The 57,671-nt window shown below is 39.9% G+C and carries 59 protein-coding genes and 1 riboswitch (2 of these 60 only partly in view); of the genes, 27 read left to right on the plus strand and 32 right to left on the minus strand.

Going from position 1 to position 57,671, the window contains the following annotated elements:
• From FTU16_RS03575 to FTU16_RS03590, 4 genes are all read left to right on the plus strand, one after another.
• Nucleotides 1–710, plus strand: the 3' portion of a protein-coding gene (locus tag FTU16_RS03575; protein ID WP_168377548.1) for a DUF805 domain-containing protein. The gene continues 67 nt to the left of window position 1, outside the view; only the last 710 of its 777 coding nucleotides appear in the window; its start codon lies off the left edge, out of view; it ends in the stop codon at nt 708–710.
• A gap of 18 nt (nt 711–728) precedes the next feature.
• The gene (locus tag FTU16_RS16670; RefSeq protein WP_354667282.1) at nt 729–830 is read left to right on the plus strand and encodes a hypothetical protein; all 102 of its coding nucleotides are present in this window, start codon (nt 729–731) and stop codon (nt 828–830) included.
• A gap of 66 nt (nt 831–896) precedes the next feature.
• A complete protein-coding gene (locus FTU16_RS03585) occupies nt 897–1,346 on the plus strand; it encodes a MarR family winged helix-turn-helix transcriptional regulator (RefSeq protein WP_373683041.1) in 450 nt (149 codons plus the stop codon).
• Nucleotides 1,330–2,529 (plus strand): MFS transporter, encoded by a 1,200-nt coding sequence (locus FTU16_RS03590; RefSeq protein WP_180162712.1) that lies wholly within the window; start codon nt 1,330–1,332, stop codon nt 2,527–2,529. The genes FTU16_RS03585 and FTU16_RS03590 overlap by 17 nt, the downstream gene beginning before the upstream one ends.
• Nucleotides 2,530–2,536: 7 nt before the next feature.
• On the opposite strand, the gene FTU16_RS03595 is transcribed toward FTU16_RS03590, so the two are convergent.
• Nucleotides 2,537–3,523: a GlxA family transcriptional regulator gene (locus FTU16_RS03595; protein ID WP_180162713.1), complete on the minus strand. Its 987-nt coding sequence runs from the start codon at nt 3,521–3,523 to the stop codon at nt 2,537–2,539.
• Nucleotides 3,524–3,645: 122 nt separating this feature from the next.
• Between FTU16_RS03595 and FTU16_RS03600 the strand changes: the two genes are divergently transcribed.
• Nucleotides 3,646–5,433, plus strand: a complete 1,788-nt coding sequence (locus FTU16_RS03600; RefSeq protein WP_180162714.1) for an acyl-CoA dehydrogenase — start codon at nt 3,646–3,648, stop codon at nt 5,431–5,433.
• Nucleotides 5,434–5,588: 155 nt separating this feature from the next.
• Here FTU16_RS03600 and FTU16_RS03605 read toward each other — a convergent pair whose 3' ends face one another.
• From FTU16_RS03605 to FTU16_RS03625, 5 genes are all read right to left on the minus strand, one after another.
• Nucleotides 5,589–6,191 (minus strand): nitroreductase family protein, encoded by a 603-nt coding sequence (locus tag FTU16_RS03605; RefSeq protein ID WP_180134711.1) that lies wholly within the window; start codon nt 6,189–6,191, stop codon nt 5,589–5,591.
• Between the two features lie 206 nt (nt 6,192–6,397).
• The gene (locus tag FTU16_RS03610; RefSeq protein WP_078193829.1) at nt 6,398–6,889 is read right to left on the minus strand and encodes a hypothetical protein; all 492 of its coding nucleotides are present in this window, start codon (nt 6,887–6,889) and stop codon (nt 6,398–6,400) included.
• A 361-nt stretch (nt 6,890–7,250) separates the two neighbouring features.
• Nucleotides 7,251–8,645 (minus strand): class II fumarate hydratase, encoded by a 1,395-nt coding sequence (fumC, locus tag FTU16_RS03615; RefSeq protein WP_180162715.1) that lies wholly within the window; start codon nt 8,643–8,645, stop codon nt 7,251–7,253.
• A gap of 198 nt (nt 8,646–8,843) precedes the next feature.
• Nucleotides 8,844–9,851, minus strand: a complete 1,008-nt coding sequence (locus FTU16_RS03620) for an SDR family NAD(P)-dependent oxidoreductase (RefSeq protein ID WP_180162716.1) — start codon at nt 9,849–9,851, stop codon at nt 8,844–8,846.
• A gap of 515 nt (nt 9,852–10,366) precedes the next feature.
• Nucleotides 10,367–10,963, minus strand: a complete 597-nt coding sequence (locus FTU16_RS03625; protein WP_180162717.1) for a phosphatase PAP2 family protein — start codon at nt 10,961–10,963, stop codon at nt 10,367–10,369.
• A 301-nt stretch (nt 10,964–11,264) separates the two neighbouring features.
• On the opposite strand from FTU16_RS03625, the gene tusD reads away from it, so the two are divergent.
• Genes tusD through FTU16_RS03645 form a run of 4 tightly spaced genes read left to right on the plus strand, consistent with a single transcriptional unit; the run spans nt 11,265 to nt 12,690 of the window.
• Nucleotides 11,265–11,633: a sulfurtransferase complex subunit TusD gene (gene tusD, locus FTU16_RS03630; RefSeq protein ID WP_180162718.1), complete on the plus strand. Its 369-nt coding sequence runs from the start codon at nt 11,265–11,267 to the stop codon at nt 11,631–11,633.
• Nucleotides 11,634–11,678: 45 nt separating this feature from the next.
• Complete coding sequence (locus FTU16_RS03635; RefSeq protein WP_180145897.1) at nt 11,679–12,029, plus strand: hypothetical protein; 351 nt, start codon at nt 11,679–11,681, stop codon at nt 12,027–12,029.
• A 13-nt stretch (nt 12,030–12,042) separates the two neighbouring features.
• Nucleotides 12,043–12,330, plus strand: coding sequence for a DsrH/TusB family sulfur metabolism protein (locus FTU16_RS03640; RefSeq protein ID WP_180054851.1), 288 nt, complete (start codon nt 12,043–12,045; stop codon nt 12,328–12,330).
• A gap of 48 nt (nt 12,331–12,378) precedes the next feature.
• Nucleotides 12,379–12,690 (plus strand): TusE/DsrC/DsvC family sulfur relay protein, encoded by a 312-nt coding sequence (locus tag FTU16_RS03645; protein ID WP_180026275.1) that lies wholly within the window; start codon nt 12,379–12,381, stop codon nt 12,688–12,690.
• A gap of 82 nt (nt 12,691–12,772) precedes the next feature.
• Here the strand turns inward: FTU16_RS03645 and FTU16_RS03650 are convergent, their stop codons facing one another.
• The gene (locus FTU16_RS03650; protein ID WP_078191046.1) at nt 12,773–13,252 is read right to left on the minus strand and encodes a helix-turn-helix domain-containing protein; all 480 of its coding nucleotides are present in this window, start codon (nt 13,250–13,252) and stop codon (nt 12,773–12,775) included.
• A 149-nt stretch (nt 13,253–13,401) separates the two neighbouring features.
• Nucleotides 13,402–14,301 (minus strand): LysR family transcriptional regulator, encoded by a 900-nt coding sequence (locus FTU16_RS03655; protein WP_180007851.1) that lies wholly within the window; start codon nt 14,299–14,301, stop codon nt 13,402–13,404.
• A 97-nt stretch (nt 14,302–14,398) separates the two neighbouring features.
• On the opposite strand from FTU16_RS03655, the gene FTU16_RS03660 reads away from it, so the two are divergent.
• Entirely contained in the window at nt 14,399–14,851 is a 453-nt protein-coding gene (locus FTU16_RS03660) for a CidA/LrgA family protein (RefSeq protein WP_180022109.1), read from the plus strand.
• Entirely contained in the window at nt 14,848–15,558 is a 711-nt protein-coding gene (locus tag FTU16_RS03665; RefSeq protein WP_180078902.1) for an LrgB family protein, read from the plus strand. The genes FTU16_RS03660 and FTU16_RS03665 overlap by 4 nt, the downstream gene beginning before the upstream one ends.
• Before the next feature lie 64 nt (nt 15,559–15,622).
• On the opposite strand, the gene FTU16_RS03670 is transcribed toward FTU16_RS03665, so the two are convergent.
• The 15 genes from FTU16_RS03670 to FTU16_RS03740 form a co-directional block, all read right to left on the minus strand.
• A complete protein-coding gene (locus tag FTU16_RS03670) occupies nt 15,623–16,369 on the minus strand; it encodes an adenosylcobinamide-GDP ribazoletransferase (RefSeq protein WP_180162719.1) in 747 nt (248 codons plus the stop codon).
• Nucleotides 16,366–16,989 carry a histidine phosphatase family protein gene (locus tag FTU16_RS03675; protein WP_180117876.1) on the minus strand — a complete coding sequence of 208 codons (624 nt, stop codon included), beginning with the start codon at nt 16,987–16,989 and terminating at the stop codon, nt 16,366–16,368. The genes FTU16_RS03670 and FTU16_RS03675 overlap by 4 nt, the downstream gene beginning before the upstream one ends.
• A complete protein-coding gene (gene cobT / locus FTU16_RS03680; protein WP_180063810.1) occupies nt 16,990–18,042 on the minus strand; it encodes a nicotinate-nucleotide--dimethylbenzimidazole phosphoribosyltransferase in 1,053 nt (350 codons plus the stop codon).
• Nucleotides 18,039–18,560, minus strand: coding sequence for a bifunctional adenosylcobinamide kinase/adenosylcobinamide-phosphate guanylyltransferase (cobU, locus tag FTU16_RS03685; RefSeq protein ID WP_180162720.1), 522 nt, complete (start codon nt 18,558–18,560; stop codon nt 18,039–18,041). The genes cobT and cobU overlap by 4 nt, the downstream gene beginning before the upstream one ends.
• Entirely contained in the window at nt 18,557–19,231 is a 675-nt protein-coding gene (locus FTU16_RS03690) for a 2'-5' RNA ligase family protein (protein WP_180162721.1), read from the minus strand. Before FTU16_RS03690 ends, cobU begins: the two co-directional genes overlap by 4 nt.
• Before the next feature lie 191 nt (nt 19,232–19,422).
• The gene (gene mtlD / locus FTU16_RS03695) at nt 19,423–21,594 is read right to left on the minus strand and encodes a bifunctional mannitol-1-phosphate dehydrogenase/phosphatase (RefSeq protein ID WP_180162722.1); all 2,172 of its coding nucleotides are present in this window, start codon (nt 21,592–21,594) and stop codon (nt 19,423–19,425) included.
• Between the two features lie 234 nt (nt 21,595–21,828).
• Entirely contained in the window at nt 21,829–23,049 is a 1,221-nt protein-coding gene (locus FTU16_RS03700; RefSeq protein ID WP_180162723.1) for an MFS transporter, read from the minus strand.
• Between the two features lie 111 nt (nt 23,050–23,160).
• The gene (locus FTU16_RS03705; RefSeq protein ID WP_180162724.1) at nt 23,161–25,428 is read right to left on the minus strand and encodes a TonB-dependent receptor; all 2,268 of its coding nucleotides are present in this window, start codon (nt 25,426–25,428) and stop codon (nt 23,161–23,163) included.
• A gap of 15 nt (nt 25,429–25,443) precedes the next feature.
• A complete protein-coding gene (locus FTU16_RS03710) occupies nt 25,444–26,715 on the minus strand; it encodes an MFS transporter (RefSeq protein WP_257227087.1) in 1,272 nt (423 codons plus the stop codon).
• A complete protein-coding gene (locus FTU16_RS03715) occupies nt 26,691–27,083 on the minus strand; it encodes a hypothetical protein (protein WP_180162726.1) in 393 nt (130 codons plus the stop codon). Before FTU16_RS03715 ends, FTU16_RS03710 begins: the two co-directional genes overlap by 25 nt.
• Nucleotides 27,080–27,712 carry a GNAT family N-acetyltransferase gene (locus tag FTU16_RS03720; protein WP_180162727.1) on the minus strand — a complete coding sequence of 211 codons (633 nt, stop codon included), beginning with the start codon at nt 27,710–27,712 and terminating at the stop codon, nt 27,080–27,082. The genes FTU16_RS03715 and FTU16_RS03720 overlap by 4 nt, the downstream gene beginning before the upstream one ends.
• A 54-nt stretch (nt 27,713–27,766) precedes the next feature.
• Entirely contained in the window at nt 27,767–29,602 is a 1,836-nt protein-coding gene (locus tag FTU16_RS03725) for an IucA/IucC family siderophore biosynthesis protein (protein WP_180162728.1), read from the minus strand.
• Between the two features lie 61 nt (nt 29,603–29,663).
• The gene (locus FTU16_RS03730) at nt 29,664–31,058 is read right to left on the minus strand and encodes a lysine N(6)-hydroxylase/L-ornithine N(5)-oxygenase family protein (protein ID WP_180162729.1); all 1,395 of its coding nucleotides are present in this window, start codon (nt 31,056–31,058) and stop codon (nt 29,664–29,666) included.
• Entirely contained in the window at nt 31,051–32,835 is a 1,785-nt protein-coding gene (locus FTU16_RS03735; protein WP_180162730.1) for an IucA/IucC family siderophore biosynthesis protein, read from the minus strand. The genes FTU16_RS03730 and FTU16_RS03735 overlap by 8 nt, the downstream gene beginning before the upstream one ends.
• A gap of 584 nt (nt 32,836–33,419) precedes the next feature.
• Nucleotides 33,420–33,689 carry a hypothetical protein gene (locus FTU16_RS03740; protein WP_168378663.1) on the minus strand — a complete coding sequence of 90 codons (270 nt, stop codon included), beginning with the start codon at nt 33,687–33,689 and terminating at the stop codon, nt 33,420–33,422.
• A 357-nt stretch (nt 33,690–34,046) separates the two neighbouring features.
• On the opposite strand from FTU16_RS03740, the gene FTU16_RS03745 reads away from it, so the two are divergent.
• Nucleotides 34,047–34,538, plus strand: coding sequence for a hypothetical protein (locus FTU16_RS03745; protein ID WP_180162731.1), 492 nt, complete (start codon nt 34,047–34,049; stop codon nt 34,536–34,538).
• A 113-nt stretch (nt 34,539–34,651) separates the two neighbouring features.
• On the opposite strand, the gene ybaK is transcribed toward FTU16_RS03745, so the two are convergent.
• Entirely contained in the window at nt 34,652–35,119 is a 468-nt protein-coding gene (gene ybaK, locus FTU16_RS03750; protein WP_180022788.1) for a Cys-tRNA(Pro) deacylase, read from the minus strand.
• Between the two features lie 154 nt (nt 35,120–35,273).
• Between ybaK and FTU16_RS03755 the strand changes: the two genes are divergently transcribed.
• The 7 genes from FTU16_RS03755 to FTU16_RS03785 all read left to right on the plus strand — a co-directional run bounded on the left by FTU16_RS03755 (nt 35,274) and on the right by FTU16_RS03785 (nt 42,147).
• The gene (locus FTU16_RS03755; protein WP_180162732.1) at nt 35,274–36,167 is read left to right on the plus strand and encodes an acyl-CoA thioesterase II; all 894 of its coding nucleotides are present in this window, start codon (nt 35,274–35,276) and stop codon (nt 36,165–36,167) included.
• A 90-nt stretch (nt 36,168–36,257) separates the two neighbouring features.
• A complete protein-coding gene (locus tag FTU16_RS03760) occupies nt 36,258–36,893 on the plus strand; it encodes a CDP-alcohol phosphatidyltransferase family protein (RefSeq protein ID WP_180162733.1) in 636 nt (211 codons plus the stop codon).
• A 47-nt stretch (nt 36,894–36,940) separates the two neighbouring features.
• A complete protein-coding gene (locus FTU16_RS03765) occupies nt 36,941–38,695 on the plus strand; it encodes a bifunctional alpha/beta hydrolase/class I SAM-dependent methyltransferase (RefSeq protein WP_180162734.1) in 1,755 nt (584 codons plus the stop codon).
• An 18-nt stretch (nt 38,696–38,713) separates the two neighbouring features.
• Nucleotides 38,714–40,066 (plus strand): phosphatase PAP2 family protein, encoded by a 1,353-nt coding sequence (locus tag FTU16_RS03770; protein WP_180022772.1) that lies wholly within the window; start codon nt 38,714–38,716, stop codon nt 40,064–40,066.
• Entirely contained in the window at nt 40,063–40,491 is a 429-nt protein-coding gene (locus FTU16_RS03775) for a hypothetical protein (RefSeq protein WP_180003781.1), read from the plus strand. The genes FTU16_RS03770 and FTU16_RS03775 overlap by 4 nt, the downstream gene beginning before the upstream one ends.
• A 61-nt stretch (nt 40,492–40,552) precedes the next feature.
• A complete protein-coding gene (locus FTU16_RS03780) occupies nt 40,553–41,203 on the plus strand; it encodes a 1-acyl-sn-glycerol-3-phosphate acyltransferase (RefSeq protein ID WP_180115808.1) in 651 nt (216 codons plus the stop codon).
• Complete coding sequence (locus tag FTU16_RS03785) at nt 41,203–42,147, plus strand: phosphatidate cytidylyltransferase (RefSeq protein WP_180162735.1); 945 nt, start codon at nt 41,203–41,205, stop codon at nt 42,145–42,147. Before FTU16_RS03780 ends, FTU16_RS03785 begins: the two co-directional genes overlap by 1 nt.
• Nucleotides 42,148–42,607: 460 nt before the next feature.
• On the opposite strand, the gene FTU16_RS03790 is transcribed toward FTU16_RS03785, so the two are convergent.
• Nucleotides 42,608–43,813 carry an alkane 1-monooxygenase gene (locus FTU16_RS03790; protein WP_180135582.1) on the minus strand — a complete coding sequence of 402 codons (1,206 nt, stop codon included), beginning with the start codon at nt 43,811–43,813 and terminating at the stop codon, nt 42,608–42,610.
• A gap of 181 nt (nt 43,814–43,994) precedes the next feature.
• Here FTU16_RS03790 and FTU16_RS03795 point away from each other — a divergent pair, with 181 nt between their 5' ends.
• A complete protein-coding gene (locus tag FTU16_RS03795; RefSeq protein ID WP_180022775.1) occupies nt 43,995–44,945 on the plus strand; it encodes an AraC family transcriptional regulator in 951 nt (316 codons plus the stop codon).
• Between the two features lie 4 nt (nt 44,946–44,949).
• Here FTU16_RS03795 and lpxB read toward each other — a convergent pair whose 3' ends face one another.
• Together lpxB and FTU16_RS03805 are read right to left on the minus strand one after the other, a co-directional pair.
• On the minus strand, nt 44,950–46,122 hold the full coding sequence (lpxB, locus tag FTU16_RS03800) for a lipid-A-disaccharide synthase (RefSeq protein WP_180041473.1): 1,173 nt from the start codon (nt 46,120–46,122) through the stop codon (nt 44,950–44,952).
• A 106-nt stretch (nt 46,123–46,228) separates the two neighbouring features.
• Nucleotides 46,229–46,489 carry a helix-turn-helix domain-containing protein gene (locus tag FTU16_RS03805; protein WP_180054895.1) on the minus strand — a complete coding sequence of 87 codons (261 nt, stop codon included), beginning with the start codon at nt 46,487–46,489 and terminating at the stop codon, nt 46,229–46,231.
• A 386-nt stretch (nt 46,490–46,875) separates the two neighbouring features.
• Here FTU16_RS03805 and FTU16_RS03810 point away from each other — a divergent pair, with 386 nt between their 5' ends.
• The 3 genes from FTU16_RS03810 to FTU16_RS03820 all read left to right on the plus strand — a co-directional run bounded on the left by FTU16_RS03810 (nt 46,876) and on the right by FTU16_RS03820 (nt 49,573).
• The gene (locus FTU16_RS03810; RefSeq protein WP_078193863.1) at nt 46,876–47,772 is read left to right on the plus strand and encodes a sulfite exporter TauE/SafE family protein; all 897 of its coding nucleotides are present in this window, start codon (nt 46,876–46,878) and stop codon (nt 47,770–47,772) included.
• Nucleotides 47,773–47,899: 127 nt separating this feature from the next.
• The gene (locus FTU16_RS03815; RefSeq protein WP_143221612.1) at nt 47,900–48,991 is read left to right on the plus strand and encodes a 3-deoxy-7-phosphoheptulonate synthase; all 1,092 of its coding nucleotides are present in this window, start codon (nt 47,900–47,902) and stop codon (nt 48,989–48,991) included.
• 57 nt (nt 48,992–49,048) lie between these two features.
• Entirely contained in the window at nt 49,049–49,573 is a 525-nt protein-coding gene (locus FTU16_RS03820; RefSeq protein WP_078191020.1) for a protein tyrosine phosphatase family protein, read from the plus strand.
• Here FTU16_RS03820 and ispF read toward each other — a convergent pair.
• Nucleotides 49,561–50,049 carry a 2-C-methyl-D-erythritol 2,4-cyclodiphosphate synthase gene (ispF, locus tag FTU16_RS03825; RefSeq protein WP_168378679.1) on the minus strand — a complete coding sequence of 163 codons (489 nt, stop codon included), beginning with the start codon at nt 50,047–50,049 and terminating at the stop codon, nt 49,561–49,563. The two genes, FTU16_RS03820 and ispF, sit on opposite strands and share 13 nt — an antisense overlap.
• 100 nt (nt 50,050–50,149) lie before the next feature.
• Between ispF and FTU16_RS03830 the strand changes: the two genes are divergently transcribed.
• Nucleotides 50,150–50,800 carry a hypothetical protein gene (locus FTU16_RS03830; protein WP_180162736.1) on the plus strand — a complete coding sequence of 217 codons (651 nt, stop codon included), beginning with the start codon at nt 50,150–50,152 and terminating at the stop codon, nt 50,798–50,800.
• Between the two features lie 75 nt (nt 50,801–50,875).
• On the opposite strand, the gene FTU16_RS03835 is transcribed toward FTU16_RS03830, so the two are convergent.
• Complete coding sequence (locus tag FTU16_RS03835; protein WP_180162737.1) at nt 50,876–52,117, minus strand: D-amino acid dehydrogenase; 1,242 nt, start codon at nt 52,115–52,117, stop codon at nt 50,876–50,878.
• Between the two features lie 134 nt (nt 52,118–52,251).
• Nucleotides 52,252–52,342: riboswitch (glycine riboswitch) on the minus strand.
• 230 nt (nt 52,343–52,572) lie between these two features.
• On the opposite strand from FTU16_RS03835, the gene FTU16_RS03840 reads away from it, so the two are divergent.
• A complete protein-coding gene (locus FTU16_RS03840) occupies nt 52,573–53,346 on the plus strand; it encodes a hypothetical protein (protein ID WP_257227083.1) in 774 nt (257 codons plus the stop codon).
• Nucleotides 53,347–53,520: 174 nt separating this feature from the next.
• Nucleotides 53,521–54,048, plus strand: coding sequence for a hypothetical protein (locus FTU16_RS03845; protein WP_180162738.1), 528 nt, complete (start codon nt 53,521–53,523; stop codon nt 54,046–54,048).
• A 102-nt stretch (nt 54,049–54,150) separates the two neighbouring features.
• Here the strand turns inward: FTU16_RS03845 and FTU16_RS03850 are convergent, their stop codons facing one another.
• The 3 genes from FTU16_RS03850 to prmB all read right to left on the minus strand — a co-directional run bounded on the left by FTU16_RS03850 (nt 54,151) and on the right by prmB (nt 57,258).
• Nucleotides 54,151–54,666: a GNAT family N-acetyltransferase gene (locus FTU16_RS03850; protein ID WP_180005575.1), complete on the minus strand. Its 516-nt coding sequence runs from the start codon at nt 54,664–54,666 to the stop codon at nt 54,151–54,153.
• 473 nt (nt 54,667–55,139) lie between these two features.
• On the minus strand, nt 55,140–56,234 hold the full coding sequence (gene aroC / locus FTU16_RS03855) for a chorismate synthase (RefSeq protein WP_168378684.1): 1,095 nt from the start codon (nt 56,232–56,234) through the stop codon (nt 55,140–55,142).
• Between the two features lie 13 nt (nt 56,235–56,247).
• Nucleotides 56,248–57,258 (minus strand): 50S ribosomal protein L3 N(5)-glutamine methyltransferase, encoded by a 1,011-nt coding sequence (prmB, locus tag FTU16_RS03860; protein ID WP_078193871.1) that lies wholly within the window; start codon nt 57,256–57,258, stop codon nt 56,248–56,250.
• A gap of 311 nt (nt 57,259–57,569) precedes the next feature.
• On the opposite strand from prmB, the gene FTU16_RS03865 reads away from it, so the two are divergent.
• Nucleotides 57,570–57,671: the 5' end (the start) of a hypothetical protein gene (locus tag FTU16_RS03865; protein ID WP_078193872.1), read on the plus strand. 204 nt of this gene lie beyond the right edge of the window; 102 of the gene's 306 nt are visible here — the first part of the coding sequence; the start codon lies at nt 57,570–57,572; its stop codon lies off the right edge, out of view.

Consider the following 57,671-nt stretch of genomic DNA (forward strand, 5'->3'; position numbering starts at 1 on the left):
AAAAAGCCGATCATCCCCTGTCTCCTGAGGGACGTTTTGGCCGCCTGTCTTATTTAGCGTGGCTATTTATCATTAGTATGATTTATACCTGCCTATTGGGCATCAGCGTCGCGCTGGGACTTTTTGCATTTTTCAATTCAGCAGAACGTAGTATTGAAGCACTTTTTAATTCATTCTTAGGACTCAGTGCAATCGCACTGATTGTCGTTTCCATCGTTGCAATGTTTGTCGCAATGATCTGCATTACGATCCGTCGTTTACATGATCTAAATAAAAGCGGTTGGCTCTGTTTAATTTTTCTCATCCCACTCGTCGGTACCATCTTTAGCATTTATGTGATGGCTGCAAAAGGCACTGATGGTGAAAATAAATATGGCATTAAGCGTCCAACGGAACAAACAGAGAAAGTTATTGGGTCATTGTATCTAATCCTGATGATTGTTTATTTATTGGTCATGATCCCATTGATGTTCAATATGCAAAGTATGATGAGCAATTTAGAACAAGCCCAATTACAAGAACAAGCAATGATGTCTGAAGGTGAACCTGAAGAATTAACGGATGAACAACTTGCGGCTTATTTAGAGCAAGCTGAATCAGAAGGTGAAGAACTTGCTTATGCAGATGGTGAAAGTGTAGAAATTTTAGAAAATGCAGACAGCTCAGCAGAAGATGCTGCAATTGCAGCTGCAGAAGCTTCTGTAGAATAAACACGCATTGTTTAGGGCATAAATGAACAATATGTATTGCAAGATATGCTTTGTAAGAAATGTTATGCAAGAAAACCTGTGTGCGCACAGGTTTTTTTATACCTGTTATTTATGCTTTAAGTTGTTCACTTGAATTCAAAATAAATTAGGCGTAAAGTTGCGATAATTTAGTTACCCTAGTTAACTATCATGAATTCCACATTAGGTTTCCGCTCTTCACTTCTACGCTGTGCGCGTCTTATGAGTGATGAAATCAACACGATTTTATTGCCCTATCAATTGAACTATTCACTTTGGCAAGTCATGTTTGTCATCCGTGAAAAAACCGCTTGTACATCTATTGAAATTGCGGAATATTTAAATGTATCCAAGCCATCCATCACTAAGCGTGTCAAAATTCTTGCACAGATGGATATTTTGGCACATGTGCAAACTGACGATAAACGTCAAAAGAAAATGATGCTCAGCGAGACTGGACGTGAGTTATTTCAGCAATGTGCAAAAGACATAGATGCCTTTGAGCAGCGCCTGATCGCGCCATTAGCTAGCCAAGATATCCAACATTCCATTCAAATTTTACACCGTCTCATGCAAGAACTTGAACAAAGCACTGTAGGTGATGATCATGCAAGATAAAGCACCACTTTGGACTCGAAATTTTATTTTAGTCAGCGCCATTAACTTCCAATTGGTTTTAACCTTTTATCTCTTGGTTGTGGTGATCGTGGGCTATGCGGTGGCTGAATTGGGTGCGACTACAGCCCAAGCAGGTTTAGTTTCAGGCTTGTTCATTGTCGGCACATTGGTCGGGCGTTTATTGGTAGGCAAGTTCCTAGAACGCTTTGGACGTAAAACGACACTGATCGTTGGTTTAATTGGCTTTTTAATTTTTTCTGGTTTTTACTTCATTCAGTTTGGCGTCGGCATGTTGCTCTTCATACGCTTTATGCATGGCTTTATGATGGGTATGGCATCAACAGTGCTGGGTACCTTAATTGCCCAAATCTTACCAGCGACACGTCGCGGTGAAGGCATTGGCTACTACAGCATGAGTAGTACTTTAGGTACGGCTATTGGGCCATTTCTTGCCATTTGGATGATGTTACATATTGGTTATCATGCGATTTTTATCGTTTCTACGATTATCGCATTGAGCTGCCTATTGGTTGCCTTGCTGATTCAAGTGCCCGATTTACCCAAAATCAATAAACCTCTTGATACTGTTGAAGCCGTCAAAAAACCGAGTTGGATTGCTCAATTTGTAGAACCTAAAGCATTACCGATATCATTCATCATGCTTTTCGCTTCAATCTGCTATTCAGGCGTTTTGTCTTTCATTAACTTCTATGCCAAAGAAATCGATTTGGTTGAAACAGCCTCGTTTTTCTTTTTGATGTATGCCATTGCGATTTTAATTTCTCGCCCATTTACAGGCCCGTTGATGGACCGTAAAGGTGAAAATGTAGTGATCTACCCTGCTTTTGTGATTATGGGCGTGGCATTGGTATTACTCAGCATCACTCAGAGTTCATGGATGCTTTTACTTTGTGCAGGCCTACTTGGACTCGGTTATGGCAATATTCAGTCGGTCTGCCAAACAGTTGCCGTGAAAAGTGCACCGCTTGAACGTATGGGCTTTGCCACTTCGACTTTCTTTATCTTTTTAGATGCCGGCTTAGGCTTTGGACCATACTTTATCGGTAAATTGCTCGACCATATTGGTTACTCACAATTGTATTTGTATAGCGCATTTGCTGCCTTTGCATGTATTGGTGCCTACTACATTTTACATGGTCATTATGCCGTTCGAACCGCTTAAACTGTATTTAAACATCAAATCGTCGGCTGAAACGTCGACGATATTCTAAGGGGCTCAGCCCAGTTTTTTTCTGAAATAACCGTCGAAATGAGCTTGGGTCACTATAGCCAACATCTCGCATAATCAGATCTAAAGCATGTCCCGTTTCTTCTAAACGCTTTCGTGCAGCTTCAATCCGTATTAATTGTAAGTATTGATTGGGAGGAATATCCAAAGCCGTTTTAAAATGTCGAATCAATGTCCTCGTTGTCACATTAAACTGCGCCGCAAGTTCATCTAAGACTATATTTTCATGATAATGCTGTTCCAACCAATCTTGAACTTTTTGCACTAAACCATCCTGATGCGGTTTAGATATTTTCAATAATGAATAGGACAACTGACTATCACGACGATAATCCAATACAAATGATTTTGCCGTGTGGATTGCTGTTTCAAAACCATAAAAACGTTCTATTAGATGCAGCCCCAAATCAAACCATGCTAAGCCGCCGCCAGCACAGTAAATATTTTGATCATGGCTAATGAGCTGATCTGCATTCAGTTTGACCAAAGGATAGCGTTCACGAAACATTTGCTGAAAGCCCCAATGCGTCGTTGCCTGCTTACCATCTAAAAGCCCTGCTTCTGCCAGAAAAAAATTACCCGTACAGTTTCCTGCGATCAGTCCGCTCTGCAATTGCCGAGTTTTTAATAATTCGATCAGTGCTGCGTTTTGCGCTAAAACATCTAAGATCGGCGCGCCTATCGTTGGGACAATGATGACATCTGCATCTGTTATTTCAGAAAATGCTAAATCTGCATAAAGCTTGATGCCATTGATACATTGCACAGCTTGAGCATGTTGTGAGGCAATTTTGACCTGAAATAGCCGCTGCACATTTTGTTTTTGAATCCGGTTCCAACTGACTCCCGCCATTGCAAATAGATCAACAACCCCAGTAATCGCAGAAGCCAAAGCACCATCATATGCTAAAATTATGATTTTCTTCATTTAAAGTTCAAATTATCAAAATGTCATTTTTGACTTATTAAGTGTCATTATTGACAATTCTATATCTAAAAATCAACTGCTAGGCTTAAGCCATAAAATTCGACCCGATTAGAGATTGATCAATGGCGCAGTTAATCAATGACAAAGATTTAAATTTTTTGCTATTTGACGTGTTTAAAGCGCAAGACTTAACGCATTACCCACGTTTTGCTGAGCATGATGTTGAAACCTTCAAAAGCATCCTAGAAACTGCACAAGGTATTGCTCAAGACTTTTTTGCACCCCATAACGCAACAGCCGATCAAAACGAACCTACGTTTGATGGTCAACAGGTTAAAACCGTTGCTGAAGTCAAAACGGCATGGAAGCAATTTGCAGATGCCGGCTTGCTTTGTGCACAGCATGATTATGATGCAGGCGGTATGCAACTTCCGACTTTGATCAACATGGCTGCAAATGCTTATTTCATGTCAGCAAATCCTTCATCAGTGGCTTATTCATTTCTAACCGCTGCGGCTGCAAATGTGATTCAAGCTTTCGGTACGACTGAACAAAAAGATAGGTTTGTACCGCATATGTTCAGTGGTCGCTTTGCAGGAACGATGGCCATGACTGAACCTGATGTGGGTTCATCTTTAGGTGATTTGACCACAAAAGCTATACCGCAAGCCGATGGTACCTACCTCATCAAAGGCCAAAAGATGTTTATTTCAGGGGGTGACCAAGACATCACTGAAAATATCGTCCATTTGGTCCTTGCTCGCATCCAAGATGCACCTCAGGGCGTAAAAGGTATATCTCTGTTTATTGTTCCGAAGTTTAAAACCCTGAGCGATGGTTCACTTGCAGGCGCCAATGACGTTCAACTGGCTGGCTTATTACATAAAATGGGCTACAGAGGTACAACATCGACAGTACTGAGCTTTGGTGAAAAAGACCAATGTACAGGCTATCTGATTGGTGAAGCAGGTGCTGGTCTTAAATATATGTTTAAGATGATGAATGAAGCACGAGTCGGTGTCGGCTTAGGTGCAGCCATGATTGGATACCGTGGCTATTTAGAGTCACTCGAATATGCCAAAAACCGTCCACAAGGTCGCTTAGTATCAGATAAAAATCCTGCCTCAAAACCTGTCAATATTATTCAACATACAGATGTTAAACGGATGCTTTTGGCACAAAAATCCTATGTGGAAGGCGCACTCGCATTATGCCTATTTGCTGCACGATTAATTGATGAACATCAAGCCGCTAACAATGAAGACAGCGCGTTGTTATTAGATTTGATTATCCCTGTCGTCAAATCATTCCCTTCCGCCTATGGACCAAAAGCCAATGATTTAGCCATTCAAGTTTTAGGTGGCGCGGGCTATACCCGTGAGTATCCGCTTGAACAATGTTATCGCGACAACCGCTTAAATCCGATCCATGAAGGTACATTTGGTATTCAATCTTTGGATTTGTTGGGTCGTAAGCTTTGGCAGCACAACAGCAAAGGTTTGATGCTGTTATTACAACGTATGCAAAATACGATTGATCAAGCTCAACATCCAAAAACGGAAGCGCTTGCAGCGATTTTTTCAGCGCATTTAAACACGGTGAAGAAAACCACACAAAGTTTGGGACAAGTCCTCGCACGAGGTCGTGTCGATCAGGTACTGGGTAATTCTGCCTTGTATCTAGACATGATGGGCAAAGTCATCATTTCATGGCTATGGCTTGAAATGGCTAATCAAGCTCTTGTGAAATTTGAACATTCAGATTTAGCTGAAGATCAACAATTCTTAGCAGGTAAATTACAAGCCGCGCAATATTTTATCCGCTGGGAGTTACCTGAAATAGAACATCAAGCCAAGTTATTGCTAGAACTTGATGATACTTGCCTCAACATGCAAGAAAGTTGGTTCTAGCCACCCGTTTAGCTCAGTCCTCAATGGGCTAATCTGGACAAGGTTTTCACGGATGAAAATCTTGTCCAACCCTATCTATTTCAATAAAACTGCAATAAAAAAAAGAACTTAGATTTCGTTCCTTATTTATCAAAATTGAGTGCTATACATCGCAATTATTGGAAGACTTTAAAACGAGCGGCATCATCCATATAGCCTTTTTCTTTCGCTTCACCTTCCACTGAACCAAAAACCAATTGAGCACGAAGTTTCCAATGCGCAGGAATGTCCCATTCAGCATGCACTTGTTCATCCACAATTGGGTTGTAATGCTGTAATGATGCGCCTAAACCTTCGGTATGCAATGCGGTCCAAGTCGCAAATTGGGCAATGGCAGTTGAATGTTCGGCCCAAATTGGAAAGTTTTCTGCATAAGACGGAAACTGTGCTTGTAGACCACTGACCACATCTAAATCTTCAAAGAACAAAACTGTACCCAAACCTGCTGCAAAACTTGCCATTTTCGCCGTCGTCTTCGCAGCACTTTCTTCATCTTTTGCATAAGATTTTAATTTGTCAGCGACTAAGCCCCAAAATTTTTCGCTTTCACCATTAAATAAAATAACAGCACGAGAAGATTGTGAGTTAAATGAAGACGGGCTTTGTTTAATCGCTGTTTGGATCAAATCAGTTAAATATTCTGTGCTTTGGCTTACATTGTCCCCAATAGCATAAATAGTGCGACGTTTGCGAATCAGGTCAATAAACTGATTTGACATATAAAATGGTCCTTTAAAATAAAATGTGCAGATGAGTCAGAAACATTTGGAATGATAAGTATCGCGACTTTCCAAATGTTTTGAATGCTTTACTTGCTTGATGAGTCACTATGAAACAGTCATTTGCCGAAGTAAATCTGAAGTTCTGCTGTACATATAAAAAATCCTCCTAAGCGGAGGATTTTTCGACTAAAACTTTGTACAGTTTAGAATTTTGCTTCTAATACATTCGCTGACACTTGGTTTTTCCAAAGCTCACGTAAAGTCGGTAGATAGAATTTTTCACCTAACTCAACCAACTCTGCATCAATTAAACCATGAACTTCGTGCATGAATAGATAATCCAGTTCAACAGTTTGTAATTTTGACTGTGCTTTTTTATATTCTTTGCGCTTTTGCTGTGCTTTTTTTACCAAGTTATCTGCATAAGCACGGTCTTTATATTGGGCAATAGCATTCAAACGTAGTTCGATTACGCCCCAACCACTGAGTAGCAATTTAAATTTTTCAAAATCTGTCGTTGTCGATTCCCAGCTCATTTCTTCTAGATTTTCATTTTCAGGCAAAACTGGTAGCAAAAGCTCCATAACACTTGGGAAAATCTTTTTAAAATTCAAAACAAATTTAACAGGATGCTCGCCCGGATAGTCTTTAAATTGAACGTTCTTTTGGACATCTGTCAAATAGATGGTGAGCATTGGGGGAAATCCTTAAATAAAACACTGTCTTGCAAATATTTATTCAAACAAATGTCAAATAGCAACGAAAACAGAAAAAGAAAGGCATTTTAACAAGTGTGCCAATGAATTCAAAGCCCAATCCAATGAATTACTCGCTTCATCATCAGGCCTTTCTTCATTTTGTTCGTTCCCCTATTTTTAATAAATCGTCTGGTTTCTATACATACATTTCAAGATGAATATGAATCCAAAGAATCTGTGTTAGGCAATAACTAGTTGAAAAATAATTCAATCATATATCCAATAAAAAGAGAGGCTGAATATGAATCAGCCCCTCTTTTTATTTTCAAACACTCTAGATGAATGATCTCAAAACAATTTATTTGGTATTGGGTGAAACCATTTGCTCAGGACGAACCACTTCATCAAATTGCTCTGCAGTGACTAAACCGAGTTCTACCGCAACTTGTTTTAAGGTTTTTCCTTCTTTATATGCAGTTTTAGCAACTTTTGCAGCATTTTCATAACCAATCACTGGGTTGAGTGCCGTAACTAACATTAATGAGTCATGTAAGAAATGATCGATTTTTTCACGGTTTGGCTCAATGCCTACTGCACAGTGGTCATTGAAGCTATTACATGCATCGCCGAGGAGTTGAATAGATTGCAATAAGTTAAAGGCAATAACAGGCATAAACACGTTTAATTCAAAGTTACCCGATGCCCCCGCAACATTAATGGTTGTGTCATTTCCAAGTACTTGAGCAACCACCATCGTCATGGCTTCACTTTGAGTTGGATTGACTTTACCTGGCATGATGCTTGAGCCAGGCTCATTTTCTGGAATGCGTAGCTCACCAACACCACAGCGTGGGCCACTGGCTAACCAGCGCACATCATTGGCGATTTTATTTAAACTTGCAGCAAGTGTTTTTAACGCACCCGACGCAAATACAGCTGCATCACGCCCTGCAAGTGCTTCAAATTTATTTGGCGCAGTGACAAATGGCAGACCCGTTTGTTTCGCAAGTTCTGCTGCTGCTTTTACAGCATATTCAGGATGTGCATTCAGACCTGTACCGACCGCTGTACCACCTAGTGGTAATTCATACAGTCCTTCTAAAGCTTGATTTAAACGCTTCAAACCATGATCTAGCTGTGAAACATAGCCGCTAAACTCTTGGCCTAATGTTAAAGGCGTTGCGTCCTGTAAATGTGTACGGCCAATTTTAACAATATCTTTAAATTCGTTAGATTTTGCTTCTAAGGTATTACGCAGTTTTGTTACTGCAGGAATTAAAAGCTCATTGATTTGTAAACTTGCAGCCACATGGATTGCAGTTGGGAACGAATCATTGGTCGATTGAGCACGATTTACATGATCATTGGGATGGACAGGTTTTTGTGAACCCAATGGATTGCCTAGTTTTTGATTGGCAATATTGGCAATTACCTCATTACAGTTCATATTACTTTGCGTACCTGAACCAGTTTGCCAAACTACCAGTGGAAATTGTGCATCCCATTGACCTAAGATCACTTCTTCGGCTGCATTGACGATATAACCAGAAAGTTCCTGAGGGATTTGACCCAATGCTGCGTTAGTAATCGCTGTTGATTTTTTCACGAGACCCATTGCACGAATCATTGGACGTGGTAAACGTTCACCACCAATTTTAAAGTTTTGCAAACTACGCTGTGTTTGTGCACCCCACATCGCATCGCTAGGTACTTCAACATCGCCCATTGTGTCATGTTCAATACGTGTTTGCATAAATGACCTCATATCCTTATCTATAAACTTGAACGTCTGTGCAGAATCAAATTCTGCTGATAAATACAGTTTAGGTAACTTGCTTAGATTTGTAAATAATAACCATTATCAATTATAAGTGGTTTATTTGATAATCTTTATCGTGATTTTATAAAGATTATCATGCACAATGATTAAATTTATCCAATACAAGACGAGCTAATTCCCTCTTAATGTTTGTTGATAGAAACGCCATTCATCTTCTAGCATTTTCTTTAAATCTTGTTCAGGCTGCCAATCAAAAGTACTTTTCGCTTTCTGTGTACTTGCCCCAAGCTGGTCATATTCATGGCTTGGGTAAAAACTAGATTCGACCGTCTTAATCTCCGCCTGTGTCACTTCTGAAAGCGTATCCAACAGTTGCTGTATCGAAACCAATTCACCTGAAATATTAAAGGCCTCACAGCTGAATTGTTGCTGCGACAACCATTGCAAACATTGCCACACCGCCTTACAGCAGTCGAGTACATGCAAGAAACTCCGTTCCACAGTACCATCTTCAGTTTTGGCTTGTTTGCGAAGTTCGATAAAGTCTCGTTGTAAAGCCCCGACTTGCATCGCAAGCGGCACAATATTTTTTGGCAATGGCGCAACAAACTCACCTAAAACTGCATGTTCGAATGCACCTGCGACGTTTCCTAAACGCAAAATCGCAATTTTCCACTCATTATCAGTACGTGCCGTATCCCGTATAATTTCTTCCACCATTTGTTGAGATTTCACATAGGGATTTGGATAGGTAAAATTGATTTCTGTGTCTTCTGTTAATTCTGCCGACGACTGTCCATATACCGCTAAACTTGATAAATGGATCAGTGTTCGTACACCTGTTCGCTGCATAGCACGCAGCAAACTCATGATACAACTGACATTATCATTATAATATTCAAGTGGTTTAAGGACGGATTCTTCCAATGACTTAAAGCCTGCCGTATGAATGACAGCATCGACGTTATATTGTTCAAATACTTTATTGAGTGCGGGAGTATTGCGAATATCGAGTTTGACAAAAGGCACATACATACCTGAAATAAATTCTAGTCGTTCAAGTGTTTGTAAATTCGCATTGGATAAATTATCCACAATAATGACTTCTTGACCTTGAGCCATTAAACTCAAGGCTATATGTGAGCCTATAAAGCCTAAACCACCAGTCACTAAAATCATTGTTTAGATACTCCTTATAGTTATCAAGCTTTTACAAATCTTTGGCATCATCTCGGTGTCGTCACCAACTTATCTACAGATCTAAATTTTGAAACTTCGCCTCAGCATTTTTCATGAGCCGAACAATCTGCAAGAGCATTCTTGTTTTATCTTACTGCTTTAGAATTTTGACTGTGTTGCAGTTATGGATATTAACTGTATTTGATTTACGACAAATGACCTCGCTAGCGATCCAATTTGAAGACATCACAATTATTCGTGGCATTTGAGTGAACGCGTTTAGAAGAAGATATTTAAAAATAGTCGCACGGCAAACATATTACACAGCAACAAAATATTAGAGATGATCTTATCGAATGAGCAAATTGAATTGAGCAGTCTGACTATTTTTTGAGGTATAGGATCTGGATGTGAACGCCAGATGAATTATCAGAAATATTCATCTGGCAAGATGTTGGCAATGTAACTATAGCAGCAGCAAAAGTTTGAAATCGCAAATATCTAGCAAACTTAATTTAGCGGATATAGCCTTTTTTGATCATGGCTGAAAATAGAAATTCGTAAACTTTTAAGATCATGCTCACCAAATAAGACCCATATTTTCGCCATAAAGACAGTCCAACAAAATTCAGTAAAACCGCAATAAACAGCGCTCCCGCCATATCCATTGGATAATGCACACCTAAATAGACTCTCGACCATGCCACAAGAAAAGCGAATGCGAGAAATACATAGCCGACTGTTTTTTGCTTTGAAAATATATAAGAAAATGCAATCGTACTAAAAAACAGCATGTGATCACTCGGGAATGATCCATTCGGTGAATGTTCTATAATCGTGCGTCCAACATCCAAGACAAAGGGTCTAGGATAGTAAAAGAAACTTGAAATCACTTGGCTGATTAGAAATGCGACAATTGTAAAAACAGTGGCTTTAACGATTTGTTTTTTGGTGTCAAAACTGCCTTTAAACCAAGCCAAAAACATCAAAAGAATCACGATATAAAATAGATCATTGGCAATAAATATGGCAAAAGAAATAGTGAAATCTAAAGCATTGTCCGAAGCATTGATTGAATTAAATAAACTTAAATTAAATTTCTCTATATTCATGAGATGGTTTAAAAAATGAAAAGATCATAGCATTCTACAAAATCAAAAATTGCGTTTTATTCATATAAAGATTTTTCAGTATGTAACCGCACAGTTTATTTATGAAAAGTGTTAGCTTGAGGCTGAATCCCAAATAAACCAAAAGTTATATTTGAAGAAAAATTGGCAATGACTTCGCTGCCTAAATAAGCAAAACTTCGTAAATATTCAGATCATTGAGTAAATCATTGTATACTAGCTTTTTCTTCTGAACTCAGAACAAACTGTCGATCTAGACCGTTTATTCATTTAGTGAATTTCGATGAGTACTCTATTACTAATTACCTCCTCACCTACTTCGATATTGGCTTGGCATGCTTTGGGTCTTGCTCAAGCGCTGAAGCAGAAAGACGAAAACTTTCGGGTTTTTTTCTATCAAGATGGTGTAAATGTGGCAAATGCACTGCAATGGGTGCCAGATGATCAACGCAAACTCAGCAGTGAATGGCAAAAACTCGGCATTTGTTTACCTGTTTGCGTAAGTGCAGCGCTCGCACGTGGGATCACAGATCAGGAAAATGCACAGCGTCACAATATTCAGCAACATAATCTAGCTGAACAATTTGAACTTGTAGGCCTAGGCGAACTTGCCGATGCCGTACAAGCTGCCGACCGTTTATTGCAATTCTAAGTATTTTGATTGCCGCGCATTTGTAGCATTGAAAAGGAAAATTACGTGAAATCTGTACTGGTTGTTTTAACCCATGCAAATCTTGCAAGCTTACAAGTACATGAAAGTCTTTCTGCGACCATGGTGCTTGCAACCTTCGGCTGTGACGTTAAAGTGTTGCTCAAAGATGCTGCGCTGAGCTTACTTCAAGCTGAACAAGAGTTTAGTCAGCTCAAGCATGCATTTAAACTCGCATCCAACATGGTTGATAGCTTTGAGTTTTATGATCTCACCCCGATTTATATTGAACAAAAAAATTCACAGCATCCATTTGTGATCAATAGTGAACAAGAACTTGAGTTTGTTCACTTCAATACTGAATTGATTCAACAATTTGATCATGTGTTGTATTGGTAAAAGAGGAATGATGATGTCAAATTCTACGCTGTATTTAGTCCAAGCCAGCTATGCCAATACCCTACAGCACATCCAGCAGTTAGCCAGTTTAATCAATCCTGAAGATGCAATCATCCTGATGGGTGAAGCAGTCTTACATATTGCAGATGAACAAATTCAGCAATTTGGCACATGTTATGTACTTGAAAATGATGCTGAAATTTTAGATAAAACTATGAATTATAGTCATATGAAAGTAATCGACTATGCCGCTTTTGCTGATCTATGCCTTGGATTTAAAAGATGTATTTCACTCAAATAAATTGAGTAAAAGCGATCCATTTCTACAATCTTCTCTTTTGGAATGAATATGAATCTTGAATTAGACCAAGATGGCCATTTGGTGGATTACACTATTTGGAATGAAACTGTTGCCCAAGAACTGGCTAAAAGTTTAGAACTTGAGTTAAGCCCTTGGCATTTTGAAGTTTTAAAAGCTGTGCGACAGTTTTATCAACAGTTTGGTCACTCACCGGCAACTCGCCCACTCATTAAATTTTTAATGAAAACGGTGAGCGCTGATATTAATAATGCGGTGTTACAAGACAAATTTAACACGGGTTTGGTCGCTCGGCATTTAAGTCGTTTAGCGGGAATCCCTAAGCCTGCAAATTGTTTGTAATTTTAAAGCAATCTAAATGCCGCTTAGGCTATTTTGGCTAAATAGATGCAAATCAGCATCTTGAAGAAAGCCATAAAACAGCTTAGGCAGGTTTTAATTGGTTGAGAGCGATGTAATAGGCTTGGGTAAATATCGGTTTGACCTGTTTGGCTTGGATCGGTTCAGCACAACATGAGCACACCAAAACCGGTTTAAATTTTTGCCCACATGCCTGATGCACATATTCAACAGGTGATCCTAAGCCCTGATCCATATATTGATCGGCCCAATGTGTCATAGCTAAAAGGATTGGATACAAGTCTAAGCCTTTTTGCGTCAGTCGATATTCAAAACGTTCCTGACGCTCGACATAAGCAACTTTGGTTAAAATACCCTCTTCAACCAAACGCTTTAATCGGTCGGATAACACATGACGCGTCACACCGAGATTTTGTTGAAAGTCATCAAAACGTCGAATGCCCATAAATGCATTACGGATAATCAACATGGTCCAACGATCCCCTAGCACTGAAAGCGCACGAGCGATTGAACACGGTTGTTGACCAATATCATCCCATTTCATTTTATGAACCATCAAAAATAACGACCAACACCCAATTTAATTCATGCCTGTTGATTTTGCAAAATCCTTTTCAATAATCTTTGATGTACAAATCATAAATCCACCATCGTTTCAACGCATTCATTTTATCTGCTTGATCTGTAAATGAACTAAAAATGTATTTTGTCTTTATTGTCCTCAATTATTTCTAGCCATGCACGCGTTGCGGGACTCATGGCAACAGTGGTATTCCAGGCCATACTGAGTTTCCAGTCTAGGTTTGGATTTTCTAATTCAGCCATATGGTATTTTGCCGCATCAAGTTGTTCACAATAAATTTTAGGCAGGAGTGCAATCCCGACATTTGAATCTACCATTTTGGCGATGAAGTCCCACTGGCTACTTTTACACACTACATTGGGCTCAAATCCGACGTAATTTGCCGCCTGTATAATGATGTCATTGAGTGTGAAGGTATCGTCATACAATAAAAAGGATTCTTCTTTTAATTCAATCAGCGATACTGTTTTTCGCTTACGCCACTGTGAGTTTTTTTTGGACAATAGACACAAAGGTGACTCCATCACTGGAATACCACTCAGCACCGGTTTCAAGTGACCCAAAATAATCCCGACGTCGACCTGTTTTTTTAAAATGGCACTTTCTATACCTGTCGCCCCAACCTCAAAAAAGCTCAGTTCAATATTGGGGTATTTTTTATGAAACAGCGCGATTAACTGACTGAACAACACTGATGCCAATGGCGGTAAACCTAGGGTCAATTTACCTTGTTTTAAGGCACGAACTTGGGTAACGGTATCAAGCATCCGTTGTTGTTCATTCAATATCACTAAGGCATGCTGATAAATCTGCTCTCCCATATAGGTGAGCTGTGCTTCCCTTTTTCGACCTGCTTCTCCTTTATGAAATAAAGGCACGCCGATCTCGTCTTCTAACTGACGAATTAATTTACTAATGGTCGGCTGAGTGACAAAAAGCGCTTCTGCTGCATGACTAAAACTCTGTTTTTGTACGATGGTCACAAAGACTTTTAAGCTTTTAATGTCCATTATTATTCCATTTAAGCATAATTAATAATTAATTATTCATAATTATACAGGGTATGCACTTTTAAAATAGCGTCATCTCCTATTCTACTGTCGTCTCATGGATACGTTTCCACAATCTACTTCCAAATTTACCCAGTTTCTTAAAACTTTAGCGCAGCTAAGTTTATTGATATTGATCTGGTGGATTGGCTCTTGCATTCAATCTTGGTTTAACTTGCCGATCTCTGCTGGCGTGATTGGTTTATTGCTCCTTTTAGCCGCATTGTTGAGTGGTTTATTTAAAATGCAGTGGATCAAACAAGGCTCAGATTTTATTTTGGCTGAACTGGTTCTATTCTTTATCCCCTGTGTAGTTGGATTAATTAAATATCAAGATTTATTACTCAGCTCTGGCTGGCAGTTAATTTTAGCCGTGGTACTGGGTACCGTCTGTGTCATGGTGTTTACAGCATTTACGGTTTATTGGGGCTTTAAACTCGAGGCAAAACTTAAAGCGAAACACCAAACTGCGACAGATCATGATGTCAACACAGCAGGAAAAACCTTATGAACGATTTTGGGTTGAACAGCATCTCTGTATTGTTTTTCGTCCTGACCCTTGTCGGTTATATTTTGGCGAAAAAGCTACATCGTAAGTTACCGTATATGGTTCTTTCCCCTGCACTATTCGTCCCGTTTGTGCTGATTATACTCATGCTTTGCTTTCATATTTCATATGACACCTATATGCAAGAAAGCCAATGGATTGTATGGATGCTCGGCCCTGCCACTGTGGCCTTTGCTATTCCCATCTATGAATATCGACAAATTATCCGTCAGCATGCGCTGAGCATTAGTTTAGGCATCGTGATTGGCATGTTAGCTGGGATTATTAGTGCTTTTTATTTGGCACAGTTGTTTCAGTTTGACCAAGAAACGTCTTATAGCTTAATGGCACGTTCCATTTCTACGCCCTTTGCCATGGAACTTACCTCGAATATTGGAGGTTCAGTAGAATTGGTGATTCTATTTACCATGATTACTGGGATTGCCGGCGTGGCTATGGCTGACCTAGTTTTGGCTGGGCTTAAATTGCATTCACGCTTTGCACAAGGTGCGGCTCTTGGCAATGCTGCACACGGATTTGGTACAAGTAAAGCATTATCACGTCATAAAGAAGAAGGTGTTGCAGCCTGCTTGAGCATGGTACTTGCTGGAGTATTTATGGTATTGCTTGGGCCATCGCTTATTCATTTAGTCATTTATCTATTGGGATAAATAAAAAGCCCAGTGCAGTCTCTGGGCTTTTTAAATGATGATTTAAACTGTTTCATCTGTAAAACTATACAGCTAAATAATGTATTGCTATGACAAACGTTAAAAGACTCGACACTTCTGTGATTTCAATCGCGGCACCAATTGTATCTCCTGTCACACCACCTATACGCTGAATAAATTTCCATCGTAAATACAATAAAGTACAAATAAATGTAAGAATACTGACCACTCCAGTCCAGCTAAAATACAAACATGCACTTAGGCAGAGTGTAAATATCATGTATGCCGACTTTCGTGGAATAGTTGCTGCTATCGATGAGCCTAAGCCTTTTTCACGGACATACTGAGTTGTTAAAAACAAAAATAAAGGGGCTAAACGACCTAATACTGGAAATACAATTAATGCCAAATACATTTGCTGTTGTAGCAAAACATAAAGCGCCGACCATTTGAGTAAGCAAATCACGACGAGGCTCAACACACCAATCGGCCCACATGCAGGGTCTTTCATGATTTTAAGTGTACGTTCGGCATCACCAAAGCCACCGACCCATGCATCTGCCGTATCGGCTAAACCATCTAGATGTAACCCACCTGTGAGCCAAATCCAAACCACAAGCAAAATGCTACTGAGTAAGATGATTGGCAGGCTGTGAAATGTAAAAGCAAGCAAGGCAAGAATGCCACCGATCAGCAATCCCACCACTGGATAAAACAGTAAAGACTGTCCATTTTGCTGTTTCGATGGCATCGCTTTGAGTTGAATCGGGAAAGTCGTGAGAAACTGTAGAGCAATCCAAAAAGGTGTCATTCACTTTGCTCCAAAAGACGGATATTTGCGCGATTTTGAACAAGAAATGAATTTAATTGTCCCAATTCAGCCGTCATTTTTAATAAATCATCTAAGTGACTTTGCTGTGCCATACATTTTAATAATTTAATCACGCCGCCATGGGAAACCAATAAAACGCGGTGCCAATGATGCTGTTGAGCCTGCAAGACTAACTCATCTAGACCGCTTAATATCCGATGTTGAAATTGCTGAAGACTTTCTGCATTCGGTGGCGTAAATGTGCTGGGACTTTGCCAAAACTGTGCGAGTAACTCTGGAGTGTTTTCATAGATATGCTTGGTTGATACCGCTTCCCAGTCGCCAAAATGAATTTCTTGAAACTTCGCATTTTCAAACATTGGACATTTGAGTTGTTGAGATAAATCTAAAGCAAATAAACGGCAGCGCTGTAAGTCAGAAGTAATGATGACATCCCAGCTCGCTAAACCGTGTGTATGTATGACGTTCAATACATCATCTATGGTCTGCTGCATCTGCTGCCAACCTTTTTGCGTCAAAGTATCATCTGTAGAGCCACGTAAGGTATGGCTCAGTTCAGTCTCACCATGACGCAATATATCTAAACGGAAATGTTCCATTTAAACTTTTTCACCAATCACAGCAGCTTGCGCGAAAGTTGCCATGTTGTTATGTAAACGACATGCCAAACGAATTAAACCTAATGCCGCACCGGCACCGCTACCTTCACCTAAACGTAAATTCAACTTCAAAAGTGGTTCAGCTTCAAGGGCTTGGAGTAAACGTTGGTGCCCATATTCAGCCGATTGATGACCAAAAAGCATCCACTCACGTACAGCAGGATTTAAACGAACAGCGACCAAGGCAGAAACCGTACTAATAAATCCATCCACGACCATTGCTAGCCCCAATTGTGCACAGCGAATGTATGCTCCAACCATCGCGGCAATTTCCAAGCCACCAACAGCACAAAGAGCTTTAAAGACATCTTGGCCAACATAGTCCTGATGTAAAGCCAAGGCCTGATCAATCACTTGTTTCTTATGTGCCAATTGTTCAGCACGAATACCTGTACCAACACCTGTCAGTTTTTCGGCCGGCTCATTAAATAAAAAACATGCAACAGCAGAAGCCGAACAGGTATTACCAATGCCCATTTCCCCTGCGACATAAATAGACGCACCTGCAGCGATAGCATCTTCAACACTTTTACGACCAAGATTCATCGCTTCAATACATTGTGATTCGCTCATCGCAACAGTTTTAGCAAAATTTGCTGTACCCGCTGCAATACAGTAGCGCTCAACCCCTGCATATTCATAGGCTTCACCTACAGAGCCACAGTCAATCACTTGTAGTTTGGCTTGATACTCACGTGCAATGACACTAATACATGCACCACCGGTCGTGAAGTTTTGTAGCATTTGGCGTGTGACAGCTTGTGGGTAGGCCGAAATATTTTCTTCCATCACGCCATGATCACCTGCAAAGATGGTGATCCATGGGAAATCGATATTAGGCTGATCCGTGTTTTGTAATGATGCAAGTTGCACCGCTACATTTTCAAGTTCTGAAAGCGAGCCCGTAGGTTTAGTTAGCTGTAACTGGTGATTTGACGCCTGTTGCTTAGCTTCGATACTCGGATTTTGACAGGGTTCTTGCCACCAGTTCATGCTTTATCTCCTTTTAAGATCATTGGAAAACCTGCAACACAAAACACCACATGGTCAGCAATTTGACCCAGTTGTTGATGCAAGCGCCCAGATTCATCGACGAATTTTCGACTGATTTGTCCCATGGGAACAACGCCCAGCCCAGTTTCGTTACTGACTAAAATAATATCTGACTTTAATTTTGGCAGCACCGTAAGTAATTTTTGGCATTGATGCTGTTGAAAGTCTGCTTGTTCATGCAGCAATAAATTACTCATCCACAGCGTTAAACAATCGATAAGAATGGTTTGATGAGCTTGGTCTATTTCAATTAAGCGGTCGGCTAAATATAGAGGCTCTTCAATCAGCCCCCAATGCTCAGGACGGTCAGCTTGATGATGCTGAATTCGCTCCTGCATTTCCTCATCATATGCTTGTGCCGTAGCGACATAGATGACGGCTTGAGCACTCGCTTTAGCTTTTTGTTCTGCAAGTCGGCTCTTACCTGAACGTGCCCCACCCAAAATGAAATGAATCATGATTGTGCCATCTCTATATTTTGTCTGAACTGATGTTGATAATAAGGACTCAATGCCCCTTGTAATACTTGAGCCTGATAATGACCAAAAGTCAGTTGCTTGCTTTCAAAATCAAAGCTGTGCTGTTCAACTTGTTGGATTCTTTCAAAAATATCATCGCTATTCCATGCCTGTTTATACAAGCCCAATGTAATATGCGGACAATATTCGATCGGTGCAATTTCATTCGAGCTTACATTGAAAGCTTGACGTAGATGATCAAACTTACGATCTAAATCCAAAATTTCAATAAACAGTGCGCTTTGAAAGCTATGGATCTGACCTGTACGTAGCCGAATATTAGATAGCGATAACTGTCGAAGTTGTTGTTGATGCAGTGCCAACTCATCTGCTGAGAAATTATCATTCCATCGTTGTTCAGAATGATCGATTAATTGGGTTTTATTCAGCTCTTCAAAAAAACCACAAATAAACACGGTGATATGAAATTGGCGCGTATTCGGCGTGTATAAAAGATCTGAAAACTGCGCTCGAAGTGCTGTGAGATATGCCAATAATTTAGGATCCTGTATTTCTAGATACCACAAAGCATAGTGCTGACGACCTTGATGCCAATCGGGATAATCCTGATTGAGCGTCGGTACGACTTGCGTTGAAGGTTTTAGAAACACAGATAAATCACTTTAAATTCAATCTGCTTTATTAAAGCATGAATCAAAACAGACTTTACCCAATTTTGATTTAGTAATATTCAGTTAGAACTGAAATTCATTCATCTAAGACCTCTATTTAAGAAAAAAAATGCCGAGTCATACTCAGCATTTTGATTCAATATATATTGCGCACAGATAAGCATTATATTTTAGGCAAATTTCGCAGTATCTTTCTGATCTTGCGTTACAGCATGGTTTTTCCAAGATGTAAACTGCTCTGTGGACTGATCAGAAAAATGCTGCAACTGTATCATTACATTGGCCTCAATCTGTTCAATACGTTCCAGTTGTTCAAGCTCGTTTCTCTTTTTCAGTTCTGAAAATTGCAACTGGATAAAGTTGATAGCCTGATCCATCGAACATTGATTAACACTCACGGCATACATCAAACCATAAACAATCCCTTTCTGTAGATGTGTTGTCTCCAGTCCATATTTCACATTGGTCGCCAACGAACCCAACACTCGTTCATTAAATGCAAGTTTCCGTAAAGGATCACGTGCCACACGCGCACATGGGTCTTTGTACGCATGTTCACAAGAGTTTATAAAACTCTCTGCCAGTCGTGTTAAATCAAAAGCACGATTTGGTAAGCATCGTGCTAAACCAGCCTGCACCTCGTCAATGAGTTCATGCATAAATTGATCAACGCGATTATCTGCAAGTGCCACACCTATGGTTTGATGATTGAACAGTACGGATTGCCAAGCCAACATGGCATGCACGCCATTCCATAAGCGATTTTTAATTAACTGGATATCTTCAATATGATCGACCAATATCATTTGACGCATTTTTTCCAACAAAGGACTATTATTTTCCACATAGATCGGCATGTCAGATTCAGCATTAAATAAAATTAAATCCATGCTTTGCAATATATGACTTGGGTGAAAATTACGTCGCATATCCTCAACATATAAAGTAGCCTGACGTTCCTGATCTGGATTTAATTTCGTCGCATCTTCTAAGTCTAATTGAGCATCCACTTCAACTTCATCTAATTGAAATTGTTTGAAAATATTATATTTTATACGGAGCTGACGATATAAGTTTTGGTCACTTAACTTAGATACCATGCGGTTGACCACGGTGTCGCAAAAATAGTGTTGTTGCATGATTTTCTCAGCAACGACAGCTCCTGCAAGCTCAGTTAAAGCCTGATTTAAATGTGACATTAATAATTGTTTTGCCCCGACTTTATTCAAAATGATGAGTATCGTTAGGGGTTCAATGGCTTTTTCATCATGTGCAATATGTCGTGCATACAGGCCTTGCGCAATGGTTTTGGCTTCTTCCGCAATCGCTTTTTCAGGCAAACAGATGGCAACTAAACTCGCCTCCGTGTACATTTCTTGCATCTGCTGAATATTTTCAGCATCAATGACTGCCATGTTTTCAACGCGTTCGTCATAAGACAATTGACCATAGCGAATACTATAGGTACCAAATGCATTGACCGCAGAACGATATAAAGGGTTACGAGTCGATGCATAGATTTTTTTCGGGCGAGTATAACCATCCCAATGCGACAAAATTTGAGCTAAATAGCCACCACCAATCGCCCCAAAACCATGAATACCGACAGTGAGCTGATTAAGTGTTTGTGGAAAAGCCTCTTGCACATGCGGCATCTCTAAATGCGCAGTGAACGGGTCAAGTTCCGTCAAGCAGTCATACATACATTCATAATAATATTTGGCTTTGGACAGCATGTTTTCATTGGGCGATTTAATATCTTTAAACAGTACAGTAATACCGCCAGCGTCAAAGGCTGAAGTCACACCATTTTCCGAGTCTTCAAACATCAAACAATCAGCAGGACTTAAATTCAGCTTTGCGGCAGCACGCATAAATATTTCAGGATGTGGCTTACCATTTTCAACTTCATCACCACAGACTAAGACATCAAAGAACTTATACACATTGGCATTGATGAGATATTCTTCTGCGATTGCTCGGCGACTCGATGTTGCTACAGCCATCCGTAGTCCTGACTTGCGTAAGCGTTCTAATACTTGAACCAAGCCTTTTTTGATCGGGACACCAAACTGACGAACATGCTCCAGCTCTAATTCATCTGCACGTTTGCGAATATCTGCGTATGGAATGTTTTCATCATATTCGGCTTGGGCCAATCGATGCGCGCTTTGTGCACTTAACCCCAAACAATTCATCAGATATGATTCGGAAAACTCAACACCGATCAATTCAAGAGATGCCTGTTTCAATGTTTGAAACCGTAAACGTTCAGTATCAAACATTGTTCCATCCATATCAAAAATGGCGCCCAGAACCAAATCATTATTAAATTTAAGCATTTAACCTCCGTTATTTTTTATGTGAAAAGAATAACGGAGAAAACTATTGATTCAGTACTTTGAGAATTAATGAAACAATTGTGGTTATTTTTTAATCAAAAAGCTTGCTTTTAAAATCTATTTTGTAAAATCAATCGCTGATCAAGTAACATCATGTAATCAAAACCCACTGTTGTCAGGATGGTACGGTCTACACAGTGATCTATTGCTGTAAATATACAATTCACTGCAATTTCACTCAGTAACTCGCTTCACGGTTTGAGTTTTGGTTTGAAATAAAAAGAATACGATCAGACCGAGCATCACTAAAAATAAAAAATAATACGGAAATTCTTTGTGCCACTGATATAAACCCGTACTAATCAGTGGCCCGACAACAAAGCTCAAAGCCTGAGTGGCTGTACACCAACTTGCCACCTTAGTCTGTAACGCACTGGGCGCCGTTTGCGCTGCACCCGTTGTAAATGCAGGGATTAAACATGCAACCGATATACCATATAAAAGATATGTAGCTTGAAATATCTGTAATTCAGTGGTGAAAACCGAAATCAGCAAGGCTGCTGCCATGCTAAACAGCCCAACCCACAGTAAGCGATATACGGACCAATTTAAATACTTAGAAATCAGCGTTTGCATAATCACCAAAGCAATACCTACGACGAGAGAACATCCTGCAAAATGCACTGCGCCTTCTGCAGCAGTCATATTAAAGCGGTCTTGAATATAAAACCCTGCCGTTAAATTCACGGTCACGATGGCAAGATAGAGACTGAATCCCAACATTAACCATGGATAGCATTGCTGAATGCTCAAATCCGTAGATGGTGACTCATGCTTTTCTGTCATTGGCTTTTCAACGCTATGCTGTTCTGTATGTCGGTCAAAGCTGAACACCAAGACCACAGAAATCAACGCTAAAATAATGATTGCTGCCCAAAGCGGCGTCATGATTCCACCAAAGCCCAGCAGCAAGGTGGTTAGAAATGGACCAATGATCACGCCTGCACTATTTAATGCACCGAATTTTGACATTGCTTGTGAACGCTGCTGCTCATTGCTAAAACGGGTCATCACATAAGTTTGCAAGGCAATCTGTGGCATCGCCATAAATACCCCAGTCGCTGCGCGTGACAACATCAATAAACTAAACAGCAGCAACATCCCTATATGAACAGTAAGGCCATACATCAACACGGCTGTAAATAGCCCCCATGTCACAGCCATGCCCACAAAACCGATACTCAACAACTGATAAATCGAAAACTTGGATTGATTTTTTGAAATGTAAATGGCACCAACAGCCATCAGCAGCGCACCGACGGAAACCATCGCACCGCCTTGTAGTTCAGAAAATTTTAACTCACGAACCAATGGCGCCAACAGCGGCAATATCATCGAGAAACTTGCACCATTGGCAAGACTGGCAGCAATAAACAGTTTATTATTTCGATCCATTATTTTTGTTATCCATTTTTAATGGCTACGTTATAAACAATAGAGGTGACTTAAGCCACCTCTATTTTGTAAGTCACGATACCGTGCTTTAAACCTGATTCAGGCTTTAAATCAGTATTTCACCGTATAACTTAAACCGTAGGTGCGACCTTGAGCCGCTAGGCTAGAAATTGGGCCATAGACAGTTTCAACCGACTGACTGTATACCGACTTATAATCCGTATTCCACACGTTGTAGACACCAAAGCCCACATTACCCGGTCCTACTTTTGCATTGGCAATCACGTCCATCGTTGCAAAGCCTTTAATTGACGCTGCTGGAGCAGATCCATATTTCACAGCGTCTTTTTGGGCTTTGTCTGTACCGCCAATCGCTAAAGCTTGAACACGTAGGCTCATGTCATTATCAAATTGCCACTCTGAAAATGCTGTACCTTTTAAAGGTGCTACACGAATGGCATCCAATTCTTGCCAGTCACCTTGGGTATTTTTAAATTGGCCCGTGGTATATGCAACTGTGCCCCCAACCGTCCAATTTGGTTGAACTTCATAACTGGCATTGGCTTCGACACCATAGATACGTTCATCGGTATCAATAACATCAATGGTGTAATTCGGCGCACCAAATTTCAGGCTTTTATCTGAGTCATTATAAAAAGCCGTGACTCCTGCATTTAAACCACCGGCATTTTGTACACGCCAACCGAGTTCATAGTTATTGACTTTAATCGGGTCAATGGTTTGGCTATTAATCACAGAATTTGCCGGCACATCGCGCAGCATACGTTGCACATCGGGCAAGTTTGAACCTTGTGAGAAATTAGCAAACACTTGCTGTGCATCTGTTAAGTGATACACCGCGCCAACATTAAACAGCGTTGCATCATGTTTTACTTTGCCGCCATTCAGTGTTTTCGCCACATAACCTGGGGTTAAATCTGCAGTAATTGCTTCCATATAAGGCACAGATGAATCGACATCGCTTTCTACACGTTCATGGCGAATGCCTGCTTGTAAGCCAAGTCGGTCGGTTAATTCATATTGCGCTTGGGCAAATACGCCAAGTTTTTCTGTTTCAACATCTGGGCCAAAGGCATAGTAGTTAAACGGCTGATAACTCAAACCATTACTTTGAATAAACGTTGCGCTGTCATACATTTGGATATTTTGTTGATCTTTTTCATTTTCATAGTCCACACCATAGGTTAAACCCAGTTCACGACCATTTAAGTTAAGATCTTTTTGTAGAGCAACACGCGCGCCTAAAACATCGATATCGGTTTCTGACTGATACACCAAGAAGAGTTCAGGTGCCATTTGACGTGCAGATGGGAACCACCGTGCTTTTTCATTTCGATAATAGGTTTCAGCGTTTAGACGGTGGCCTAAAATATCTTGATTTTCATATTGTGCGTTGACGCTATAACGTTCAGTTTGTGGTTGTTCAGCAAGTTGTAAGCCTTTTACCGCATTTAATGACAACGGCAGCTTGCCACCCACGGGCTGTGAGCGCAGCGCATTTAAATTTGGACCATAGTCAGGGCCATAGTCACTATCTTGCTCATCATTATAATATTGCGCGCCAAAACTCAGCGTTTGACCATCGGCAATTTTCCAACTGACACGACCATTTAGATCTAAAGTGTCGGTATCTTGACGGTCTGTTTGTGCAATTTCAGGTCCAATACGGTTGCCATGACTATCTTGTATTTCACCACGTTTGGTATAGCTTGCACCTAAAGTTCCGCGTAAATTGCCTTGATTAAAGTTCATGGTTTGTGCAGCTTCATAAGCCAGAGCATCAGACTTAAAGTTATTACCAGAAGTAACACCGACTTTCGTTTCAAAACTCAGCGGTTCAGATCCACCTCGTTTGGTGATGATATTGATAATACCGCCTGTCGCACCTGAACCATAAATACTACTTGCGCCAGAGACCACTTCAATTCGTTCAATCATCGACGGGCTAATACTCGCCAGTTGTCGAGATCCATCACGATATCCCGTTTGCGGCACACCATCGATCATGTATTGCACCACACGTCCACGCATGGTCATCCCATAGTTAGACGTTGTACCACTCGATGGAGTCAGTGATGGCACCAATAAACCAACAATATCAGCTGTGCTTTTACCTGCATTGGCTTGTTTTTCAATTTCTTCTTTAGGAATGCTGTACACCGTACCCGCAATATCTGAAATGCTTTTCGCAGAACGAGTTGCCGTCACAACAATCGGTGCCATTTTAGTAGCTACTGCAGTTTGTGTTTCAACTGCAGTATTTTGTGCTGTGTCCGTTGTGACGTCTTGTGCATAAAGCTGAGTGCAAATTGCAAGGCTGAGACACGTCAGTTGCATCGGTAGAGCTAAACGTTTCATATTCTTTTCCATTTCTCAGAGTTCCGATTGAGTCGGAAGTGTTTGATTTTTAAAATTTTGTGTTTTTAAAACAATGCGCTGACTAATTAAGACGCTGATTACTGAGCCAATTGCCAATACCAAGTAAAAATGTCCATAGCCTAATGATTTTGCGAGAAAGCCTGAAAATGCACCGCCAATGAAGTAAACGAGCAATTCAAAGCACACTAATATGGTGAAATCGGTACCCGCCTGTTCTTTAGAACTGGTCTGCATGAAATAGGCATAGAGTGATGTCATGGCGATATAACGAATGGCTAGCATCAACACGACAAATAGACCTAAAAGCAGATGCCATTGATTCAACCACTCCAATACAACGGCTGCCCCAATGACGGCATATAGCAATGTACGTAACCATCCTGCCCAGACCAACAATTGCGTCGCTTTGATTTTTTTCAGCAATACAGCTGCACTAACAGCTGCAATCAGACCGACACCGGCACCGACCACAGACATCAACACCCCGATCTGAGACAGTGACCATTTTTGATCGATCAACATGGGATTCAGCATTGCCATAGCGGGTGCTTCCACCACGCGATAACAAACGATGAGCAGCAAGGCCCAACGAATCGCAGGTCGTTTAAACGCTTGTCGTAGGCTTGGTTTGGCTTTGGCAATTTGAGTTTGTGGTTCTTCTTGAATAAAAAACACAGCAAACATGGTTAAAAATGTCAGCAGCGCTAAAGTTGTGAGCGCTGACTGCCAACCCCAATATTGGTAAATCCATAAAGTTGCAGCGCCACCAAGCATGCTACCGACGGCCACCCCAATACTCTGTGCCATACTGCCCAGACGGTAATTGCCTTCGGTAAATTTCTCTACGGTATAACCATCAATCGCAATATCTTGCGTTGCCGCAAACGTTGAAATCCATAAACCAACAATGACAAATAAAGTCAGCCCATAAGAAAACTGCGTAAAGGCTAAAACCAGTACCCCCAGTACCAATGCGATTTGCGTAAACAACAGCCATGTTTTACGTTTACCGAGTTTTTTGACATAGAGCTGATCGATCCAAGGCGCCCAAAAAAACTTGAATGCCCATGGAATATAAAGCAGCGATAACATGCCGATCCAGCGTAAATCTACCCCTTGATGTCGTAAAATGGCAGGCAAAGCCACATTGTAAAAATACAAAGGCAATGCATGTGCTAAGTACAAAATGATCACGACGCTCAAACTCAGGACTGAAATTTGAGATGGTGAAATTGCATGATTTAATTTTCTTGAGTGTTGTTGCATATCCACCTCTGCACTGCCCATTGCAGCGCATCAGACTGTTCTAATGAAACGTAATAAGGCACACGCCACGCTGCATGCAGCGCGGGTGTATTTAAACGTTTGAAGTCATCTGGATCTAGCGCAATACGCACCAGACCCAAACAATATTGAAAAAAGAGATGTTTAAACTTCTTGTACCAAACGGCCTGTATTTGCCGATATTCTTCAGGAAAAGTCGTTCCCTCAGCCGTTTGCATAACCAAAACAAAGGGCTGACTTTTCAGAAAAAAGCGCTCAACTTGAGTCAACCATTGTTCAAACTCTTCCACTGAAACATGCGCTGAAAAGCGCATGTCCAGTATGTGCATGTGGGTGCAGCGATAACTCATGACACCGCCTTAGCTAGTTGCTGATGCTGAAATGCCTTGGAGTCGTTTAAGTAATGACCAAATTTTGAATAAAATGTTTCTCTAAAGCAGTAATACAACATGGCGGTCTTTTCAGGCATTGGGATTAGGCGCTGCGCTTCATAGCACATGTCTTCAACTACGACGGCATAAGGCTTCACACTATGATCAGGCTCTCCCACAATCTTGGCTGATGCGGCATTTTCAAAGATATAAAAACTCAATAAACGCATGACGGGACGTAAATAGCCTTTACCAAAAACGGACTTTTCACCAAATAACAAATGCCAACCTAGATCAAGCTCATCACCGTCGTAGTACAAACCTAATCGATCCCGTTTTCCTTCGTAGATCTCTGTGTAGCCCACATCTTCACCATTTACCCCCACAATCAAAATTCGGTGATGATCATCTGCCAGCATTTTTTCGTAATACACTTTTAGTTCAGTTTCTAACTTATTGAGCCGCCACTGTGGAATAACATGAGGTTCATGCATCCATTTATGAACCAAAGCCATATCTTCTGGATATTGCATTTGTCGTAAGTAGTATTGCGTCTCATTCTCATGGTACTCATAAAAATCAGGTAGTTGTCGTGATAACGTTGTCATGATGTCGTCCTTTAAATTTGTTTAATCTTTTCTGTTCTTAGCTCAAAAATCTGCTTATGAAGCAATACGGTTGGTTGTCATTTTCTGCTTAGCAGTATGCTGTTGTTCTGCCCACTGATTTAACGTGCTTGGACTCACAGGGTTTGCAATTGGATCTAAAAATACAGGTACTGGGCGTTCTGCTTCGTCGTTATAACTGGTGGTAAACAGTCGAACTCGGTTCAGACAAATTTTCTCGAACCTTGGACGGAACATACTGAATTTTTCAATACGATCTGCCAATTCAGGATGTGCCTGATGAAATTCATCGATCACGCTGGAGATGGTTTGCCAAAACTCAAGTTCTATATGCTCTGGATAATCTTCAAGGAAGACATTACAGATATAGCGGTAATGCACCATGAACAAACCTGTAAAGATAAAGTGACTAAGTTCTTCAGCAGGATGACGCAGTAAAATTTGCCCTTCAGGTGGTAAATTTTCGAGTTCTGGAAAATCTTCATCAACTAAATTGACATCATCAATAAAGTCCTTCAGCACCATTTTTTTCGGTAAACCATTTTCATGGATCAACATGGTGTTTTCACCGTGTGGAGAAAAAGCCAAACCATATTTGTATAAGCAAATCAGTAACGGTGTTACACAAACTTCGGCAAAACGCTTCAACCATTGCAAAGGCGTCAAACCTGAAGCCTGAATCAACACGGATAAAATAGACTGACCATTTAGATCTCGATGCAACAATGCTGCTTGGGAAAGCGCTAACTGATGTTCACCGATGTAAGGCTCTACACTTTCACGCCATAAGCAACCAAACAATTCTTTAAATTGGTAAGGCGCACCGTCTATCTGATCAAAACATGGCTGTTGCAAAGTTAAACTTGCAACTTCGCCCAAAAATACTACCTGTGTTTTTTGCAGGTCTACATCTTGATGTTGAATGTCCTTCAGCCAAGCGGTCACCGCAGGTGCAGCCAAATTTCGTTTTGAAGGCAGACCTCTATAGACCGCCGTATTAAAGATACTGACGGGTAACTTCACATAATGCCGTTCAGGATGACTGGTATTGCATAAGGTACGAATTGATTGCATTGGCACATAATCATCTTGTCCAATGTCCAGCTCTACAATGCGCTGATCGACGATTTCATTGGCATAGGTCGGGATTAACCACTGATGCCACTGCCATGCATGTACAGGAATAAAGAAATACTCAGCAGCATCTAAGGCATTGTCCGCTAATTGCTGTTGAAAATCGTGTAATTGTGCAGAGTTCAACTCATGGCGATATAAGCTTTGCGCATCCCAAGCCTCGGTCGAACGAAACTCAGCTAAATCACGATGAACAGCTAACCATAAGACTTTGACTGTTGGAGAAATCTCTGGTGCTGAGCTTAAATAATCATCATAGCCAAAACCCATACGGCCTTTACTCATAATGAGCCATGGGTGTCCACGTAACATGCCTTCAATTTGATAGTGCGGTGCTGACAGCACAGCCTGACTTAGCAATCTCTGTTCATCAAAAACATGTGCTTCAGCCAACCATGTATTGTTCATTTCTTTAATCAAATAAGCCTTGGTAAATGGCTTCACCTCAGCTTGAGTTGAAAAAGCACGAATAAATTCATGCAGATTCCATGCGGGCTGTGCTGTCGATTCACTTAATTCGCGAACGCTCCCTTCAACAATACGCCAATGCCCAAGCAGAAACTGTGTCGCTTCAAATTGATACGTTTTGTCATCCAGATTGAGTTGCCATGTGTTATTTTCCACTGGCTGAATCTGAATAATTTCTTCATATAAAAATTCAGCAATCGCCATTTCAATCAGTCTTTGCCCTGCACGGCGCCACTGCGTTTGATCTATCTGTAATTTTGCAAATGTCATTATAATTTCTCGAGTTTAACCGTATTCTGTTCTTGCTTATTCGGCATGGTCGTATTGCGGTTCATTGCATAGTTGGCAATGGTTTTTTTACGGATAAAGGTCTTTGGATATTGGTTGGTGCTGATTTCTTCACAATGCCCATACTGTGCATTTCAGCATTTTCACAGGGTGAAAAATGTTGGAAACTTTGCGCTTGATCACCCAAATCGTATAAGTTAAAACCCAGTAATTGATTGGCAATGACTGCTGCACGGTGAGCACCCAACCCTAAATCAGGAGTCCCGACACCGTGACTGTGCATTTCCTGATTTTGAACAAAGATCTCACCGACAGCGTCATGCTGTACTCGGTAGTCCTGACTAATTTTCCAGCGACCGAATTCATCACACTGAATCAGCGGTTTTAGATATTTGAGATATTGCCACTCTGGACTGTGATATCCCGTTGAAGCCACAACAAAGTCTGCATCTAGATAGAATTGTTCTGCTGTAACTTTGTGCTGAAACTGCAAACGGATACCCGCACCATGCGGCTCGGCAGCAACCAAACCCACCTGAGCATGTAAATGCGTCTGTTGAATATTTTGACCAATGCTCCGGTGATACAGTTTTTGGTAAATCTCACGGATGGTTTTTGCACTGATGCCCTTATATAACAAGCCTTGTTGCTTCAGTTGTTCGGCTTTATTTTCGGGGCTTAGTTGATAAAAATGCGCGGTATAATCTGGACTAAAATGCTCTAAACCCAGCGGTGCATATTCCATCGGGAAAAACCCATTAGAACGGGTCATCCAATGCAATTTAAACTGCGCTGTTGTAGTCTGATCCTGCAAATATTGACGATCAAAAAGATCCATAAAGACTTCGGCCGAAGACTGGCCTGATCCCAGTACAACCACATTACCTTTCAAATGATTTAACTCTGCATTGCAATAATTTGCAGAATGTAAGCAGCGCTCCGGATATTGCTGTTGTATGTCTTTTAGACACTGTGGTAAATGCGGAACATTGCCCGAACCAATGACCAGATTTCGGCATTGATAACGTCTAAAACGTCCATCTTGCTCAACCATGACTTCAAAGCCTTGCTCTTGGGCATAAATGGTTTTTACGGTTGATTGATATTGAATATGCTCTAGTTGGTCTGCAACCCACTGACAATAATGGTTATATTCACGTCTAGGAATCTGTGCTTGTTCTAAAAAATAGAATTTATATAATCGTTGCTGTGTCTTTAAATAGTTTAAAAAACTAAAAGGACTGGTTGGATCGACCATGGAAACCAGATCGGCCATAAACGGCACTTGCAGCACGGTATTGGGCAATTGCATACCCGCATGCCAGTCAAACTGTGGTTTCTTTTCAAAAAATTGATACTGCAAATGATTTTGCTTATGTAGCAAACTCGCCAAACTAAGGTTAAATGGCCCTAAGCCTATCCCAATAAAATCAAGCATATTGCACATCCTTCTGTTCCACACATAAAGGATTTGGCAACGGTACATAAACCGATTGCTGATCGACTGGGGCAATCAATTCATCCAGCTCATACAAGCGTGTCAACAGATTGCCCTTATACGGCAAGGTCGGCTGATACAGTAATGAATGAATCAATGAACTCTCTGGATAAGCCTGATGTAAGTCCAACAGTTCATTTTGCAATATCGATATCAACACTTGCTCTGTGACATATCCAGTTGCACCAATTGCATTGATGATGCCGAATAAAGTATTACCAAAGAAATAATAGCTAAAGCGCTCATCGACAAAGGCTTTGGAACCCACGGCATGCGCTTTTTCTTGCAACTCTGGAAATGCGCTTAAGACCTCACCTGCAAGTTCTTCGATATAGTAAAAGCCTTGATTGTCACGCAGCCATAGATATTTAGGCATTGCATTTTCAAGCTCAAGTAAGACATTTTGCTGATGTGATTCAAAGGCCATTCCGTATTGATGGTACAAATACATTAATGGTTTTAGACTGATAGCTAAGAATTGTTTAAACCAATTGATCGCAATGGCGCTTTGATCAAGTTCAGGTTGTTGTTTTGCGATTTGTTCAAATAAGGCATTAAAACGGCTTTTCGGCTGTGCAGGATGATCTTGGCACAATGACGCAATACAACACACCTGCTGCTTTTCACTAAAAGGCTGATCACGGAAGATGCAAATAGTTTCATCGACGATTTCATCATCTATGCTCAATGCCATCCAAGCAGGATCATTCACCGCTTTGAGCGTTGGGCATTGTTGTAAAATATGTTCACCGAGGCTTGAATGCCAAAGTCGATGGGTCATTTCGCCACGGTGACATTCTTTGGCAAGATTGACTCGGATTGAATTGGTGATCATCACGGAAAGTGATGGTTTCAACATCCACGGCGCAGCAAAACTTGCTAGTGTACGTACCGAAGTTGTTGGGGAAAATACCCAACCTTTCTCGCCAAAATCGATAATTTTTAATTTGGTTTTTAAACTTTTAAACCATGCTTTTGACTGTAAATAACGTGCTTGCCAAGGATGCAAAGGCAATAACTTATAATGCGAATAAGCATTCAGTAGTGCTTGATCTGTTTCTGATAAATGCCATTGCAATTCACTTTTCAATTGCGCTGATATAGATTGATCTAAAGCTGAACCTTCTTGAATATATTCTGGAGCTACCAACCAATAATGCAGTTGGCTTAGACCTTTGGCTTCTGGCGAATACCTTTCCCAATCTTCATGCACAAAACCAACCCGACTTTTCGGTGCAGGATGCATGCTGTGCCCTAAAATTAAAGCTTGTTCCGATTCAATGAAACTTTGTTCCGCTTGGACCAAAGCCTCAAAATCATGTTCACGTAGTGTCAAAAATTGAATAAGCGCTTCACGACTTTCGATCCAACGCTCCAATAATGATGAAGCATCCAGTGTATGACCTGACTCTTGTACGAGCTGTTCAAGCAATAAACTCGCGATCGCGGTGATACTAAATGACTGTTTCTGTCCCTTGTTAAAGACGTGTGGGAGATCTGCAAGACGATGTCTACCAACAAGGCTGACATAAGATAGTGGTACAAATAACTGTGATTGAATGCAATCTAAAGGGATGCATAACAACGTCAAGCCTTGGCTAAACGTCAATTGTGATGAATTCTGTTGATACTTTTCCAGCAAAATACCTTTACCGGTTTCTTGTGAGTATGCATTGACAAGATGCTGCATCGCCAAGCGATTAGCAAGCTCTTTCATCTGACCATATCCTCTATTTTTAAGCTTTTCCAAGCTTTGTCATGTAATTATGTTTCTTTAACTGTGCAAGTAATGCTTAGTACGCTGGCCAGCGTGAAACTATGTTAATGATAATCATTATTGTTAATAATTGCATTTATGTGAAGATTTGCTACAGGATTGCAAATTTGGTCTTATCTCTATGTATTTAAAAATTAATTTTTTTGATATGAACTTTTCTGTTTTTATTTATACAATTTTTTGATATGGAACTAAATGATAATTTTCTCATTTAGCATAGAACAAATAAATCATGTTGCTTATTTTTTAGCCATATTATCACATTGTGCAACTTAAACTAAAAACCCATGTCTTTTACATGGGTTTTTATATTCTGCTTTGAACCAAGCTTTTATTTAAATCAAAGAACGAAATGTGCAGTTAAATTTTAATCATTGAAGACTTTACTGGCATCATACTGATCATGCACCTTTATTGACTATAAGCATGTATTTCATAACAAACACCTACTGATTTCTGATCCATATCTTCTATTTAGACTGGTTATACAGCATGAATTATGTACTCCAACGATTGGGTTGAAATCAATCAATTGATTTAACAACCCAATCCAAAAACTTGTGCTTATCAAAAAAGTCTGGCGCAGCATTCGCAAATACACTTTTTTCTCTGTTGTTAAATATTCCTTTGTAATAAAAAGACCTATCTGCGGTAAATTTTGACTCATCCCCTTCATGTAATTCTTTAAAGAAAATCGATAACTGCATAAATCGACTTTTAGATGCTAAACCATGTTTTTCTAATACAAAATTATAGATTTGCTCAATAATCGCTTTAGTATTTGAATAAGGCATTTTGTTGTCTCTTTATTAGATCGCTCTTTCAAATTACAGCTTTTAAATTAAAATACAACTGTTTTAGTCGGATTTTAAATACCTATTTTTTTATAAGTATTTTTATAATTAAACACCTTTAAGTGCTATTAGTGAATCAACCTCTAAACATGAAGTTTTACTAAATTCTACTTCTGCGACTACATACATTTTCGTTATTTAAAGCTAAAAACGAAACAACAAAAGTGTAGTCTTAGCTAGAACTTCCAAATTAAAAATAATCAGTTGAAGTGAAATGAGCCGTATTAGTATGTACAAAATACGAATTAACCAAGATTAAAATGTTAAAAGTTTTAGCTGAACAAGGAATTCACCTAGATGCATAACAAAATTTTAAAGTTTATAAGTTTTCTCATTTTTAGCAGTATTTTAACAACAGGATGTAAATCTTCACCGTCTCCTCAGCAAGAATTAGATGTACAGGCAAATTTTTTCCCGTCTATGTTGAGAATTGATGGAAATCTCTTTGCCTTAGCGAATCAAACACCTCCTAATGATTTAACTATAGAATTATTTAAATCAACACTACTCAAAGCAACTTTGTTAAGAAAATACGAAGCTGAGGCAAAAAACAATTTTAGTTTAGAAAAAAATAGAAATCCAATTGAGCTGAATTCAATGTGTTTGATGACTAAATTTCTTCTAAATAAATCATATATTCAAAAAGCTAATCTCAATCCTGAATTTTATGAAGATATTTACGGCTGGATTACAACAAAGAATAGTTCTTGGGAAAACTTACTTAAAGAGACTAAACCTAGAGAGTTCGAATATTCATGTGTGATTTCTCCTTCAAATATCCCTAATTAAGATGTGACATCGAACCAAAAAGCCGCTTAATGCGGCTTTTGTAATTTTATAGATTTTGAAGTGGAAGGTATTCCCTCTAAATTCACTTAAATTTAAGTAGTCAAAAACCGCACTTAAACATCTATCACATCAGCAAAATTTGCACCCAAAACTTTTGCTAAATCTTCGGGTTTTAAACCAATATCCAAACCACGCTTACCACCACTCACATAGATTTTAGCTAAGTTCTGTGCAGAAGCATCGATCACAGTTTTTAAGCGTTTTTTCTGTCCAACTGGACTAATACCACCAACCAAATAACCGGTTAAACGCTCTGCATCTTTTGGGTCAGCCATTTTGAGTTTTTTACAGCCAAATGCTGTGGCTACTTTTTTCAAATTTAGCTGATATTCAACTGGCAATACGGCAACAAAGTAATTTTTATCGTCCGTAACCATCAAGGTTTTAAAGACTTCTTCGACGGTTAAACCAAGTTTTTCCGCAGCTTCCAAACCAAAACTTTTTGCTTCTGGGTCATGGTCATATTCATGAATTGTAAAGTCGATTTTATTAGATTTTAAGAGTTTACATGCAGGTGTCATTGCTTTTTCGTCATTCCATTCGGACAACTAGGAAAACTCGATTATAAGCCTATTCTAGAAAGACCGGCGAACACTTTTATATTTTTCATGAACATGACTTGTGCAATAAGTTTGAGTTGAATACATTTAAATAAAGCAAAAATTTCAAAAAAATATGACAACGCTGACTCAAGACCTCATCCAATTATTATCTGTAGTGCCCAAAGATCAGGGCTACTTTTTGGCACAGAGCAAACCTCTGTTTGGTGACCATATTTTTGGTGGGCAATTACTTGCTCAGAGCATAGTCAGTGCATCCTTTACCTGCACACTCCCACTCCACTCTTTACATGCCAACTTTATTTCTGCGGGCCTTGCAAATCATCCCGTATTATTTAAAGTCGAAAATTTACGTGATAGCCATAGTTTTTCCACTCGACAAGTGACCGCCATACAGTATGGCAAACCAATATATATGGTGATGTTGTCCTATATGAATAACGAAATGGGTATGGAGTATCAAATACCTGAACCAGATCTGATCCCACAGTTTCCACCAAGTATGCTCAAAGAAGAGCAATTCCATAAAGCGCAAATCCAATCATCTATTTCACCTGAATATCTGGCCACATTTTTACAGCCTTTTCAGCTTATATCTAAACCAATTGAATACGTGCTGACAGATTTGCCACCGTCCGGTCAAACTTCTGTCTTAAATCAAAATCAATATGCAGAATATTTAAAACTCCATGATGCCTTGGATGCACAATTTGACCAACTTCATATACATCAGGCCATTGCAGCATACTATTCAGACTATAATTTATATTCTGCGGCGCTCAAAACACATGGTTTAAATTATCTGTCTCCTGAACTCATCGCAACTAGTCTTGATCATTCGATGTATTATCATCATGCCTTGCGGGTGGATGATTGGGTTTTCTATGACATGAATACCACCCGAACCTCCCAATCACGTGGGCTTAGTCATGGGCAAATGTGGCAAGATGGAAAATTAGTCGCAAGTACTACACAAGAAAACTTAATGCGTTATACAGGCGAATCTTGAGGCCTGTGACAATCTTTAACATTCAAATTCTTGTTAAGTTAAGCATCAATCGTATAAAATTCATGCAAATCATACCGCTATAACAATAATATGCCTTCGATCTACCAGCTTAAGCCTGCATTTCAAAACCTGCTTCGACCTTTGGTTAAATCACTTCATCATCTTGGTATTACAGCAAATCAAGTAACACTACTGGCAATGTTCATTTCGCTAGCTGTGGCATTTTTTATTTATATCTATTTTTCTCACAATGGTATTGGCATTTTACTGCTGATTTTCCCTGTATGGATGCTTATTCGTATGGGCTTCAATGCCATAGATGGCATGCTAGCACGTGAGTTCAACCAACAATCCAAACTCGGTGCTTTTTATAATGAATTATGTGATGTGATTTCCGACTCAGCACTCTATTTTAGTTTAATTTGTTTTGCTTTTATTCAAGCTGAACTGCTGATTTTGACCTGTTTTCTCGCCATACTTGCCGAATATACCGGTGTGATGGCGCCATTAGTGGGGCAAGAACGTCGTTACGATGGTCCAATGGGAAAAAGTGACCGCGCTTTTGTATTTAGCATCATCTGCGTCATCATCGTGACCTTTTCTATATTGAATGTTGGCTTAAATACATTGTCTCTTATCTGCAATAGTATTTTGATTATTACCATCTTTTTATTATTTATTACGATTTATAACCGCATTAAAAATAGCATTATCAACCCACAATAAATTTCAGTTTAGATCGTCAGTCGATTCATTATTTTGAGAACAACACAATGTATAACAATACTCAGCATACCTTTACGAGCCATGATGGAACATCCTTGTTTTATCAACATTGGGAAAATAGCAGTTTAAAAAGCAACCGTAAGAAAAAAGCGGTGATCTTATTTCATCGTGGCCATGAACATTCGGGACGAATGGCGCATTTGGTCAATGAATTGAATTTACCTGATTTTGATTTTTTCGCTTGGGATGCGCGAGGTCACGGTAATACTCCTGGTGAACGAGGAGATGCACCGAGCTTTTCTGCATGCGTTCAAGACATTCAATATTTTGTTCAGCATATAGAACAAAATTACCAAATTCGATCAGAAAATATAGCAATTGTAGCTCAAAGCGTTGGCGCTGTTTTAGCCGCGACATGGGTGCATGATTATGCCCCTAAAATTCGTGCTTTATGCCTTGCCTCGCCTGCATTTGACATCAAACTCTATGTGCCTTTTGCAAAACCCGGCTTAACACTCCTCAACAAATTCGCCGGCAACTTTTTTATCAATAGTTATGTCAAAGCCAAAATGTTGACGCACGATACTGCACGTGCGCAAAGTTATGAAACAGACCCGCAGATCGCTCAGGCCATTTCAGTCCGGATGCTGCTGGGGCTATACGCAGCTTCAGATCGAATCGTTAAAGATGCACAAAATATTTTTGTTCCTACTCAAGTCTTATGTTCAGGATCTGACTTCGTGGTGCATCAAAAACCGCAATTGGCGTTTTATCAAAAACTTCCTCATCCAATGAAGGAATTTCACGTCTTAGACGGTTTTTATCATGATACTTTGGGTGAAAAACATCGCAAAATCGCCACAGATAAAATCCATCGCTTTATTCAACAATGTTTTAAACAACCCTATTCCGCACCTAAACTTTTAGATGCCGATAAAATTGGCCCGAGCTGTGCTGTTGCAGAAACCTTAAGTTCAACGCTTCCAAAACACTCTTTAAAACATGCATTTTGGAGCTTAACCAAACAAAATCTTAAAATTGGTAGTCTCTTTTCTAAAGGTTTAAAAATTGGTGAAGATACAGGATACGACTCTGGCAGCACCTTAGATTTTGTCTACAGAGATCAATCAGAAAGCCAAAATGCTCTCGGTAAAATCATCGATCGACAATATTTAAATGCGATTGGTTGGCGTGGTATTCGCGTTAGAAAACAAAATATTGAAGCGCTATTAACGAAATATGCTTCTAAGTTAAATGATGCCCAACACGCAGTACGGATTATGGATATTGCAGCAGGTCATGGCCGTTATATTTTAGATGCTGTACAAAAACTGCCTGAGCAGCCTGAATCCATCCTGCTTAGAGACTATAGCTCGATCAATGTACAAGCGGGTCAAGCAATGATTGAGCAAAGAGGTTTAAGCCAGATTGCCAATTTTGTAGAAGCGGACGCCTTTGATGCCACTTCTTTAGCCAGTGTTGAACCTAAACCGACTTTAGCTGTGGTATCAGGTTTATACGAATTATTTAGTGATAATGATTTACTTAGACAGTCCTTATCAGGCTTAAGTCAAGCCATTGAGAAAGATGGTTATCTCATCTACACAGGTCAAATTTGGCATCCGCAACAAGAGTTTATCGCCCGTGTCCTGACCTCACATCGCCAAGGAGATGCATGGGTGATGCGTTTACGCTCACAAGCAGAAATGGATGCATTAGTTGAGCAAGCTGGTTTCAAAAAAATCGATCAAGTTATTGATGAGTTTGGTATTTTCACCGTTTCCGTTGCACAAAAAATTTAAGCTTGGACGGTCAATCTTATGCATAAACTGGATACTGAAAAAGGAACTTGGAAATACGGCCTACTGTGTTTGGCATTTCTGGCACCTTTTTTCTTCTTAAGTTATGGTTTTGCCAATCAATACGCTGCGGGCTTAGCTTCCGTACCTGTTATCGTCTTTGAATGGGAAAAATATATTCCACTTTGGCCATGGAGTATTGTGCCTTATTGGTCGATTGATCTGTTCTATGGTTTGTCTTTATTACTTTGTTGGAATAAGTTTGAATTAAAACAACATGTACTGCGACTATTTTCAGCACAAATCATTTCAATCAGCTGCTTTTTACTTTTCCCGCTACGTTTTAGCTTTGAGCGCCCCGAACTCACAGGTTTTTTCGGGCTGTGGTTTGATGTCTTGATGGGCTTTGATAAACCGTTTAATCAAGCACCCTCTCTGCATATTGTGCTACTGGTGATTCTTTGGGATTTTTACCGTCGGCATAGCACAGGTAAGCTAAAATATCTGGTAGATGGTTGGTCCTTTTTGATTGGTCTCTCAGTTCTAACCACTTGGCAGCACCATTTTATAGATATCCCAACGGGTTTATTGGTCGGTGCCTTATGTTTATGGCTATTCCCAATGTCCTGTCCTACGCCATGGACTCAAAACAGCCAGAGTCGGCTAAGCTTAAAGCACATTAAAATCGGCATCCTTTATCTATTTGCTGCCTTATTTTGTGGCGCAATCGCACATGCAAAAGGTTGGTGGCTTTGGCTGCTCTATCCTGCAAGCAGTCTGCTTTTAGTTGCGTTTGCATATTTATTCAATCGACCCCATTTTTTTCAAAAACTCAGTCATGGTGATATGACAATTGCTGCAAAAATGCTATTCACGCCCTACTTTGTATTTGCTTGGATCAATAGCCGAATCTGGACCTATCGCCATCCTGAAGATTCTAAAATCATCAAAATCAATCAGAGTTATATTTATTTAGGTCGCTATCCGTCCAAACAGGTCATGCAACAATATGATGCTTTACTCGATTGTTGCGCAGAATTACCCACTTATCCAAAATGCTCCTATGCTCAACACTTGAGTTTAGACCTGATTCCTTTACAGGCCAATCAGCTGCATAACGCTGTAGAGTCTTTAGAACTATTCTTGAAATCTAATAACAATGATGAAGCACAAAACATCTTGGTCTTCTGTGCTTTGGGATATTCACGAAGTAGTGCTGTAGTTGCCGCATTATTATTGAAACAACATCCTGAATATTCAGTCGAAGATGTTTTACGGATTATTCGCCATAACCGTCCTTGGGTTGTGCTTAAAACACCGCAAATAAAACATTTAAATACTTATCGTTTAAAACTTAAAGGACTTGCACCATGAATTTACAACTTGTGGTGCTATCAAAGTTGTTACAATCCACCACTGGATTGCTCATTTCAGCTTATGTAGCAGCGATCCTCACGCTCTGGCTCATTATCCAGTTTGGTAATGTGATGCTATTCGATTTGCTATATTTATTAATTTGTCTAGTTTTGCTCGGAATACAACATTATTTAAGCCTGAGAATCAAATTTGATTCGGCACTTTTAGCCACTGTCGCTGAATACAGCCAAACTCAAAACCTTGAACAAACCACCAAGGAGCTGGACTTAAGTTTAATCAACTTAAAATTAATGCCTGCAAATAAATGTGGTCGCGCATGGGAGCTGCGTGAATTAGGTTGTCTGGCTTTATTTAAATGGCAGATCTTTGTGCTTTGCTTGCAATACATCGCATTCCTCTGCATATTTTTACTGTATAAATAATTCACAATAATTTGAAGCTATGCCAAATCCATTAGACACTTCAAGGAATGCTCACTCACCAATGAAAGGTAATTTTTTAAGCCGTTCAATTGCTCGCTATATTGCCTTTCTCACTCGTCGTGGTGCGCGGCTGCTCACGGGCGCGCGGAGTCTGTGGGTCGGGTGCAAACCGGTTATGAAACAGCGTATTTATTATGCAAATCATAATAGCCATATCGACTTTATTTTGCTTTGGTCATCACTGCCGACAGATCTCAGACGGAAGACGCGTCCTGTAGCGGCTTCGGATTATTGGTTAAAAGATGGCTTTCGACGTTTTCTCATTCAAGACACGTTTACTGGCGTCACTATTCAGCGAAATCGAGAGCAAAATCAAGATCCATTAGAACCGATCAAAACCGTATTAGCTCAAGGTGACTCGATTATTTTCTTTCCTGAGGGTACTCGAAATTTAAATGATGACGTTGAATTATTAGCCTTTAAAAGCGGCTTATTTCATCTCAAAAATCAATTTCCTGATGTTGAAATCGTGCCTGTGTGGATCTCAAATTTAAAACGTGTCATGCCTAAAGGCGCGCTTATACCATTGCCATTATTATCTACCGTTATTTTTGGCAAACCTTTAGAAGCCCATAATGAACACAGTAAAACTGAGTTTTTAAACTACGCTCAGGAAGAATTACTCAAATTAAAAGCATTGGAGTATCAATAATGGAATTCACCAATGCGCAAATGACCTATGTATTGTTTGGTATCTTTGCAGTTATTTTGATTATTACCTCAACCATTGGCTCAATACTAAAATTTAAAGCGGGTTATGCACCAGCACCGGTCATCGACAATTTAAATGCGCGGATCAATGCATGGTGGGTCATGTTGTTGGTACTTGGTGTAGCAATTTCATTAGGCAAAATTGCTTTTGTGATCCTGTTTGCGTTGATTTCACTCTTTGCTTTACGTGAATTTATCAGTTTACTGCCAACCCGTCGCGGTGATTATCTTCCGTTGCTGATCGCTTTTTATTTTGTCATCCCTTACCAGTATTACTTGGTGTATATCGACTGGTACGGGCTATATTCTATTTTTATTCCGCTGTATGTATTTCTTCTTATCCCTATCGCTACACTCAAAGCCGAAGATACCACGCGATTCTTAGAACGCAGTTCAAAAATTCAATGGGGCTTAATGATCAGCGTATTCTGTATTTCGCATGTGCCTGCGCTATTAAATCTTAAACTTCCCGGATTTGAAGGTGAAAAAATTTGGCTAGCGATCTGGCTGATCATGGTGGTACAAGCCTCCGATGTCTTACAATATGTCTGTGGCAAGCTATTTGGAAAACACAAAGTCGCACCGATACTTTCACCATCTAAGACCGTAGAAGGATTAATCGGAGGCATTGCTTTAGCCACTGCATTAGGTGTTGCTATGTCATGGCTTACACCCTTTAGCTATCTACAGGCTGCATGTATTGGTTTTATTGTTTGTATATTCGGTTTCTTTGGTGGTCTTGTCATGTCAGCCATTAAACGCGATCGTGGTGTAAAAGATTGGGGACAACTCATCCAAGGCCATGGTGGCATGCTCGACCGAATTGATTCCATCTGCTTTTCAGCACCGATTTTTTTCCACATTTTGCGCTATTGGTGGTCTTGAGAAGTGACTAAATTTCAAATAGAAAATTTGGGATTTTAATTGATGTTACGTATGTAGAATTAATTTCACATTTTAAAAATGATTTTTAAGTCAATGCGACGGTGTCTTACATCTAAGGATTGAATAAAGCTATTAGCCTTCGGCTGGAGATACTCTTACGAAACGTTGTTTCTCATTCGGCAAAATGAGAAGCGAAGCTTCGAAAGGAAACCATCTTGCGGTGCAATGCACCTCACCGACAAAACTCGTTCACTAACGTCTAATTATTCAAAGAATCGCAGAAACATTTTTGATTACAATAAGTCTTGTCTCAAACAATTTCGGATGACGTTACCGTGTATCGTTCTTTTATTTGAATCAACGTGCGCTTCTGATGTTACTGCGTAGCATCGGTTAATAATACGCACAATAAAAAATCCCAACTAAACAAGCTTGGGATTCTTCTTATCAGGTATTCGATTTAAACGTCTGAAATTGCAAACTTTTTAAAAATACTTGCACGACGTTTAGGATGAATATTGGCTTTAGTTAAATCGCCTTGGTAGTGATCATAGACACGTTTATCCATCATCTTAAACCAAATAGAGGGTACTAAAGCAGGAATTAGCATAGTGGCATAGCCGCTAGGCAACTCTGGCGCTTCATCAAAATGTCTTAAAGCCTGAAATGGACGAGTCGGATATGCATGATGGTCTGAATGTCGCTGTAATTGATACAAAAATAGATTGGTCACGATATTATTGTTATTCCAACTATGTTGAGGCATGGTTCGCGCATAACTTCCATCCAGTTTTTGCTCACGCTTCAGGCCATAATGTTCAATATAATTAATAATTTCAAAAAGGCTGATTCCATAAAAGGCCTGTGTAACTAAATACGGTGTCACGCCTTTACCAAACATTTTCAGCATCGCGGTATGAAAACCAGCACTCATCGCCCAACCATGAAACAGCTCATTGTCCTTCGAAAAGAAACTTAAACCTTTACGTTTTAAGCGTTGTTTCTCAATCTGCACCGCCGATTTAATTCCACCAAATACAGTGCGTGGCCAAAACTCATAAAAGGTTTCGCCCATTTTTGAGGATGCAGGATCTTCAGGTGTTGCCGCACGTTTATGGTGTCCATAAGGATGTTCAATGCGGAAATGGCTATAACCCAAAGGTGCGAGCGTCGCATGTGCCCAATAATGGTCTTTTTTATGAGGTCGATGGCAGAGTTCATGTGCTGTATTTACACCGACGCCATTGATGGCACCCATCGAAATCCCAAGTAGAACTTGATCTAATAATGAAACATCTTTACGGGTAACCACATAGCCAGCAAAAGCATTCGCTGCCATTTGCAGTGGAATAAATAATTTGACAATACGATCATAATAAGGATCATTCACTAAAACTTTAATGTCATCATCTGTCGGGTTATTGGCATCATCACCGATCAGTGCATCCAGTGCAGGAATAATGACATGCAATAGAAGCGGCCCGCCCATGGCAAATAGTTTTTTTGTCGGTTTTGGACCAAAATGATAACCCGCCAAGATCCCCATACCAATGACTGGTAAACCTGGACTCAATAGCCAACCATAACGTTTTTTATCTAAAACACTACCGATTTTGCTTTCTAACTGAGCGAGCTGCTGTTCATTTAATTTTACTGGTGCATTCATGCGCTAGACTTCCCTAATTACTTCTTCTGTGTTTATATTCGTAAAATATGGGCAGCCAGAACAGTTTTAAGCGTCCAAAAAAACTATGCGATCGTCTTTGGCATTTAAGGATAAATGTTGACCTTTAAACACATAGTGACCATCTATAAATAGAAAATTAATATGAGTAAATATTTGAAATATGGATGCTTTAAGTAAAATTTTTGATGATATCCATCTCCACCGATCTGAATATATTTATTTGAGATCAAAGCATCCTTGGGCTTTTCATTTTCAAGATCACAATGCCATGGTTGCGTATGTGGTGATTCAAGGTCAGTGTGTTGTGCATATCGATCAAGAGCAGGTCTTACTTGAAGCTGGCGATCTTTGCCTTATTCCCTCAGGGCAAAACCATCACTGCAAATCTATACAGTCTGATGTCTTGGTCGAATCAGTGAACATCACGCCACTGTTTCAAGAGCAACGAAATAAAACCATTGAATTAAATTCTACCGAATCTCATGAAGCAGAAGAATTATTTGTACTGGCGATCCGTGGGCATGTCGACAGCATTATGGCAAAGCCCTTAGTGAATGCACTCCCCACGCTGTTACATACACCACATATCATGAGCAGTACCGCACCTGAATGGTTGCAAATTGGCTTACATTTTCTGGCCGTTGAAGCGCATCAGATCCGTCCAGGCCGCGACAAAATTTTGGATCATTTGGTGAGTATTTTATTTATCGAATGTGTGCGTGATTATATTGCAGCCTTGTCAGATTCAAGCAGTTGGTTGCATGCCTTGAGTCATCCTGAATTATCCAATGCTTTGGCCGCGATTCACGAACAACCCCAGCAAGCTTGGACTGTCGAAAGTTTGGCAGAACAATGCTGCATGTCGCGTTCTAAATTTGCCAGTTTATTCACCCAAATGCTCGGTGAATCACCACTCGCCTATTTGCAGCAACATCGTTTGCGACTGGCGACACAGCACTTACAAATGGGGCAACTGACTATTCAGCAAATTGCCCATCGTATCGGCTACTCATCTGAAACGGCATTTAGCCAAACTTTTAAAAAGTTTTATGACCTAACACCGAGCCAGTATCGACAGCAGCATCAACTCGCAAAAACTGAGTCACCTTAAAGGTTTAATCTAAAAGCTTTAAAATCGCTTCCACAGGGTTTTCACTGTTACCTGAAAGCAGTTGTTTATGCATGGTGATGTGCTGCATAACTTGAATTTGCGATTTTTCAACATCCATCAAGCTTTCAATTTCTGCTGCTAATTTTTCAGGTGTTGCATCATGTTGAATAAGTTCCTGAATCACCTTTTTGCCCGCAATAATATTTGGCAATGAATAATACGGAATTTTGATCAGCAATTTCACCACATGGTAGGTCAGCCAATTTAACTTATAAAAAGTCACCATTGGACGATGTAAAAGCATCGCTTCTAAAGTCGCTGTACCCGAAGCCAAAGCGACAATATTCGATGCGTTCATCACCTGACGGCCAATTTTAGATTCGGTATCGGTGTTTTCCATCAAGCGAACTTTGGCTTGTAATGTTTTAGGGTACTGCTTGAGCAACAATTCGATTTGCTGTTTACGTGCATCATTGATTGCAGGAATCAGGAACACATAGTCTGGATGCTGCTCCGTCAAAATCTGTGCGGCAGACAGTACCAAAGGCCCTAAGCGCTCAATTTCACCGCGACGGCTGCCCGGAAGTAATGCAATGTGTTTTTGATGCTCATCTAAGCCTAACTCGTGTTTAGCCGCAACGAGTGGATTATCTAAAGGCAACTGACTTGCCAATGGATGTCCGACAAATGCAGCCGGAACTTGCCATTTTTGGAAAAACGCTTTTTCGAAAGGAAATAAACAAAGGACTAAATCGATACTCGCCTTGATGCCATGTACACGGCCTTGTCGCCATGCCCACACTGAAGGGCTGACATATTGCACTGTTTTAATTGGTAGCTGTTTTTGCTTTAAGCTCTTAGATAAACGCAAATTAAAATCCGGTGCATCTATCCCTACAAAAACATCGACAGGGTTTTCAGTCCATTTTTCAACCAGACCATCACGTACAGCAAAGAGTTTTTTAATATCTTTTAAGACTTCAACAATCCCCATCACCGATAAAATATCCATCGGATAATAGCTGTTAAAGCCTTCTGCAATCATTTGCGGACCACCAATGCCTTCAAATTCCGCATCAATCCCTTGCTCTCGAAAACTACGGATAAGCTTGGCGCCTAATGTATCCCCCGATACTTCCCCAACCACGATGCCAATTTTAAGTTTCCGATTTTGCAAAAGTCTGTCCTTTTAACTCAATTTTCTTTAGCTATAGATTCTATACGAGTCCTTCGCAAAGTTAATAGATTTCCTAAAAAAAGCTGCACGTCTTTAATTCACCATCTTAGAAATATTCATCACTGCTACTTAGCTTCTGATTAAAATTTTTCCGCCAATGGTTCGGATTTGTGCCGTATTTATTCTTAAACATTTTACGAAATAGCACTGCGGTATTAAAACCAGAGGCTTCCGCAATTTTATCAATTGAGTAATCCGTCACTTCGAGCAATTCAGCCGCATATCGCAGTCTTTCATTATTTAACCATGTGACAATTGGTAGCCCTGTCGCATGGTTAAAATGTCTAGTTAGTGTCCTTCTACCCATATTCGAATAATGGCGAAACCTTATCTTTTTAAGGAGTATAGATTTTGCAGGAATGGACTTTAAGTTCACAGTCGCATATATCGATAAATAACTAATTAAAGACTAGGAAAATAAACCTACGGTGCGTTTTTTGGTATTAGATATGCATTTCAGATAGTCATCACCTTATATTCTAAATACATGATTTCACTGCAGCATAATCTCCATTTGAACTATCAACCAGTTGAGAAAGCCGAAATCAATAACTTAGCTTATATAAAATTTATTAATTTCCAAATTAAATTATTCTTTATCTATTTTTTTCACAAGTAAATCACTAATCGAGACAACGACTTATATTAATTAGTCATAAGATATGCACGTTTTTTGATATTTGGCATTCAGCGATGGTCGGTCCTTTAGAGTTCATTCTGGCAGGTGTAATTGTAGGTTTCTGCGTAGGTATTACCGGTGTTGGTGGTGGTTCATTGATGACCCCGATCCTGATTAGCCTATATAAAATTGAACCCCACATTGCGATCGGTACAGATCTACTGTATGCCGCAATTTCAAAATTTTGTGGTTCTTTAGTCCATGCCCGTAAAATGAATATCGTTTGGACCATTGTCATTTGGCTTGCAGTCGGCAGTATCCCTGCGTCATTTGCGACCCATTGGGTACTTGAAAACTATTTAAGCCAATCGACACATTACAAAACCGTGTTAACCATGTTTTTGGGTTTTATGCTGACGATTACAGGGATCTCAATTATTTTCCGTGGTCATATCGAAAAATTCTTTAATAAATTTCGAAAAACTGATCAATTGGATGATATGAGTGCGGATCTTGAACGTATCAATTTCCAAGCTAAAAATAAGCGTGCATATATCATCATCATGGGCATTATTTTAGGCGTATTCGTTACCCTATCGTCTGTTGGTGCAGGTGCTTTCGGTATTATGGCATTGGTACTCATGTTCCCTAATTTACCAATGATTCGAATTATTGGTTCAGACGTCGTACATGCCGTGCTTCTTACACTGGTTGCTGGCTTGGGTCATATGAGCTCAGGTAATGTCGATTTTCATTTATTGGGTTGGTTATTGGTGGGTTCTATTCCCGCGATTGTGGTCGGAACTTTAATCAGCTCACGTTTACCTGAAAAAGTCATTCGTAAAGTCTTAGGCATTACCTTGTTTGTTTTAGGCATGAATTTCATCATTAATCCAGTAAAATCAAAACCTGTCGAAAAACCAACAACTGCAATGTTGATCGCACCGACGGTGAATAGTCAGCAGGTTTAAATTAACTGCCCGATTCATCACTTTTTTTTCAGAGACTTATTGATCTTTTTTATAACATTTGAATGCTATATTCATGTTATATTCGGCTCACGAAACAACCTTTTGTATAATCAAACCAGTGACGGCAATGAATACTTTACAGTCAAATTCTATTACCCAAAACGACATTGATGACGTGAATGTAAAAAGCATTCAGCCTCTTGTTACTCCTGCAGAACTAAAAAAAGAGCTACCTCTGACTGAAACTGCCTATCAAACAGTCCTTAAGGGCCGTGAAACTGTACGTAATATTTTAGATGGAAATGACAAACGTCTTTTTGTTGTCATTGGCCCATGTTCAATTCACGACACAGTCGCTGCACATGATTATGCTGACCGTTTAAAAGTTTTAAGCGACAAAATCCAAGATACGATCTATGTCGTGATGCGTGTGTATTTTGAAAAACCACGTACCACTGTTGGTTGGAAAGGTCTAATTAATGACCCTGACATGAACGATTCTTTCAACATCGAAAAAGGCTTACGTATTGGTCGTAAACTTTTACTTGAATTGAATGAAAAAGGTTTGCCTTGTGCAACCGAAGCGCTCGATCCAAACTCACCACAGTACTACCAAGATCTTATTTCTTGGTCAGCGATTGGTGCGCGTACCACTGAAAGCCAAACACATCGTGAAATGTCTTCTGGGCTTTCTTCACCTGTGGGCTTTAAAAATGGTACAGATGGCGGTTTAACCGTTGCGACCAATGCCATGCAATCTGTTAAACATGGTCATAGCTTCTTGGGCTTAAGCGACCAAGGTCAAGTTTCAGTTATTCGTACCAGTGGTAACCCTTATGCACACGTTGTACTTCGTGGCGGCAACGGTAAACCAAACTACGACGCAGGTTCTGTTGCAGATGCCGAAGCGGCATTAGCCAAAGCAAAAGTTAGTGGCAAAATCATGATTGATACCAGTCATGCAAACTCAAACAAAGACCCGTACCTACAACCCCTTGTTCTGAAAAATATTACTGAACAAATCCTTGACGGAAACAAGTCAATCGTGGGTATTATGGTAGAAAGTCACTTAAAAGGTGGTCGTCAGGATATTCCTGCCAACTTATGTGACCTCGAATATGGTAAATCAGTGACTGATGGCTGTATCGATTGGGATACGACTGAAAAAGTCTTGTTAGAGATGCATGAAGCACTTAAAGACGTGTTACCGACACGCTAAGTGAATGAAAAACGCCATCTTCGAGATGGCGTTTTACTTTGAAGGATTATTTGTCAGATGAATGAAATCGAAAATGCGTTAAGTCACATTGAAAACTTCCAATATATACATGAACACTTATTAACGTCCGGTCAACCATCTCCTTCTGAGCTTCAAACGATCAAAGAATATGGTGTTTCAACGGTTATTAATTTAGCACTGACTGATGCATCCAATCATATCGAGCATGAAGACCGCATTTGCCTAGATCTAGGCCTGAACTACATCCAAGTTCCAATCTCTTGGGATACCCCTTCAGATGATCAATGCCTTTTAGTACTCGATATGATTGACCATTTGGTTCAAGGTCAAACGGTTTGGCTACACTGTGCAAAAAACTTCCGTGTCAGCAGTTTGATGTATTTATATCGTCAATACTATATGGATGTTGATATGCCAAAGGCTCAAGATTTGATGCATCAAATTTGGGAACCCAATGAAACATGGACAGGTTTAATCCATGCGGTTGCCTTACAACTTCAAGGCCGTAAAGCAACTCAAGATTTACAACATGCACTGATCCATCCAGATCATTTTGCGTGAGAAATCAGTACTGTTGCAGTAGAAAGAATACCTTCTTGGCGACCAGTAAACCCTAATTTTTCGGTGGTGGTCGCTTTGATGCTAATTTGTGTAACTTCAACATCCATAACATCTGCGATACTTTGACGCATTTCTAAATTATGTTTTGCTAGTTTAGGGCGCTCACAAGCCACGGTAATATCAGCATTATTAAGTACATATCCACGATCTAAAATCAGTTGGTAGACGTGTTTTAAAAGTACTCGACTATCGGCACCTTTAAATTTTGGATCTGTATCTGGAAAATGCTGACCAATATCTCCAAGTGCCAAAGCTCCTAATAATGCATCACAAAGCGCATGCAATACCACATCACCATCTGAATGTGCTTTGAGTCCATGTGTATGTGGAATTTGAACACCAGCAAGCGTTACAAAGTCACCTTCTTCAAATGCATGCACATCCATGCCCTGACCGATACGAATTTGAGCTATCATGCTTGAGTTCCTTGAGAAAATAATGATTGAAATCTTGTATTCACGCTTTCTATTTCGCTATAGTGTGGGCAAGCGCAACATAGTGAAAGTATAAGCGATCATGCTGTTGAAAACTGAAATAAATATCATCAAAAAATTCGTACTGGTTCTGCTAATAGGTTCTGGCCTAGCGACGTTTACGCATGCAGAAAAAATTAACTGCGATCATGCCAATACTCAGGCAAAAAAAAATTACTGTTCTAACGGTTTTGAAGAACAACGTGAAAAGCTAGATGGGCTTTTTTTAACAGCGCAGTTGATTACTGATGCCCCTGTACGCTTGCTGATAGATACGCAAAAATTATGGTACAGCCGAGTTCAGCAATGCAAAAACTTGGAGTGTTTCAAACAACAGTTTGAACTTCGCCATGAAGATTTGAATATTTATACCTCGATGAACCAAAGTTTAACGCAGCATTATCTTAAATTTGAAAATGGTCATTTTGCGACATCACCTGTACATTTAAAGGTGCATCAACTGGGCAAAGACAGCATCAAAATTGAAGGCATTGCCTATCGTAATCCGAACAATCGAGTCGAAACACAAACCATTCCATTTTTAGCTTACACAACACCCGAACAAAAAAATCAAATCACAGATAATGAACACGACTGCAAATATCAGTTCAATTACAGCAAAGCTTTACTCTCAGTAAAAACTGATCAAAAAGGCTGTGAACGTTTTGCAGGGATTTATCGTTTATATGATTAAGATCAAATTCGAATGACTTAGAAACATACAAAAAAGCCTCAACGTTGAGGCTTTTGGGTGTCTAAAATATATCAGTTAAATCGGATGTGTTTGCTGCACTTGCTGGCTAATCATTGCAGCTGTTGCCGCAGATAAGGTCCATCCAAGGTGACCATGTCCAGTATTATAAAAAATATGATCACGCTTACCTGCATGTACCACAGGCATCATATTAGGCATCATTGGTCGTAAACCCGCCCATGGCACCACATGTTCTGTAGAGAGATTAAAGTTGCGATTCGACCAATCAATTAAGGGCTGAATGCGATCTGCACGAATGTCTCGGTTATAGCCATTAAACTCTGCCGTGCCTGCAACACGGAGTCGATTTGCACCTAAGCGTGAAGTCACAATTTTGGCACTTTCATCCAACAGACTTACCCAAGGCGCATTGGCCTGACTTTGTTCATCATTTAAATTAATAGTGATTGAATATCCTTTGACTGGATACACATTTACGCGATCACCGAGTTTATGTGCAAGTTCATAACTACCTACGCCACCACAGACCACCACAGCATCTGCTTCAAGTATGGTATCAGCATCGGGATGTTCCATATTTTCATCACTGGCTTTTAACTGAACATTGACACCTTTTGCATGATGTTCAAAGTCAGTCACCTCAAAACCCCACATATATTTCACATCAAAGCGTTCTGTTGCTTTAGCAAGCTGCGTCGTAAATTTATGGATGTCGCCCGTGGCATCCCCCGGACAATAAAAGCCACCATAGTATTCACCTGTCAGACTAGGTTCAATATCCCGTATTTCAGCTAATGTCACAGGATGACGCTCTAAACCACCCTCACAGAGCATATTATTAACTTGAGTCGCCACCTCATAATCATGTTGATTATGAAAGAAATGTAAAATGCCGCGTTTTTCTAAATCAAACTGTAAGTTTTCATGCTCAGCTATTTCAAATAAGCGCTGACGTGCCATCAACGCTAGACGCACTGTCTCGTGAGTATTTTCACGATAATCTTTAATATGTCCCATAAACTCAAAGAGCCATGAATATTTATGTAGGTTAAAACTTGGATTTAATAATAATGGCGCGGTTTTTTGTGACATCCATTTAATGCCTTTCACCACCGTTGCTTTTTGGTTCCAGACTTCAGCATTACACGCTGATAATTGTCCACCATTGGCAAACGACGTTTCCATCGCAGGATAAAGATGTTTATCGACCACAGTGACACGATAACCTAGTAATCCGAGTTCGTAAGCTGTCGTTACCCCAGTAATACCTGCACCAATCACAACAATATGACACATATAGGCTCCTTGGAAATTACATTTCCTATGCTCGCCCCATCTGTCATTGGTACCTGAGAGCTTTGGTTCCTTGCGAAGCAATGTGAACCTTCCCCTTCGGTGAGTAGGTCTAGCCTACTTCTCTCCAGATTTTTTATATGATTACAGTCCTTTTGCCTGAGAGTTTCCTGGGGGAACTTGCTCCTTCGGCGAGCACAATCTGTGCTTCTCTCCTGCAATCATCCATTCGTTTTTATTCGGCATTCATCTTGGTATTGCCTTAGTTAGATATGAGCAATATTTGTACCAAATCTCAAGTCCTATTTGGGTCAATATTGTTAAATATTATTTTTATATCGATTTAAGTTGTTAGGCTAAGTATTTCGACTCAATTTTTTCTACACCTAAATACTTCATCTTTAAAATAAAGGTTTAAAATATTAAATGAAATTTACATCTAGAAAGATTGAAGTTTTATGTCCAAGTCTATGCTTTTCTCTCGCTTTGCATCTGTGATGCAAACACATTCTATTGAAGAATTAACCCAAAGTGATTTACTCCTACTTAAGACTCTGGGACCTATTCAAAGTTTTTATGCACCATTCGAGGCCATAAATCATGATGCAAAAGTGGTCATCGTCGGCATCTGCCCAGGCCAGCAACAATGGCGTAATGCATTAATTGCAGCGAAGGACGGCTTAGAGCAGCAATTATCTGAGGAAAACATTCTTAAACTTGCAAAAAATAGTGGTGCTTTTAGTGGCCCTATTCGTAAAAATTTAACTCAACTGCTAGATCATATTGGATTACACAATCAATTAGGCATACAGACCACTGCTGAGCTATTTAGCAATCATCAAGATATAGTGCAAATGTGCTCAGTTTTACAGCAATGCATTTTGGTCAATGGAAAAAATTATGCTGGTTCAACGCCCGCAATGTTGAAAAATGAATTATTAAAACAACATATTGATGATTATTTTATTCCTATAGTTCAACGGCTTCCTAACGCAATTTACATCCCGCTAGGCAAAGGTGTAGATGAGGTTTTAAATTATGTAAGCAGCTTAGGCTATTTAAAAGATCAGCAGATTCTAGCAGGACTTCCCCATCCGTCAGGTGCAAATGCTGAACGGATCAAATATTTTTTAGGCGAAAAACCACGTGACCAATTGTCTCGACAAACCAATCCCGAGCAGATTGATAGCGCAAAATCACAGATCTTGCTTAAATTATCAAAACTACTATGAAATTATATTTACATCACTGAAAAATATTATTTATTTGAATATCCACCACTTATATTAAAACATCACTCGATCAAAACTAGAAAAGTGTGATGTATTTTACTTTTTTGTTTTTCTGTGTGAATATGCGCCAAAATAAATATTGCTCATAAAAATAACGCTAACATGGAAATACACATGAAAATTTATTTAGTTCTTGGATTTACACTCCTACTACTCACGGGTTGTATTACCGTACCTAAAAATAAACCTGAAACAAGAACCTTGAAGCTGAATGGTGTGAATACAGTTGAAAACAGCAAAGTGATCCAACGAACCATTACTCGAGGTCAGTTACTATGTGAAGCTGGGCAAAAATGTCCTGAACTTGCAATTGATTGGCAAAAAAACAAAGGTGAATATGCACTTTCACTGCATTCGTATGATCAACAGCAGCTTGATATGAATGAAATATCTTTTGTGATCGACGGCAAAGTATTGTCTTATCCTGCAATTGGTCAAACAAATTATCGTCGCTTAGAAAATTCAAATGTGATTGATTCTTCTAATACCGTGATGATTCCAGATACTGTGCTTAAACAATTTCGGGACGCAAAAAATATTGCTGTGATTATGAATACCAACCAAGGTGAAATCGCACACTATATGCTAAAAAACCAAAAATCATCAGATGCCTACCGACTATTTTTACGTGCTTACTCTTAAGCCCAAATAGTCTAAAATCAAAATCCCAAAAGTTAGTGTATGTTTTTTGGGGATTTTTTATTCATCTCGCTTTATAAATTGATCAAATGCATCACATGGTCTTTATTTTATTCGTTTAATTAATTGTTTAATTGTCAGTTCACAAATCGGTTGACCTACCTCTAGATGAAGAGGATAGGCTTGATTTTCATCTGTAAGCTTATAGCCACGTCGTTGATAATATTTTATTAATTCTAAACGCCGATCAATCACATACATCACAAATTCTTCAACATTGGGTTCAATCAACATCGCTTGCTGTTCTGCAAATTGCAATAATTTTTTTCCTAAGCCCTGAGCTTGCTCATTTGGATGAATTGCAAAATGACCAATTTCACAGCTCTTCCCCTGCATTTGAATACCAATACACCCCATGATCTGCGCATGTACCGACTCAATCACATATAAATGAAAATCCCTTTTTTGTAAGAGTTGACTGAGTTGAGACACATTTATTCGATTTCCTCGAACAATATGATGTTCTGTCGTCCAACTCTTGGGATGATTTTCCCGATAGGCTGTATTCATTAAGCTTTCAAGCTGCTGAATATCACCAAGTAAAGCATTTCGTATATTCATATTTTTTTGCTATTTATTTTCATAGGCCTAGTTTACCGAAATAAAAAAACCGGACAATTGTCTGGTTTTTTTATGCAATTTTCTCATCAGTGTGACTTGCTAAAGCTATTCATCAACCGCGCTCGGAACAAAGCAGCGCTTTATTATTTATCCACTGTGACTCGCTAACGCTACTCACCAACCGCGTTCGGAACAAAGCAACGCTTTGTTATTTATACACTGTGACTTGCTAAAGCTATTCACTAACCGCGTTCGGAACAAAGCAACGCTTTGTTATTTATCCACTGTGACTCGCTAACGCTATTCACTAACCGCGTTCGGAACAAAGCAACGCTTTGTTATTTATCTACTGTGACTCGCTAACGCTACTCACCAACCGCGTTCGGAACAAAGCAGCGCTTTGTTATTTATCTACTGTGACTCGCTAACGCTACTCACCAACCGCGTTCGGAACAAAGCAGCGCTTTGTTTCCTCACTTGGGTTCAATTGGGGCAAATGGTGCGACTACATCCGCATTTTGTGCGCGGTTACGCATGAAGTGATCCATAAGCACAATTGCCAACATCGCCTCTGCAATTGGTGTCGCACGAACACCGACACAAGGATCATGGCGACCTTTGGTCAACACATCTGTATCTTCACGATTAATCGTGATGGTTTTACCCGGCGTAGTAATGGAAGCTGTTGGTTTCAAGGCGATCGCAACACGAATATCCTGACCACTCGAAATACCGCCCAAAATGCCGCCTGCATGGTTTGCCAAGAAACCATCCGTAGTTAACTCATCACGGGTTTCATGACCAAACTGCTCAGCAACGCCAAAGCCATCACCAATTTCCACACCTTTTACAGCATTGATGGACATCATGGCATGTGCAATATCTGCATCTAAACGATCAAATACAGGCTCGCCCCAACCGACTGGCACTTGCGTCGCAATAATTTCCAGTTTGGCGCCACAGCTCGTTCCTTGTTCACGAAGTGACGTTACGAGAGCTTCGAAACGTGGGACGGCATCTGCATCACCACAGAAAAATGGGTTATTCGGAACTTCATTCCAGTCCAATTTCTCTGCTTTTTCGGTACCAATTTGGGTTACATGACCACGAATTTCTATGCCGAATTTCTCAAACAAGAATTTTTTAGCAATCGCACCCGCAGCAACACGCATCGCAGTTTCACGAGCACTCGAGCGACCACCACCACGATAATCACGGAAACCATACTTATGTGTATAAGTATAGTCTGCATGACCCGGACGGAAGGTTTGCGCGATGTTGCCATAATCTTTTGATTTTTGATCTGTGTTACGGATCAATAGACCAATCGATGTACCGGTCGTTTTGCCTTCAAATACGCCTGAAATAATTTCAACTTCATCGGGTTCTTTACGCTGAGTTGCAAACTTAGATGTGCCCGGCTTACGACGATCCAGATCCTTTTGCAAATCGGCTTCAGTAAGTTCAATACCCGGTGGAACCCCATCCACAATGGCCATCAGACCAACGCCATGAGATTCACCACAAGTCGTTACACGGAAGAGTTGCCCTATACTATTACCTGCCATGTCAAACGACTCCTTATGCTTGAACAGATTGAATAAATAAATCTCGGTATTCGCGGCATTGAGCAGCAGTCAATGCAAAGATACCTGTACCGCCTTTTTGGAATTGTAACCAGTAAAAATCAACGGTATTGAAGTTTTGGCGCATTGCCCATTCTGAGTTACCCACTTCAATCACAATTAAGCCATCTTCAGTCAGGTAATCTGCAGCTTGTGCCAACATTTTACGTACAAGATCCAAACCATCTTGACCCGCAGCAAGCGCCATTTCAGGTTCATGGTGGAATTCTTCTGGTAAATCTGCCATGTCTTCAGCATCCACATACGGTGGATTCGACACGATTAAATCATATTGATTTTCTGCTGGAATTTTGGCGAATAAATCAGACTCAAGTAAAGCCACTTGATATTGTTTATTGTGGTGTTCACAGTTAATTTGCGCCACTTCAAGTGCATCTTTAGATAAATCTGTTGCATCAACTTCAGCATCTGGGAATGCATAAGCTAAAGCAATCGCGATACAACCTGAACCCGTACACATATCTAAAATGCGCTGAGGAGTTTTTGGATTGGCATTTTCAGGTAGATTATTAACCGCAGCACCCATTTCGCCATTTTCACCTAAGCAATATGGCGCAAAACGGTTTTCAATTAACTCTGCAATTGGAGAACGTGGAATCAGTACACGTTCATCGACATAAAATGGCTTACCAAAGAAATATGACAAGTTTAGTAAATAAGACGTCGGAACTTTTTCATTAATACGACGTTCTAACAATGCTAAAAATTCTGCAACTTCACTTGGCAATAATTTCGCATCTAAGATTTCCGCATCTGCATTCCAATCTAGAGATAACGTTTGTAAAACCAATGCTGAGCTTTCAGCAAAATAGTCTTCTGTACCTTGTCCTAAGTGGGCATCATATTGACGTAAAGCTGTTACCCCAAAGCGGATATAATCACGAATTGTAGATAGGTTTTCAGCTGCTTCCTGTAAATGTTCAGGGCTAATAGTCGGTCGATCCACTTAAGGCGTCTCCAGTTCATAATTTTTTAAACGCCCTATGATACCTTGTTTTAATGCTATTTATAATAAAAATACGGCATTATTCACCGCTTGAAAGCATTTCATTACCGTATATATGAGGTCTGATACATTCGCTGAAATGAAATGTGTAATTTAGGCTTTTCTTCAGCATGCTATAAAACCTAATAGATAAAAATTACGAATAAAAACCAATTCAAGCTCAATTGTTTAGCAATTTGTACTTGATCCTAAGCTTTAATTTCTTAAAATCATCCCCATACAAACAGTTAAATTTTAAATGCGGGGCTCCAATGAGCTATAAGCACAATAACCTCATGGCTATGCGTCAAAGCTATTGGGAAGACACTCAGTCTTTAAACGTGCAAAATGAAAAGGCATTTTTTCAGCAACTG

It is taken from the genome of Acinetobacter sp. YH12069, assembly GCF_013419675.1.
Lineage (GTDB): Bacteria > Pseudomonadota > Gammaproteobacteria > Pseudomonadales > Moraxellaceae > Acinetobacter > Acinetobacter amyesii.

Bases quoted from the DNA above. Each gene is read 5' to 3' on its own strand.
- FTU16_RS03775 (WP_180003781.1), top strand. From the start codon at position 40,063: ATGAATTTACAACTTGTGGTGCTATCAAAGTTGTTACAATCCACCACT.
- mtlD (WP_180162722.1), bottom strand. From the start codon at position 21,594: ATGCTTAAATTTAATAATGATTTGGTTCTGGGCGCCATTTTTGATATG.
- FTU16_RS03725 (WP_180162728.1), bottom strand. From the start codon at position 29,602: ATGACATTTGCAAAATTACAGATAGATCAAACGCAGTGGCGCCGTGCA.
- FTU16_RS03665 (WP_180078902.1), top strand. From the start codon at position 14,848: ATGAACGATTTTGGGTTGAACAGCATCTCTGTATTGTTTTTCGTCCTG.
- ybaK (WP_180022788.1), bottom strand. From the start codon at position 35,119: ATGACACCTGCATGTAAACTCTTAAAATCTAATAAAATCGACTTTACA.
- tusD (WP_180162718.1), top strand. From the start codon at position 11,265: ATGAGTACTCTATTACTAATTACCTCCTCACCTACTTCGATATTGGCT.
- FTU16_RS03590 (WP_180162712.1), top strand. From the start codon at position 1,330: ATGATCATGCAAGATAAAGCACCACTTTGGACTCGAAATTTTATTTTA.
- FTU16_RS03785 (WP_180162735.1), top strand. From the start codon at position 41,203: ATGGAATTCACCAATGCGCAAATGACCTATGTATTGTTTGGTATCTTT.
- FTU16_RS03640 (WP_180054851.1), top strand. From the start codon at position 12,043: ATGTCAAATTCTACGCTGTATTTAGTCCAAGCCAGCTATGCCAATACC.
- FTU16_RS03715 (WP_180162726.1), bottom strand. From the start codon at position 27,083: ATGAGTTATCGCTGCACCCACATGCACATACTGGACATGCGCTTTTCA.
- FTU16_RS03595 (WP_180162713.1), bottom strand. From the start codon at position 3,523: ATGAAGAAAATCATAATTTTAGCATATGATGGTGCTTTGGCTTCTGCG.
- FTU16_RS03620 (WP_180162716.1), bottom strand. From the start codon at position 9,851: ATGATTTTAGTGACTGGTGGTTTAGGCTTTATAGGCTCACATATAGCC.
- aroC (WP_168378684.1), bottom strand. From the start codon at position 56,234: ATGGCAGGTAATAGTATAGGGCAACTCTTCCGTGTAACGACTTGTGGT.
- FTU16_RS03745 (WP_180162731.1), top strand. From the start codon at position 34,047: ATGCATAACAAAATTTTAAAGTTTATAAGTTTTCTCATTTTTAGCAGT.
- FTU16_RS03740 (WP_168378663.1), bottom strand. From the start codon at position 33,689: ATGCCTTATTCAAATACTAAAGCGATTATTGAGCAAATCTATAATTTT.
- FTU16_RS03600 (WP_180162714.1), top strand. From the start codon at position 3,646: ATGGCGCAGTTAATCAATGACAAAGATTTAAATTTTTTGCTATTTGAC.
- FTU16_RS03645 (WP_180026275.1), top strand. From the start codon at position 12,379: ATGAATCTTGAATTAGACCAAGATGGCCATTTGGTGGATTACACTATT.
- FTU16_RS03660 (WP_180022109.1), top strand. From the start codon at position 14,399: ATGGATACGTTTCCACAATCTACTTCCAAATTTACCCAGTTTCTTAAA.
- FTU16_RS03820 (WP_078191020.1), top strand. From the start codon at position 49,049: ATGAATGAAATCGAAAATGCGTTAAGTCACATTGAAAACTTCCAATAT.
- FTU16_RS03735 (WP_180162730.1), bottom strand. From the start codon at position 32,835: ATGAAAGAGCTTGCTAATCGCTTGGCGATGCAGCATCTTGTCAATGCA.
- cobT (WP_180063810.1), bottom strand. From the start codon at position 18,042: ATGAACTGGTGGCAAGAACCCTGTCAAAATCCGAGTATCGAAGCTAAG.
- FTU16_RS03795 (WP_180022775.1), top strand. From the start codon at position 43,995: ATGGATGCTTTAAGTAAAATTTTTGATGATATCCATCTCCACCGATCT.
- FTU16_RS03720 (WP_180162727.1), bottom strand. From the start codon at position 27,712: ATGACAACGTTATCACGACAACTACCTGATTTTTATGAGTACCATGAG.
- FTU16_RS03845 (WP_180162738.1), top strand. From the start codon at position 53,521: ATGAAAATTTATTTAGTTCTTGGATTTACACTCCTACTACTCACGGGT.
- FTU16_RS03605 (WP_180134711.1), bottom strand. From the start codon at position 6,191: ATGTCAAATCAGTTTATTGACCTGATTCGCAAACGTCGCACTATTTAT.
- FTU16_RS03810 (WP_078193863.1), top strand. From the start codon at position 46,876: ATGGTCGGTCCTTTAGAGTTCATTCTGGCAGGTGTAATTGTAGGTTTC.
- FTU16_RS03650 (WP_078191046.1), bottom strand. From the start codon at position 13,252: ATGAAATGGGATGATATTGGTCAACAACCGTGTTCAATCGCTCGTGCG.
- FTU16_RS03765 (WP_180162734.1), top strand. From the start codon at position 36,941: ATGTATAACAATACTCAGCATACCTTTACGAGCCATGATGGAACATCC.
- FTU16_RS03705 (WP_180162724.1), bottom strand. From the start codon at position 25,428: ATGAAACGTTTAGCTCTACCGATGCAACTGACGTGTCTCAGCCTTGCA.
- FTU16_RS03675 (WP_180117876.1), bottom strand. From the start codon at position 16,989: ATGGAACATTTCCGTTTAGATATATTGCGTCATGGTGAGACTGAACTG.
- FTU16_RS03850 (WP_180005575.1), bottom strand. From the start codon at position 54,666: ATGAATATACGAAATGCTTTACTTGGTGATATTCAGCAGCTTGAAAGC.
- cobU (WP_180162720.1), bottom strand. From the start codon at position 18,560: ATGATTCATTTCATTTTGGGTGGGGCACGTTCAGGTAAGAGCCGACTT.
- ispF (WP_168378679.1), bottom strand. From the start codon at position 50,049: ATGATAGCTCAAATTCGTATCGGTCAGGGCATGGATGTGCATGCATTT.
- FTU16_RS03835 (WP_180162737.1), bottom strand. From the start codon at position 52,117: ATGTGTCATATTGTTGTGATTGGTGCAGGTATTACTGGGGTAACGACA.
- FTU16_RS03625 (WP_180162717.1), bottom strand. From the start codon at position 10,963: ATGAATATAGAGAAATTTAATTTAAGTTTATTTAATTCAATCAATGCT.
- FTU16_RS03780 (WP_180115808.1), top strand. From the start codon at position 40,553: ATGAAAGGTAATTTTTTAAGCCGTTCAATTGCTCGCTATATTGCCTTT.
- FTU16_RS03610 (WP_078193829.1), bottom strand. From the start codon at position 6,889: ATGCTCACCATCTATTTGACAGATGTCCAAAAGAACGTTCAATTTAAA.
- FTU16_RS03760 (WP_180162733.1), top strand. From the start codon at position 36,258: ATGCCTTCGATCTACCAGCTTAAGCCTGCATTTCAAAACCTGCTTCGA.
- FTU16_RS03755 (WP_180162732.1), top strand. From the start codon at position 35,274: ATGACAACGCTGACTCAAGACCTCATCCAATTATTATCTGTAGTGCCC.
- FTU16_RS03770 (WP_180022772.1), top strand. From the start codon at position 38,714: ATGCATAAACTGGATACTGAAAAAGGAACTTGGAAATACGGCCTACTG.
- FTU16_RS03830 (WP_180162736.1), top strand. From the start codon at position 50,150: ATGCTGTTGAAAACTGAAATAAATATCATCAAAAAATTCGTACTGGTT.
- fumC (WP_180162715.1), bottom strand. From the start codon at position 8,645: ATGCAAACACGTATTGAACATGACACAATGGGCGATGTTGAAGTACCT.
- FTU16_RS03655 (WP_180007851.1), bottom strand. From the start codon at position 14,301: ATGGACATTAAAAGCTTAAAAGTCTTTGTGACCATCGTACAAAAACAG.
- FTU16_RS03790 (WP_180135582.1), bottom strand. From the start codon at position 43,813: ATGAATGCACCAGTAAAATTAAATGAACAGCAGCTCGCTCAGTTAGAA.
- FTU16_RS03700 (WP_180162723.1), bottom strand. From the start codon at position 23,049: ATGGATCGAAATAATAAACTGTTTATTGCTGCCAGTCTTGCCAATGGT.
- FTU16_RS03710 (WP_257227087.1), bottom strand. From the start codon at position 26,715: ATGCAACAACACTCAAGAAAATTAAATCATGCAATTTCACCATCTCAA.
- FTU16_RS03840 (WP_257227083.1), top strand. From the start codon at position 52,573: ATGTCCAAGTCTATGCTTTTCTCTCGCTTTGCATCTGTGATGCAAACA.
- FTU16_RS03670 (WP_180162719.1), bottom strand. From the start codon at position 16,369: ATGACACCTTTTTGGATTGCTCTACAGTTTCTCACGACTTTCCCGATT.
- FTU16_RS03805 (WP_180054895.1), bottom strand. From the start codon at position 46,489: ATGGGTAGAAGGACACTAACTAGACATTTTAACCATGCGACAGGGCTA.
- FTU16_RS03815 (WP_143221612.1), top strand. From the start codon at position 47,900: ATGAATACTTTACAGTCAAATTCTATTACCCAAAACGACATTGATGAC.
- FTU16_RS03730 (WP_180162729.1), bottom strand. From the start codon at position 31,058: ATGCTTGATTTTATTGGGATAGGCTTAGGGCCATTTAACCTTAGTTTG.